Here is a 47,173-nt window from a genome sequence, read left to right on the forward strand (position 1 = left end):
AAACGCCAACGACGAGCGTTTCGCTCTCGCCGCTTAAGCGGTGAGCCGCTGCACTGATCTGTCCTTGGGTCAGGCGGAGGAAGGCAACTTCCTAGGGGGGCAACCCTCGAACCGCAGCAGCGACATTCACAAGGAATCGGTTTGAACTGGGGTCACACGGTTCAAATTTAAATTACGTGAATCGCTCTGGTCCGGCCTGTCGGTTGGCTAAGTCCAGGGTTAAAACCAAATAAATCGACTACGCATGTAGAACTGGTTGCGGAGGGCTTGCGGACGGGGGTTCAATTCCCCCCGGCTCCACCAAATTAGCAAGTCTCGACAGGCAGCAATGCCCATCGACGCAAAAAAGCCGCCTGGCATCACGCCCGGCGGCTTTTTCTTTTGCCCACAGTATCAAACCGCGAGCGACGCGCAATCCATCACGAAGCGGTACTTCACATCGCCCTTTAGCATGCGCTCATAGGCCTCGTTGATCTGGTCGGCGCGGATCATTTCGATGTCCGCGACGATGCCGTGTTCGGCGCAGAAATCCAGCATTTCCTGCGTTTCGGGAATGCCTCCGATCATCGAGCCCGCCAGGCTGCGGCGCTTCATGATCAGGTTGAACACGTCTGGCGGCGCGTGCGGAGTCGCGGGCGCGCCCACCAGCGTCATCGTGCCGTCGCGCTTGAGCAGCGCGAAGAACGGGTTCAGGTCGTGCGGCGCGGCCACGGTGTTCAGGATGAAATCCAGGCTTTGCGCGTGGGCTGCCATCTGGCCCTCATCGCGCGAAACGACGACCTCGTCCGCGCCCAGCGCCCGGGCGGCGTCGCGCTTGGATTCCGACGTAGTGAACGCCACCACATGCGCGCCCATGGCGTGCGCCAGCTTGATGCCCATATGCCCCAGGCCGCCGATGCCGACCACGCCCACCTTGTGGCCGGGCCCGACGTTCCAATGCCTGAGCGGCGAATACGTGGTGATGCCGGCGCACAGCAACGGGGCCGCCGCGGCGAGTTGCGACTCGGGGTGACGGATGCGCAATACATAGCGTTCGTGCACCACGATCTGCTGGGCATACCCGCCCAGCGTATGGCCGGGCGCATCGGCCGTGGGGCCGTTGTACGTGCCGACCATGTGGTCGCAGTAGTTCTCCAGCCCCGCGTCGCAATCGGCGCAATGCTGGCAGCTGTCGACGATGCAGCCCACGCCTACCAGGCCGCCCGCCTGGTAGCGCGATACATGCGCGCCCACCGCCGTGACGCGGCCCACGATCTCGTGGCCCGGCACGCAGGGATAGAGCGTGCCCGCCCACTCCGCGCGCACCTGGTGCAGGTCGGAGTGGCACACGCCACAGTAGGCGATCTCGATCTGCACATCGTGCGCGCCCGGCGCGCGGCGCGTGATGTCCAGCGATTCCAGCGGCTTGTCGGCGGCATGGGCGCCGTAGGCTTTGATGGTCATGAAGATTCTCCGGAAAACAGATAGACGGAACAGGATGGCCGGCCTGGCGACGTCAGGCTTCCCCCGCTTCCGAGCGCGAGGTCAGGAAAACCAGGGCCGCCGCGGCCAGCAGCATCGCCGCGCTGGCCGCGAAAGCGCCCTGGTGGCCGTAGCGGTCGAACAGCAGCCCGCCCGCCGTGGAGCCCAGCGCGATGGACAGCTGGATCATCGCCACCATCAGCCCGCCGCCGGCCTCTGCCTCGTGCGGGAACGTGCGAGGCACCCAGGCCCACCAGCCCACGGGCGCGGCGGTGGAGACCAGCCCCCAGAAGCCCAGCAAGGCGACGACGATGGCCGTGCGCCCGCCAAACGCGATCAAGGCCACGGCGATGGCGGCCATCAGCAAGGGAATCGCGATCAGCGTGGCGTAGAAGCCGCGCTTGAGCACCGCGCCAATCAGCATGGTGCCGGCAAAGCCCGTCACGCCGATCACCAGAAGCACCAGTGTAATGGCCGGGACATCCATCCGCGTCGCCGTTTCGAGAAAGGGCCGCACATAGGTAAACAGCGTGAATTGGCCCATGAAGAAAACGCCTACCCCCAGCAAGCCCAGCGCGACCGCCCTGTTGCGAAACAACCGGAATACGTTGCCCGAGGCGGCGCCGCGCTCCGTGGTGGGCATGGACGGCAGGCTGACCCACTGCCAGACGAAGGCGACGAACGCCACGGGAACCAGGCAGAAGAAGGCGCCGCGCCAGCCGATGACGGAGCCCAGATAGGCGCCCAGCGGGGCCGCAACCACGGTGGCCAGCGCGTTCCCTGCGTTGAAGACGGCCAAGGCGCGCGGCACCTGGGCGGCCGGCACCAGGCGCATGGCCGTTGCGGCCGACATGGACCAGAAGCCTCCCACCACCACGCCGATCAGCGCGCGGCCGAACATATAGGTGAAATAACCGGGCGCCAAGGCGATGGTCGCGCCCGACAGGGCCATCATCGCGGTCAGGCCCAGCAACAGCGTTTTGCGGTTCAAGCGACCCGCCAGCGCCGAGACGAACAAGCTCGTGACCACGGCGAACGCGCCGGAAATGGCGATGCCCCGCCCCGCCATCCCTTCGGTGACGTGCAGCTCCGCCGCCATCGGCGAAAGCAGGCTCACCGGCATGAACTCGGAAGCGATCAGCGCGAAGACGCAAAGCGTCATCGCAAAAACGCCGCTCCAATGCGCGGCTTTCTGTCCGGCAGGCTGCTGGGCGCCGGCGCCGGCATCAATTGCGCTGGTGTTCATGGAATATCACGCCGCCCTTGCCAGGTTCTTCCGGAAGAACGCCGTCAGCCGGTCCCATGGAATCAGGTCCACCCGGTCGTACAGGTCGACGTGGCCCGCGCCGGGAACCCAGACAAGTTCCTTGGGTTGCGCGGCGCGCTGGTATGCGTCCTGGCTGAACTCCCGGGAGTGGGCCTGATCCCCGCTGATGAACAGCAGCGGACGCGGCGATATCGTCTCGATGTCGTTGAAGGGATAGAAGTTCATGAACTTGACGTTGCTCGCCAGCGTCGGATGCGTGGTCGTCCGCGGCGAAGCCCCGGCGGGCGTGAATTCGCCGCGCGGCGTGCGGTAGAACTCGTAGAACTCGCGTTCGATCGGACTGGACCGCGCGGTCAGCTCATGCACCGTGCCGCTGGTGTATGCGAGCGGCCCTCCGGCGAACTCCCGGTCTCGCTGCCGCGCCGCCTCGACGACGATGGCTTTCCGCTGTTCCAGCGTCAGCGACTTATTCAATGCGTCGCGGTTGGCGGCGCCCATGTCATACATGCTGACGGTGGCGACGGCCTTCATTCGCGGATCGATCTTGGCCGCGCTGATGGCGAAGCTGCCGCTGCCGCAGATGCCGATGGCGCCGATGCGCTCCCGGTCCACCGAGGCTTGCGCGCCCAGGAAATCAAGCGCCGCGCTGAACGCTTCGGCATACATATCGGGCGAAACGCGGTTGCGCGGCCCTTCGCTTTCCCCCCAGCATGGCAGGTCGATCGAGAGGGTGACGAAGCCGCGTTCGGCCATCTTGGTCGCATACAGATTCGCGCTCTGCTCTTTGACCGCGCCCATCGGGTGGCCGACGACGAGGGCCGGGCTTCCGGCATTGGCCTCCAGCGCTTTCGGCATATAAAGATTGCCCGCCACTTCCATCTCGTACTGATTCCTGAAACGCACTTTCTGCACGCCGACCCGATCGCTCGTGTAGAAGTTGTCGGCATCGGCGGGCTGGCGCGGCACCGCCTCCCGGGTTTGCTGCGTGGGAGAGGCCAGCGCGGCGCCGGCGGCCGACAGCGCGCCCAGCGCGGCCACGCCGGCGCCGACCGTGCTCAGAAACTCACGCCGCCTGGCGTTTTGCGGGATGGACATGGTTTGGACTCCTTGCGTTCCTGTGCTGCGTTCAGGGCTGGGCGCGTTCGATCCGCAGCCGATACGGGCCGCTTCGCGCCAGGATGGCCAGGCCCTCATCTACCTTGCCCAGCGGCAGCAGGCCTCGCGAATAGGCGCGAGGCTCGATGAAGAGCGCGAGGTTGCCCCAAGGGGCGTAATGGGTCAGCTCGCCGGCCGCGGGCGCCATGCCCTCGGGCGCGCCCTGCGTGGATAATCTGCGGGGCAGCTCGGACACGCGTTCAATCGTGGCGTAGTCGTCCATGGTCAGCGTAAGCGGCAACAGCGCAGCAAAATCGCGCGCCGTGGGGTTGTCGTACAGCGTGGCCGAGGCGACCCCGCCACCGACGATCAGGCGTATCTTCATGGTGGAATCCTCGGCGGATGGACTTGAGGGCTGGGCCACGGCATGGCCCGGCGAACAGGCGGCCAGCCCCAGGGATGAGCAGGCCAACAGCGCCAGCCATCCGTTTCGGCACAGGCTTCCAGGGAGAGCGTTGAAGCTTTTCATGGACGATATTCTTGCGGACGCCGGGGATGCCTGACTAGCTAATAAATACTTAATAGCCTTATAAGCTAGACTAATTAATCGCCACGACACTCCGGAAAAAATGGCCCGCCGCAACCTCAACGACCTTCTCTACTTCGTCACGGTGGCCCGTGAAGGCAGCTTCACGCGCGCGGCATCACTGCTCAACGTGACCCAATCGGCCCTCAGCCAGGCCATCAGCGGCCTGGAAACGCAGCTGCAGATCCGGCTGCTCACTCGGACCACGCGCAGTGTCTCGCCAACGGCGGCGGGAGAAAGGCTGTTGAACGCCATAGGGAATCGCTTCGACGAAATCGAGGCGGAACTGGACGAGCTGACCGAGCTGCGCGACAAGCCCGCGGGCACGGTCCGCATCACCTGCGGCGACTATGTGCTGCACAACATCCTGCTGCCCAAGCTCACGCCCTTGATGCGCGGGTACCCGGACATCAAGCTGGAATTCGACGTGAACTACGGCTTTCGCGACATCGTCGCGGATCGCTACGACGCCGGCGTGCGGATGGGGAAGACGATCGACAAGGACATGATCGCCATCCCCATCGGGCCGCCCCTGCGGCTGGCGGTGGTGGGGTCGCCCGAATACTTCAAGGCCCGTCCTTTTCCCAAGGTGCCGCAGGACCTCGTGGAGCATCCCTGCATCAATCAGCGCATGCAGAGTTCGGGCGGGCTGTACGTCTGGGACTTCGAGCGGCGCGGGCGCCAGGTCAACGTGCGCGTGGACGGCCCGCTGATCTTCAATACCACTCAGCCGCAGATAGACGCAGCCTTGGCGGGCCTGGGCCTGGCGCTGCTGCCCGACGACGAGCTGGCGCCCTACCTCGCGGACGGCCGCCTGCTGCGCGTGCTGGAAGACTGGTGCCCCAGGTTCGAGGGCTACCACCTTTACTATCCCAGCAGGCGGCAGCCCTCGCCCGCGTTCTCGCTCGTCGTCAATGCCTTGCGCCTGCCGGCCCGGGCCGCCCCTGCTCCGTGAGTCAGTACTTGAAACTCAGCCGCGCCCAGAACGTGCGGCCCGGTTCGTTGACGGCCGTATTGGCGGCGTAGCCGAAGCCGGCATTCCCCGCCAGATTCAGGTGCTCGCTGTAGGTCTTGTTGAACAGATTGTCCACGCCCATAGACACCTGCACCTGCCTGTTGACCGCGTAGCCGCCGTTGATGGAGAAGACACCGAAGCCCGCGCTGGGGCCGAAGTCCTTGCCGACGACATTGCCCTCGTTCAACGCATAGCGCTTCTGCGCGGCGACGATGCGCCACAGGGCGCCGGCCGACCAGGTGCCGTCGTCGTAGGCGGCGCTGAGCTTGGCCTCCAGCGGCGGCATCTGCGGCAAGGCCCTGCCGTCGCTGCGGTTCTGCCCCCAGGCGTAGGCCAGCGTGGCCCCCAGCTTCCAGCGGGGCGCGATCTTGTAGGACGCCCCGAACTCGCCGCCCGCGATCCTCGCATTGACGTTGGTCGCCTGGGACGACGCCCCCATCATGCCGCCCGAGGTGTAGTTGAACAGGATGTAGTCGTCGATGTAGCCGGCGTAGCCCGAGAGCCAGGCGTCCAGCGTTTCAGTCTTGTACTGCGCGCCGACATCGAGTTGCGTCGTCTTCTCGGGCTTCACGCCCTTGAAGGCATTGACGGAGCCGGTCGGCCCCCGATCCGGGGAAAATAGCTCCCAGTAATCGGGAAAGCGCTCCACGTGACCGATACCGACGTAGACCGTGGCGGGAACGCTCTCCAGGTCATGCTCGTATCGCAGGAAGCCGCTGGGCAGCGTATCGTTGCGGCGTTCGCCGGCCGTCGGGTTGGGCATGGGCCTCATCATCCCGCCATCGTCCTGGCGGAAGTCCTTCGCGGATGCCCAATCCACGCGCGCGCCGCCGATGACGCGGCTGTCTTGCGCCGCGCGCCAGGTCAGTTCGCCGAACAATCCGGTATTGGAAAAATCCGCGTCCTTCACCCAGGGCTGGCTGCGATAAGAGACCGCGCCCATGCCGCTGCGGGACCGGTGGCGGCTCTGCTGGAAGTCCAGGCCGGCCGCGAGGTCTACGGCCGTCGATAGATTCCAAGTGCTGGCGAAGCGCCCGCCCCAGGTGGCGCGGTCGACATCGGAAGCCATCGCCATGGGCATCGCGCTCATCGGATTCGGCGCGCGCAGGGTGTAGTTATCCATCACGTGGTCGGCGTAGTTGTAGTACAGCTGCGCTTCGACCTTGTTCAAGACGGCGCCGATGTTGCGCTTCTCGAACCGCAGGCCGAAGCTCTCGCGCTTGAACTGCGATCCGTCCATGCCGCGTCCGGCATAGCGCGCCTCGCCGTCGCCGGTGCCCGCCGTCAATTCGTAAACGGTATCGGCATCCGGGGTGAAGCCCAGCGTGACGTCGGCGTTCCACTTATCCCAGCGCGATGGCACCTCGTTGCCGTCGCCGTCCTCGTAGTCTTGCGAATGGGAGTGATTGGCCGTGACGCGCGCGTACACTTTTTCGTTGCCTATGGTGAGGTCCGCGGCCTGGTCGTTGCGGCCGAAGGAGCCGCCGAGCAGGCTGCCGTCGAAGCGGACGCCCCCTTCGGTGAATCTCGGCGTATCGCGATCGAATTTGATCGTGCCGGCCGACGCGCCAGGCCCCCACAACACCGTCTGCGGCCCCTTGATGACCGTGAGCTGGTCGAAGTTCTCGGGGGAAATGTAGGAGCTGGGCGCGTCCATGCGGGCGGGGCACGCCCCCGGCATGGAGGTGCCATTGGTCAGCAGGTTCAGGCGCGAGCCGAACATGCCGCGCAGTACCGGGTCGCCATTGGTTCCGCCGTTGCGGATCGAGGAGAATCCGGGGATGGTCTTGAGGTAGTCGGTGCCGTCGCTGGCCGGCAAGGGCTGGCGCGGAATCTTCGGATCCGTCGTGAAGGTCAGCGGCGCGCTGGGCGCCACGCCCGTGATCACGACCGGATCCATCGTGGCGACGCCGTGGTCGCCGGCCGCCTGCGGCCAGGCGGGAAAGGAAACGGCCAACGCGGCCGCAACGCAGGTCATCCGCAGGAATTCATCTTTCTGGTGCATATCGGGATTCTTTGGAAAGGTCCTAGACGAGCGCCCGCCGCCGACCGAGGCGCCCGCAGGACGCTGGCGCTGTGTGGATGGTCGACGGGGGCCCGGAATCGCGAAATCGGTCTGCGCCGCGCCAGCGGCCCCGTAGCCGCCCCAGGCAAGGACGAAAGCGGGCTACTGGAGCGTGGCGATCCGCGCGCGGCCGCTGGCCGCGCACGCTGCGCACCGATAACGGTTGGAGAAGGTCAGGCCACCAAGGGCGGCGCGCGCGATTGCTGCGGCAGTCGGGCCAGCGCGCTGGAGAATGGGATCTCGATGTTCGGCCGCGGCACGACGGGCGCCGCCGCGGGCAGGAGCCAGGCAAGAATGAAGAGCTCGGGGAGCGTGGCGCCGCCGAGCATCGCGCAGCCCGCGGTGCAACAATGCGGCAAGGCGCCGCTATGCTGCTCCATGTCTTGCGCGGGCCCCTGGATATCGAGGGTAACGACGCGCGGCCCGCTGGCCGTGCAGATGATGGTGGTGGCGCCCGCCTTGCCCGGAGCGAGTCCGGAAGACGCCAACGCGGAGGATGCGATCAAGGCCTGGAAAACGAACAGAAGCGCCGCGGCTAGCGCGACACATCGTCTACTGGCGTTGGCTCCCGTGTACATTTGTATCCTTTGATCGGCGCAGATGGTATCACGCGAAAGCGGGCCAGACTTCCCGCGGGCCGCCGCCGCGGGGACGAATTGGGCGTGGCCATGATCTTCGACAATAGTCGGCCGCGCCAAGACGATAGCCGCAACCCTGCCATAGGCCTATGGCGGTCCTTGTTTTCTGTTTCGGAGGCCATCTTGCTCCGTTCGTTCGAACGTCTTCTCAACCCCTTCCCGCCCGACGAGGCGCCGCCCCCGCCCAAGGGCCTGGCTTCTTTCCTGTGGGCCTGCACGCGCGGGGCGCGCCGCTATATCGCCGCCCTCGCCTTGCTCAGCGCCTGCGTGTCCGTCTACGAAGCCTGGCTGTTCTCCTTTCTTGGGCAGATCGTGGATCTGCTAACCGCCTGGCGCGCCGGCCAGGACGCCGCCGGGCATGAGCGCAGCGTGCTGTGGGGCATCGGCATCGTGCTGATGGCAAGCATCGTCCTGGTTGCGCTGCGCACCATGGTGCAGCACCAGGTGCTGGCCATCAACCTTCCGTTGCGGCTGCGCTGGGATTTCCATCGCCTGATGCTGAAGCAGAGCCTGTCCTTTTTTTCCGATGAATTCGCCGGACGCGTCACCACCAAGGTCATGCAGACGGCGCTCGCCGTGCGCGAAGTCCTGCTCACCTTCGTGGAGATCGTGCTCGGCATCGGCGTGTACTTCGTCACCATCATCGCACTCGCGGGCGGCTTCGATCCGCGGCTGATGCTGCCCTTCATCGCCTGGATCGTGCTGTTCGGGCTCGCCATGCTGTACTTCGTTCCGCGCCTGGGGAAAGTCGGACAGGAACAGGCCCATGCCCGCTCCTCCATGACCGGGCGCGTCACCGATGCCTATACCAACATCACCACGGTCAAGCTGTTCTCGCACACCAAGCGCGAGGCCCACTTCGCCCGCGCGGCGATGGAGGATTTCAAGGAGACGGGGTTTCGCCAGATGCGCCTGGTGAGCCAGTTCGAGATCGTCAACCAGGCGCTGGTGGTCGCGCTCATCCTGGCCGCGGGCGGGTATGCGTTGTGGCTCTGGGAGGCGGGCGAAGTCGGCACCGGCGCCGTGGCCGCGGTCACGGCGATGGCGTTGCGGATCAATGGCATGTCCCACTGGATCATGTGGCAGATGGCCTCGCTGTTCGAGAACATCGGCACGGTGCAGGACGGCATCGCCACCCTGACGCGCGCGGCCAAGGTCCAGGACGCGCCGGGAGCGCCCGCGCTGGAGGTCACCCACGGCAAGGTCGAGTTCAGCAACGTCCATTTCAACTACAACGGCGAACGCCAGGTGCTCGACGGCCTGGACCTCACGGTCCGCCCCGGCGAGAAAATCGGCCTGGTGGGCCGCTCCGGGGCAGGAAAATCCACGCTGATCAATTTGCTGCTGCGCTTCTATGACCTGGACGACGGCCAGATCCGCATCGACGGACAGGACATCGCCCATGTCACGCAGGACAGTCTGCGCGGCGCGATCGGCATGGTCACCCAGGACACCTCCCTGCTCCACCGTTCGATCCGCGACAACATCGCCTACGGCCGCCCCGATGCCACCGACGAGGAGATCCGCAAGGCCGCCACGCACGCCCAGGCGGACGGTTTCATCCGCGAACTGAGCGACCCGCAGGGCCACACCGGCTACGACACCCTGGTGGGCGAGCGCGGCGTCAAGCTGTCGGGCGGGCAACGCCAGCGCATCGCCATCGCGCGCGTCATGCTCAAGAACGCCCCGATCCTGCTGCTGGACGAGGCCACCAGCGCGCTCGACTCGGAAGTGGAGGTGGCCATCCAGGAAAGCCTGGACGAGATGATGGAAGACAAGACCGTGATCGCGATCGCGCATCGCCTCTCGACCATCGCCGCCATGGATCGGCTCATCGTCATGGATCAAGGACGCATCGTGGAACAAGGCACCCATGCCGAACTGCTGGCGAAGAACGGCATCTATGCGCGGCTGTGGCGGCACCAGAGCGGCGGCTTCCTCGGCGAAGAAAAGGACGAGGCGCTCGACGCGCTGCGGTGAGTTGCGCGCCCGGCCGCGCGCGCCAGCGCTCGGCCGCGACGGAGCCTACGTCAGGGCGTGACGATGTTGAACCAGAACTCGAAATTGTCGAGCGCGGCGAACATGTCCGTGATCTGCTGCTGATCCCCCGTCACCTGCACGTCCCCCTTGGCGATGGCGTCCTTGAGCGTCATTTCCTTGAGCATCATGCGGTTGAGGGTATCGCGGCTGAGCGTCATGCTGGCCGTCGGCTCCCTGGACTGCTTGCCTTCCGTGTGGTTGAGCACGCTGTTCACCATCTCCAGCATGTACTTCTGCTTGGTATCGGTGAAGTCCAGATTGAGCACGACGTGCTTGCCCGCCGCCTTTTCGCGGTTCAGGCGCACCGCGAAATAATCGAACAGCATGTCGAGCGTCATCGCGCGCACCGTGTCCGGGCTGGCCGTATCCGGAACGGGCAGCTTCTGCACGCCTTCGCGCAGTTCCTTGGCGCCGGTCAGGTAGAAATTGCGCCACGGCCCGCTTTCAGCCTGGTATCCCATCTGCTCCAGCGCGTCGGCCTGCAGATTCTTGGCCTCCTGGTTGTTGGGATCGGCGAAGACCGCGTAGTTCACGACTTCGGCCACCCAGCGGTAATCGCCCTTCTTGTAGTATTCGCGGGCCTTCTTCAGGATGGCCGGTATGCCGCCCATCATGTCCACGTAGCGTTTGGAAGCCTCCTGGATGGGCAGCGTGTGCAGCGTGGCAGGGTTGCCGTTGAACCAGCCGAGATAGAGCACGTAGGTCGCGCGCACATCATGATTGACCGAGCCGTAGTAGCCCCGGTTGGAGAATTTGGTGGCGATGGCTTCGGGCAGCTTGACCTGTTCGGCGATCTCTTCCTTGTTGTAGCCCATGTTGGCCAGGCGCAAGGTTTCGTCGTTGATGTAGCGGTACATGTCGCGTTGCATGCCCAGTTGCTCCTGGACTTCCTTCTTGCCCCACACGGGCCAATGGTGCATGGCGTACATCACCTCGACGTCGTCGCCCCACAGGGCCAGCGCCTCGTTCAGGTACTTCGACCACGCCAGCGGATCGCGGATCTTGGCGCCGCGCAATGAGTAGGTGTTGTGCAGCGTATGGGTAGAGTCCTCGGCCGTGTTCAGCGCCTTCTTTTCCTTGATGTAGTACAGCATCTCGGCGGGCGCCTCGCTGCCCGGCGCATACAGGAACTCGTACGTGAGCCCGTCGATAGTGCGTTGTTCGCCCGTCTTCTCGATGATGTCGGTGGGCGGTATGAGCGTGACCGTGCCGGCGGAAGTCGTCGTGCCCAGGCCCGCGCCGACTTGTCCCGTGGCGCTAGGCGGCAGCAGGTTGCCGTACATATAGCTGGCGCGGCGGCTCATCGCGGTGCCGGCCATGACGTTCTCGGCCACGGCGTGCTCGAGAAAGCCCAGCGGCGCGTAGATCTTGACCTTGCCTGCCTTGACGTCCGCCTCGTCCACCACGCCGCGCACGCCGCCGTAATGGTCTACGTGGCTGTGCGTATAGATCACCGCCACCACGGGTTTCTTGGGTCGGTGCTGATAGTAGAGGTCCAGGGCGGCCTTGGCCGTTTCCGTGGAAATGAGGGGGTCCATGATCGTCAGGCCTTCCTTGCCCTCGACGATCGTCATGTTGGACAGGTCGTAGTTGCGCACCTGGTAGATGCCGTCGGTGACCTGGAAAAGCCCGGAGATATTCAGCAATTGGGATTGCCGCCACAGGCTGGGATTGACGGTGTCGGGGGCCGGCGCGCCTTCCTTGATGAAATCGTATTTGGCCGGGTCCCACACCAGATTGCCCTGCGCTCCCTTGATCATGCCCGCGGGCAAGGGGGCGATGAAGCCCTTGTGCGCCAGCTCGAAGGAGGTCTTGTCGGAGAACGGCAGCGCCTTCAGCAATGCCGCGTTGGCGTCCTTGGTCGCGGTCTCGGCGGGTTTGGGCTGCTCGGCCGCCCACGCGCCAGCTGCCAGCGATACCGCGAGTGCCGTCAGCGCCGCCCGCGCCAGACGGGGCCTCGACGCCCTGACGCTGCGGAGCCGGCCGGCCTGGAATTCGGGGGGAACGTACGCACTGCGGGGGAGCTTCATCATGACTTGGTCTCCAGACGGTGGGTATGGATGAGCGGCGGCGAAGTGCCGCCCAGTCAGGCAATGAGGTCACGCGAATGCAGAAAGGCTGTGCGCCCGGCCAGGGCGCGAGACGCCCGGCGATGCATAAATCCTACACAAGTTTTCGATGGAATCAATCATGGATGCTACAAATGCAACTGTGCCCAGGCACCGCCCCGGTCCATTGCGCCTGCGTGGAATCCGCGCTGGCGGCCCGGGGCCAAGGCGCCCTCAATCCTTCGATGCAAGTCCAATGCGGGAGCACCGATGACCGGACAGCCAGGCGGGACATCCAGCGGCAGAGGCAAGATTGGCCTGCTTGCCGTGCTGACCGCGCTTGCGGTGCTCAGCGTCTCCGTGGGCTTCGTCAACGCCCTGTACTCCGGCTACCAGGTGCAGAAGGCGCAGGTCATCGCGAACTCGTTGGCGTCCAACCGCGCCTACGCCGAAAAACTCGCCGAGGTCGTGAATGTCTACGTCGGCGCGGTGCATCGGCAACTGCGCGCGGGCGCGCAGCGCCTGGCATCGCAACCGGGCAATGCGCGGGCGCTGCAGGACGAATTGCATCGTCTGGCCAGCCAGGCGGACGCCGTGGACTCCGTCTGGCTCGCCGATGGCGCGGGCGGCATCACCGCAAGCACCGCGGCGGCCGCTACGCCGGACGGCGGCATCCGGCGCCTTGCCGACCTGGGCGTGCGCGAGCTGCGCGCGGGCGAATGGGTGACGCGACGCCCCGGCGATGCGGGCCCCGCCCTCGTGCTGGTCGAGCCGGTGGCGCGCGGGCCCGGCGGCTCCCCGGGCTTTCTGGCCATGCTGGTCGCGCTGGACGACGGCAGCGGCATGGACCGCGTGATCAGCGGCCAGGCGCCCGCCGACGCTGCCTCCGTGTTCCTGGTCAGCAACACCGGCGACGTGCTGTATCGCCGGCACGAAGCGCACACGGCGCTCGTGCTGACCAATCTTGCGCCGATTCGGCACGCAGGCGCGGCGTCCCTGGAGGACGCGGAGGGCAACACCATACTCACCGGCTACGCGCCGCTGGAAAAGGGCAACTGGGCGATCGTCACCCAGCGGACGCTGGACCAGGTGCTCTCACCGGTTCGCGCCCTGCTGGCGGAATCGCTGCGCTTCTCGATACCGGCCTTCGTGTTCACGCTGGCGCTGGTCTGCGCCCTGGCCTACGCGATCGCCCGGCCCCTGTCGCGGCTCACCCGCGCCATGGCGGCCGGCCGGGATGGCGGCCAGGATCTGAACCGGCTCAATGCCTGGTACACGGAGGCCGACACGCTGCGCGAGGCGGTCAGGGCCACATTGGCGCAGCACCGGCGCGAAGTGGGACGCCTGAACCGCCAGACGCTGACGGACCCGATGACCGGATTGATGAACCGCCGGGCCTTGGATGAAGCGCTCGCGGAGTATGCCGACAAGCAGACGCCTTTCGCGGTCATCGCCCTGGACCTGGACCATTTCAAGCGCATCAACGACACCTATGGCCATGGCGTCGGCGACGACGTGCTGATCGCGCTGGCGCATGCGCTGCGGGGCGGGCTGCGCGGGCAGGACCGGCCCTTCCGAGTGGGCGGTGAAGAATTCATCGCCTTGCTGCCTACCGATTCGGCCGAGCTCGCCGCGGAAGTCTCCGAGCGCCTGAGAACGGCCGTCGCCGGGCAGGAAATGCCCGAGGGCGTGGGCCGGGTCACGGTGTCGATCGGCGTGGCCTTGTGGCCCGCGGATGGCGCCACGAGCGCAGCGGTGATCCAGCGCGCCGACGAGGCGCTGTACGCGTCCAAGCAGACCGGACGCGACCGGGTCACCTTGTGGCGCTCGCTTGCGGGCGCGCCGCCCGTTCCTTAAGGCGGGGTCCTATGGCCGTCGCCCTCTGTTGCAAGCGGGCGACAGCGCGTCCGGCGCGACAAAGTAACGACTGGTTGCCTTACCACCGGGCTCCCGGCCACGCTCGGCAGTGACCACATATGTCGGTGCGCACCTTTTTCAAGGAAATAATCCGTCACATATTACGAATGATTTCAATCCATAATCGACGCAAGTAAATGCCACTGGCGTTTGGAGGGCCGCTTCTCGCGATGAAAGTCCTTTCCATATTCGGCACGCGCCCCGAGGCCATCAAAATGGCGCCTCTCGTCTCGGCGCTGCAACGCGACCCCCAGATCCACAGCGTCGTATGCGTAACGGGCCAGCACCGCGAAATGCTGGATCAGGTGCTGGCGCTGTTCGATCTTCGTGCGCAGCACGACCTCGACATCATGGTGCCCAACCAGACGCTCAACGGCCTGTACGCCCGCCTGATCAGCCGTGTGGACGCCGTGCTCGAAACGGAGCGGCCCGACTGCGTGCTCGTCCACGGCGATACCAGCACGGCGTCCGCCTGCGCCCTGGCCTCCTTCCATCGGCGCGCGCGCATCGGCCACGTCGAGGCAGGCTTGCGGACCGGCAACCTGGCGATGCCCTTTCCGGAAGAGATGAACCGCCGCGTGGTGGACGCGGTGGGAGACTGGCTGTTTGCGCCCACCGCGGAATCCCGCGGCAATCTGTTGCGCGAAAACCTGCCGGGGCGCATCACCGTGACCGGCAACACGGTCATCGACGCGCTGGCCGCGACCTGCGCCAAGCTCGCGCCCGACGGGCCGCTCGCGCGCGGGCTGGCGGCGCGTTACGGCTGGCTGGACTCTTCCCGCCGCCTCCTGCTGGTCACCGGCCACCGGCGCGAGAGCTTCGGCGAAGGCTTCAGGAACATCTGCGCGGCGCTGGCGGGGCTGGCGCGGCGCGACGACCTGCAGATCGTCTATCCCGTCCATCTGAATCCGCAAGTGCGCAATGTGGTGATGAAGGCGCTGGCCGGCCTGCCGCACGTGCACCTGATAGATCCCCTGGACTACCTGGATTTCGTGTGGTTCATGCAGCGCGCCTATCTGATCCTGACGGATTCCGGCGGCGTGCAGGAAGAGGCGCCCTACCTCGGCAAGCCGGTGCTGGTGATGCGCGACGTCACCGAGCGCCCGGAGGCCGTGCGCGCAGGCACCGTGGCGTTGGTGGGCACCGACACGCAACGCATCCTCGACGAGGTGAACCGGCTGCTGGACAGCCCGGAGCGCCATTCGGCGTTCTCGCGGCGCATCAATCCCTACGGGGATGGCCGGGCCTGCCAGCGCATCGTCGACGCGCTCTGCGGCCGCGCCGTGGCCGAATTCGATCCCTACGCATCCGCAGTTCCTCACTAGTCCGCCGCCCCCCCCGTGACGTGCCTCAGCCCGGAGCTTCCATGTCCAACTCCTCGCATATCTCCGCCGCCCGTACACTCCGCCGCGCCTTGATGGCCGCCGGGTTGCTGCTCCCGCTGGGGGCCTTGGCCAGCCCCGCGGGCGACGCCTTGCGCCGCCTGCAGGGCGACGACTGGGTCTCGCGGGACGTCAGCCTGGAAGACCTGGGCATCCGGGAGCCCGTGGTGCTTAGCAATAGCGATGCGCGTCAGGAGTTCTACCTGCCGGTGCCGCGCGGCGTGCCGATCTCGGACGCCGCCCTGAATTTCGACGCCCGCTACACCAAGGGCGAGCCGGGACGGACCAGCATGGTGCTGTGGGTGGACGGCGTGCCGCAAGCCGCTCAGCGCATCGCCGACGGCGAAGGCTCGGCCGCCCGCAGCCTGAACGTCGAGCAACGCAGCCGGGAAACCGGTTTCCTGCGCCTGGGCGTGGATTGGCAGTCGGAGATCGCGCTGCGCCGCTGCGAGAGCAACCGCGCCACCGCCAACGCGCTGACGATTTCACCGCGCACGCGCTTGAGCTACCGCTACGACGCCGCGGCGATCGGCAGCCTGGACGACGCCTGGAGCATGCTGCCGGGCAAGCCGGTGCTGATGGTGTCGGGCGACAAACTCGATCAGCAGGCTTTCGACAGCGCCTGGCGCATTGGCGTGGCCATGGAGCGCAGCGGCAAGCACGTAGCGGTCAAGGGATTTCCAGCCGTCGGCGACGAGGTCGACACGCGCGGCCTCCAGGTCCCGAACGGGCTGGCGCAGGTTCCCGCATTTGCCGCGGTGGCCGGCGACGAAAAGCACAAACTCGCCAATCCCGCCGAGATCGGCGCGCTGCTGGTCATGGGCGCCCCCGCCGTCAGCGGCGACGTCGTGATCGCGGACGCCCAGCTCCGCGCGCGCTACAACGAGGCGCTGGACGCCTTGCAGGCGCAGTTGGCGCAGGACGCCGACGCCGCCGAAGCATTCAAGGCGTGGCGCGGCCGGCGCATGCCGCTGGCGGGCCAGGATCTGCAGTCCAGGGAAATCCGCGTGCTGCCGCTGGGCCGCCAGGCGGTGATCGCGGTGGCCGCCGATGCCGGGGCGCAGGGCGCGGGCGCCTTCGACACGGCGTGGCGCCGGATCCTGGTGACCCGTCAGGTGCAGGTCCAGGCCGCGGCGGCGCCTCGGGCTTTCGAGGACGGCGGCCTGCGGCTGACGAGCCTCGGAGGCTCGCCCTCCAGCTTCGACGTGGTGGCCCGCGGCGACTGGAACATCACCTTCCCGCTGGCGGCCGTTTCCGCCGATGGCGGCATGCCCGACGAACTGGTCATGGACCTGGCGGCCGCGCCCGGCGCGTCGGCCACGCGCCCCGTGGCCTCAGTGTTCTGGAATGGCATCCTGCTGGCCGCCAAGCAGCTGGAGGCGACCGGCAGGCCCGAACGCCTGACCGCGCGCGTGCCCGGCTATGCGTTGGGCGTGGCCAACGCCGTGCGGGTCACGTTCCAGCGCCAGCCGGTATCCGTGGACTGCAACGAGATTCCTCAGGGCTACCCGGTGAACGTGCTGCCGACCAGCTACGTGAAGCCCGGCGCCGCGGAACCCGACGGCACTTTCATCGGGCTGCTGCCCCTGCTGGCGGGCAATCCCCAACTGATCGTCCCCGACAGCTACCTGGCCGACGCGCCGGGCAATATCAAACGGGTCATCGGCATCGCCTCGGCCAGCGGCCTGTCGGCCACCCGCGCCCAGCTGTCCCTTGCGCCCGCCGGACAGGCGGCCAAGCCCGGCCGGCCCTTCCTGGCGATGGAGGTTGCGCTGGACGGCGCCAAGCCTCTGGTCAAAGTCACGGACCGCAAGCAGTTGACGGTGAACGGCAAGAACGCGCCCTGGCTGGATATCTCCGGCCTGGACCATCTGAGCACGGCCGAGGTCGTGAGCGCCGGAGGCCAGAGCGGCGTGCTGTGGCATGCGCTGGGCCAGCAGCCCGGCGCGCTGGACGCCCCCTTCGTGCTGAATCGCGGCAATGTCGCGATCATCGGCGCCGCCGGGCCACTGGCCTGGATCGACAGCGCCGATCCGGGCGCCAGCCATCCGCCAGGCGCGGGCGAAAGCGCCTTCTTCGAATGGCGCCGCTACCTTTCGTGGAGCGTGCCCGCGATCAGCATCGGGCTGCTGGTGCTGCTCCTGATCCTGATCCTGGCCCTGCGGGTGAACCGCAAGAACAGCAAGGAAAACAAGTAATCCGGAGGCGCCGGCGCCATGTCCTCGCTCTACTGGCCCTACCTCATCGCCGACTACTACCGCGGCCTGGAGATCGTGACCGCGGTGGTCGGCGTGATCATCCTGCTGTCGAGCCTGGACGACCTGTTCATCGACGGCTGGTACTGGTTCCGCCAGCTGCGCCGGTCGCTGACGGTCAAGCGCCGTTACGCCCCGCTGACCGCCGAGCAGCTGCGCGCCAAACCGGAACAGCCCCTGGCGATCATGGTGCCGGCGTGGCTGGAGTACGACGTGATCGCGTCGATGCTCGAAACCATGGTGTCCACGCTGGAATACAAGAACTACATGATCTTCGCGGGCACCTACCAGAACGACGAGCGCACGATCAGGGAGGTGGAGCGCATGCGGCGCCGCTACCGCCAGCTGATACGCGTGGAAGTCCCGCACGACGGCCCGACCTGCAAGGCGGATTGCCTGAACTGGATCGTGCAGGCAATCTTCGCGCAGGACACCCGGCAGCCCGTGCCCTTCGCGGGGGTGATTCTGCACGACAGCGAAGACGTGCTGCACCCGCTGGAGCTGAAGTACTACAACTACCTGCTGCCGCGCATCGACTTCATCCAGTTGCCCGTGACGTCGCTGGAGCGGCACTGGTATGAACTGGTGGCCGGCACCTACATGGACGAATTCGCGGAATGGCACACCAAGGACCTGGTGGTGCGCGAAAGCCTGTCCAGGATGGTGCCTTCCGCCGGCGTGGGCACCTGCTTCTCGCGCCGCGCCCTGACCGAGCTGGCGGCGGAGACCGACAACCAGCCCTTTAATACCGACACCCTGACGGAAGACTACGACATCGGCGCCCGCCTGGCCCAGCGCGGCATGCGCCAGATTTTCGGCAAGTTCCAGGTCGAATACGTCACGCGACGCCGCTCGTGGTTCGGCGCCGGGCCCGAGAAGGTCTCGACGGTCGCGATGCCGCTGGGCGTGCGCGAGTACTTTCCCAATACATTCCGCACCGCCTACCGGCAAAAGGCGCGCTGGACCCTGGGCATCGGCCTGCAGGGCTGGCAGCAGGTGGGATGGACGGGATCGCTGGCCACCAAATACCTGCTGTTCCGCGACCGCAAGGGGCTGGTCACCTCGTTCATCGCGATCCTGGCCTACCTGCTGCTGGCCAACTTCTTCATCTTCTATCTGGCGGACCTCTTCGGCTGGTGGACGGTCTATTACCCGTCGTACTTCCGGCCGGGGGGCTGGCTGGTGACGCTGATGTGGATCAATGCCATAGCGCTGCTGCTGCGCGTGGCGCAACGCGCCTATTTCGTCCACCGCATGTACGGCTGGGAGCATGCGCTGCTGTCCATGCCGCGGATGATCGTGGGCAACTTCATCAACGCCATGGCGGCGGCGCGGGCCTGGCGGCTGTTCATCGGCCATCTGATCACGGGCAAGCGCCTGGCCTGGGACAAGACCATGCACGACTTCCCCTCCACGGACCAGTTGACGCAGCAGCGCCAGCGCCTGGGCGACCTGCTGCTGTCCTGGCAGGCGATCGACCACGCCATGCTGGAGCGGGCGCTGGAGATGCAGGCCCGCGAGAAGCGGCCGCTGGGCGAGATTCTCATGGAGCAAGGCTGGCTCGATGAAAGCACGCTGCGCGAGGCGCTGTCGTTCCAGCAAGGCGCGCCGGCGCAGGACGCGCCCCCCACGGATCCGCTATCGCACAGGCCATCCCCTCCATGACCCCTCTCTCCCGCTCGCTGGCATTCGCCGCCCTGCTGACGTGCGCGGCAGCGGCGCCCGAGGCGGCCGCGCAAGCCGAGGCGGCCGCCGAGCGGCCGCTGGAAGGCGACGCCTACCAGCTCGCCGACCAGGCCTACAAGCAATACGACGCCGGACACTACGAAACGGCGGAGATCATGGCCGAGAACGCCATCCGGCTGCGGCCCGACGTGGCGCGGCTGCGGCTGCTGCTGGTATACGCCCTGGAAAAGCAGGGCAAGCGCCAGGAAGCGGCGCGCGCGGCCGACGCGGCGATCGCCGACGGGCTGGGCACGGCCGAACTGCGCCGGGCCCTGGCCAATCTGCGCCGCCCGCCGGCCACGGCCAGCGCCCCTCCGCCTCCGGCCGCGCAGCCCTCCCCGCCCGCGCCGCAAGCGGCGCCGACGCCGGCCCCGAAGAGCGCCTATCAGCGGGCCTATCCCGTGGCTGCGCGGGCCTATGCGGACTACGCCCGCCATGATTACGCGGCGGCGGCGGCCGGCGCCGAACGGGCCTTCCGCGCCGCGCCGGCGCAAGGCGAATGGGCGCTGCTATGGGTCGAATCCCTGGGCGCCCAGCACCAGTACGAGGCTGCCCGCCGCGCGGTCGATAGCGCCCTGGCGCTAGGAGCCCCCAACAAGGCCGCCCTGCTCTCCCGGCAGCAGGCCTTCCAGCGGCAGACCGCGGCGGCCCGGGCGGCGGCCGCGCCCGCCGCCGGCGGCGAAGCCGCCGCCAGCGCCTATGCCGCCTATGACAAGGGCGAATTCCAGGAGGCGATCGCGCAGGCTCGCCTGGCCGTGGCGCAGGCGCCGGACAACGAAAGCTATGCCCAGTTGCTGACGACCACGCTGGCCGCGGGCAATCCGGCCCAGGCCGCCGAGGCCGAAGCGCGGCTCGACGACGAGATCGCCCGCCAGCCCGGGTCCGCGCAACGGCTGGCGCAACGCGGCTACGTGCGCCAGCGCCTGGGCCGGCCCGATGAGGCGGCTGCCGACTTCGCCGCCGCGCGGGCAACGGGTCAGGCGCCGCCGCGCCTTATCCTGGACCAGGCCTATGCGCAATCGGCGATGGGAGACAATCGGGCCGCCACGGCGTCGCTCAAGCAGGCGATCGACCAGGACGATGCCGGCCAATTGGGCCTGAGCCCGCTGGAACGCTACAACACGCGCAGCGCCATCGCGAATCTGTCGCGCGAATGGGGAGCCTCGTTTTCGGCGTCGTACCGCGGCGCGCGCCCTGCCAGTTCCAGCCTGGGTGGCGCCGCCATCAATACGCCCGGGGACGTGGTGTTCAGTACCGCCGAGATCTTCTGGCGCCCGCCGCAGCTGAATAACCGCTGGGGCATGCTCGAAGCCTATGCGCGCAGTTCCAACACCCTGCACGACAGCGGCAGCACGTACGAATCGCGCAAGAACGTGGACCCCTGCACGGGGCTGAGCACGCCCGACGAGCGCGACGATGAGGAGCGCTTCCGCAACAATCGCAGCGCCTCGGGCATCCCGAGCACGATCGGCGCGCTGGGCCTGCGCTACCTGCTGGCCGATACCGGAGTGACCTTCGGCATCGAGCGCCGTTTCTACCTAGGGTCCGGCACCCGCCAAGGCTATGCCTACCCCGAATCCAGCGCGGTCCAGTGCAACGCGCAGCGGGCCTTCCACGAGGCCTATCCGAACCTGCAGGATCAGAGCGCCGTGGCGCGCTACAAGCTCAATGGCAATGCAGGCGGGTGGATGACCTACATCACCTATGGTTACTACCAGGGCCGCGAACTGCGCGTGGACGTGCCCAGCTGGCTCACCATCGAGGGCTATGCGCAGGCCGGCTATGCCTGGGACGACAATAGCGCCCGCTACACCGCCTATTCCGTGGACGCCAAGGGCGATCGCCAACAGGAGCTGGGCAGCGCCTCGGGCCGTCTCAAGCGCGATCAGGCCTTCCTGTCCGGCGAGTTGCGCGTGGGCCGCAGTTTCCGCGCCACCGGCATCAGCGACAAGCTGGTCCTGTTTCCCTATGCGGTCGTCGGCGCCGACTGGCTGTGGCAGAAAAACGTGGCCAAGCTCAACGACCTGCCCGTCTACGGCAACCAGTCGGTCGTCCTTTCCAGCCACGATAGTTCCTGGTCGCTGGGCGTGGGTCCGGGCTTCAACGTGCGCTACTGGTTCCGCGAAGACCACTACAACGCGCCGCGCTCGTACCTGGACCTGGGGGTGCAGTACCGCACCAGCATCGGCGGCGGCGCGACCGACCGCGCCAAGGGCTGGTTCATGAACATGACGCTGTCGTACTGAGCCGCAGATACACATCATTACATGGCTTCATAAGCCTATAACAATGAATCGGGCATAGTGCTTCGCGCCACGCAGGCAGCGCGATCGCCGGGCGTGCAACCCGATCCCCTTACCGCGTTGGAGATTGAATTGCCGATTCTCAGACAAGCTCGTATCGCCCTGCCCGCCGCCGCCCTGGCCGTGTGCGGCGCCGCCGCCCTCGCCCAGCAGGCCATGCCCGGCCAGATGCCCGACCTGGCCGCGCTGAGCGGCCAGATGCATGCCGCCGCCGAGTACTGCAACGCCTACACGGCGGCGCAGCTCGAGCAGATGAAGCAACAGCAGAAGACCGCGACCGGCGCCCAGGGCATGTCCGCCGCGGACTTCGACGCCTCCTTCTCGAAGTCATACGGCGCGACGAAGGCGCAACTGGGCGCGCTGAGCGCGGCGGACAAGGAAAAAACCTGCGCGCAGCTCAAAGCCGTGGCGGCCGCGCAACCGCGTTAGTCCGGGGCTGCTCGGCGGCCGCCTATGGCGGCCATTCCCGCCGCAGCCGCTCGGCCTCGGGCGTAGGCCCGATCAGCCAGGGGTCCGCAGCAAACGCGATCACGCGTTGCGCGCGGTAGCGCCGCGCGATGCGCAGCTGTCGGCGCACGCGAGCGGCGTCGGCCGAGCGCGCATTGAAGGTGGTGCCGTCTTTGCGTTCGGACGGCAGCTCCTCGAACAGCTCGACGATCAGGTCGAACGGTGCGCGACGCGCCAGCAGCATGCGATGCAGGGGCGCCAGCGCCTCATATGCCGCCATGCCGGACACGCCCACCCCGTCCTGCAGCATGGGCCTCACGCTGGCGGCGTCCAGCAGGCCGCTCCACAGGTCGGCCAGGCTTAGCGGTCCGGGCAATTTGCTGTGGAACGTGGAAATGCCGGACGCGCGCCCCGCCTGTTGCGCAAGCGGATCGGACAGGGCGCGCAGCCATCGCGCAAGGCGCGGCTGCCGGCCGGGGGCGGCCCAGCTGTGCTGCTCGATCTCGTAGGGAATGTACCAGCCGCGGAAGGCGGCGCGCCCGGTTACGCTCGCGGCCCGGGCGTAGGCCAGCGCCTGCGCCTGCGCAGCCTGCAGGAAGGCCGCCAGCGCGGCGTCATCCGGATCGCCCAATTGCCGCCACCAGCGCTCGTCGTAGGGCAGGCCCAGCTGCAGCCCCACGCCCAGGCGCTCCGCTTCGTCGAAAATCAGCGCCAGCGTGGACGCGGACAACTGCCACGGCTCGGGGCCGCCGCTCGTCCCCGTCCATTGGATGATGATTTCGCGGAACCCCAGGCCGTGCATGGCGGCGATGCGTTCGCGCCATGCTTGCGGCGAGAGCGAGAGGTGGCTGGGCCACAATTGCCAGAACGTGCTCTGCACCGACCAGGGCGGCGCGCACGCGGACAGGCCGGCGGCGACCGCCGCCATGCCCAGGCCGCGCAACAGGCGCCGCCGGCCGGGGGAAGCAGGCGCGGACGCCTGCAAGAGCCGCCGGGCGATGGGTACTACCCTGCGCGGTTGCCGAACAGGCCCGACAACGAGGCCAGCAGATCGGCCGGGTTGAACTGGGGATTCGACGGCACGGTGCCGTCCGGCGTGGCCTGGTCAACCAGCTGCGGCAGCAGCGAGGACAGCGAACCCAGCAGCGAATCCGAATCCTGGCCGGTCTTGGCGGCCAGTTCGTTCACGACGCCGGGATCCAGCACGGAACCCAGCTGGTCGGCGCTGACGGGCAGGTTCTGGCCCGTGCCCACCCACGAGGCCACGATCTCGCTCAAGCCGCCCTTCTGGAAGCTTTCGATCAGGCCGGAGAGGCCGCCCGGGTATTTGCTCAATTGCTCGATCAGCGCGGGCAACAGCGACGCCGAGCCCCCTTGCTGACCGCCGCCGGCCATCGAGGCCAAGGAATCCAATAGGCTCATCATCGTGCTCCTGAAAAGTCGGAGAATCAGTATAGGCCGGCGCCCGCCGCCGTGGGCGTCATCCGGCGGGTCCGGCGGCGGATCTTTGCAAAGCTTGTCGTTGCGCGCCGGCTCAATCCGCCGCCTTGCCCGCCTGCAGCGCCCGCAGCGCCTTCAGCCCGGCTCGGCCGTCCGGGCGCTGGCCCAGTTCGCGCTGCGCCGCCTGCAACGCGGTCCGGGTACGGGCGCCGATCATGCCGTCGGGTTCGCCCACATCATAGCCGCGGGCGATCAGCAGGCGCTGCAGTTCGCGCCGCTGCGCCCGCGACAGGCCCGGATCGTCCGTGGGCCAGGCCTGGACCAGCGGCCCGGCGCCCCGCAGCCGGTCCGACAGGTGGGCGATGGCGAGCGCGTAGCTTTCCGCCGCGTTATAGGAATACAGGGCGTCGAAATTGCGGGTGACAAGGAACGCGGGGCCAGCCTTGCCCGCCGGCAGCAGCAGGCCGGCCGGGACATCGCCCGCGGGCAATGGCCGGCCATCGGCGCGCGCCACGCCCTGCTTCACCCAATAGGACATCGGGCGCTTGTTCCTGCGGCCGGCTCCCGCCGTGTCAAGCCCCGCCGGCAGGCGGACTTCATACCCCCAGTCCAGCGCGCTGTTCCATCCCGCGCGCTTGAGGAAGTTGGCCGTGGACGCCAGCGCGTCGGGCACGCTGTCGACCAGGTCGCGGCGGCCGTCCCCGTCGAAATCCACCGCCAGCCGCAGATAGGTCGACGGCATGAACTGGGTCTGGCCGAACGCGCCGGCCCATGACCCCAACAGACGGTCTGACGCCAGATGTTCGTCCTGGATGATTCTCAGGGTCGCGTAGAACTCGCCCCGGAAATAGGCCTGGCGGCGGCCGAAGCAGGACAGGGTCGACAGCGAAGTCAGTAGCGGCCTGCCGCCCAGCGTGCGCCCGTAATTGCTTTCCACGCCCCAGACGGCCGCGACCGTGGCCGGGTCCACGCCATAGCGGGACGCCGCCCGGTCCAGCTCGGCCTGCCAGCGCGCCATGCCGGCACGGCCGTCCGCCACGCGTTCGTCGTCGACCAGGCCGGCCATGTAGTCCCAGATGGGCGTCTTGAACTCCGGCTGCGCGTCCAGCAGGCCGATCACCGCCATGTCCGGCGCCAGGCCCGCGGTATGGGCATCGAACGTCGCGCCCGACACCCCGGCCTTCAGCGCCGGCCCGCGCAACTGCGCCAGGCACGCGGCTAACGGTTCGGCGGCATGGGAGGCCGGTGCCAGCAGCGCAAGCGCGACGCTGGCCAGCAAGGCGCCGGTGCGGCGGGGAATATGGATAGTCATGGTCTCAATCCGCCTGCAACGCGGCGAGCTCGGCGTCGTCGAATCCGGCGGCGCGGCGCGCCTCCAGGTTGAAGGGGCCGCGCAGCCGGGGCGCGCCATAGCGCTGCGCCAGTTCGGCATAGCAGGCGACGGGGTCCTTCCCCATCTGCGCGCATAGGTGCTTGTACCAGCGGTTGCCGATGGCCACGTGGCCGATTTCATCGGCCAGGATGATGTCGACGATGGCCGCGCTGTCCGTGTCCCCTGCCCCAGCCAGCTTGGCGCGGATCGCGGGAGACGCATCCAGGCCGCGCGCCTCCAGCGTGCGCGGCACCAGCGCCAGGCGGGCCAGCAGGTCTTCGCTCGTGCGTTGCGCCATGTCCCACAGACTGTTGTGGGCGGGGAAGTCACCGTAGGCGTGGCCCATCCCGGCCAGACGCTGCCTGAGCAGATCGAAGTGATAGGCCTCTTCGCGCGCCACGCGCAGCCAATCGCGGTAAAAGGCCTCCGGCATGCCGGCGAAGCGCCACATGATGTCCAGCGCCAGGTTGATGGCATTGAATTCGATGTGCGCCAGCGCGTGCAGCAGCGCCGCGCGCCCTTCCTCGGTGGCCATGGAACGCTGCCGGACCTGGGAAGGCGCAACCAGCTCGGGCAGCGGCGGACGGCCCGGCAGGACGGCGGACGGCGCAAAGGTCTTGCCGCAATCCAGCACGGCGGCATCGGAGATGGCCCGCACGCCGGCCAGCTTGTCCTGCCATGCCGTGGCGGCCAGCGCGGCCAACGCAAGGCCGCGCAGGCAATCCTGCTCCTCGCCGCCCGAAGGCGAGACCGTGTTCATATCCATGCTTGATTCCCAGCCGGAGGCGGCTCCCCGATAAATACCGCAACGGCGTCGACGCCGCGCAACCACGGAGACTTTATCATTCGCACATGGATTCCCTGCGCCTGACCATAGAAACCGACCTGTCCCGCATCGACGCCCGGCAATGGGATGCGCTGGCGGGCGACCAGCCCTTCCTGCGCCACGCCTTCCTGCGCGCGCTCCATGAAACCGGCTGCGCGGCCCCGGAAACGGGATGGGCGCCCCACTACCTGGCGCTCTGGCGCGACGACGCGCTGGCCGCGGCGGCGCCGCTCTACCTGAAATCCCACTCGCGCGGCGAATATGTGTTCGACTACGCCTGGGCCGATGCCTTCCAGCGCCACGGGCTGCGCTACTACCCCAAGCTGCTGTCGGCCATCCCCTACACCCCCGTGACGGGGCCGCGGCTGCTGGCGCGCAACGACGAAGACCGCGACACCCTGGTGCGCGGGCTGGTCGCGTTCGCGGAACAGATCAACGTCTCGTCGCTGCATCTGCTGTTTCCGGCGGAGGCCGATATGCGGACGCTGCGCGAGGCCGGCTTCATGGTGCGCGAAAGCGTGCAGTTCCACTGGACCAACCCGGGCTATGCGGACTTCGACGCCTTTCTTGCGGCCATGAGCCACGACAAGCGCAAGAAGATCCGCCAGGACCGCAAGAAGGTCGCGGCCGCCGGGCTGGCGTACCGCTGGCTCCGCGGCGCGCAGATCGGGGCCGAGGAACTCGGCTTCTTCTATGAGTGCTATTGCCGCACCTATTTCAGCCATGGCAATCCGCCCTACCTGAGCCGTGAATTCTTCGAGCGCGCGCATCGCGAACAGCCCGAGGCATTCGTGCTGATCCTGGCGCAGCGGGGCGCTCAGCCTGTGGCCGCCGCGCTGAACCTGGCGGGAGGCGATGCCCTCTACGGCCGCTACTGGGGCGCGACGGAATATGTGCCGGGCCTGCATTTCGAGACCTGCTACATGCAGGCCATCGCCTATTGCATCGCGCATGGCTTCGCCCGCTTCGAGGGCGGCGCGCAGGGCGAGCACAAAATGGCGCGCGGCCTGCTGCCCACGCCCACGTGGTCGGCGCACTGGGTCGCGCACCCGGGGTTCGCCGATGCGATCCGGACGTTCCTGGACGAAGAAACGGAGGCCGTGGCGGACTATCTGGGAGAGCTGGAAACGCACACGCCGTTCAAGCGGCCCGCCGGGGATTGAGCGGGCCCGCCGCGGCCTACAGGAAACGGTCGAGCAGCTTGCGGCTGTGCTTGTCCAGCGACTGGATGTCGCGCACCAGATAGAAAATGCCGTGGCTGTCGGCGATCAGCAGCGTCTGAGGGCTCAGGCGGCGGATGTCTTCTTCGCCTCGCAGCGTGAACGAGGTGGGGCCCCGGTCGGTGTCGACCTTCCAGGTGCTGGGCGTGGCGAAGGTGGACACGCTGGCCAGCTTGCGGATCTCGGGCATGAACTCCCGGCTCTCCAGTTCTTCCTCGATCAGCGCGCGCTGGGGCGCGGGCACGTCGGACAGGTGTTCGATCCAGACGAGTTCGCGCCCGTCGCCGGTCACGAGGGACAGGCCGCGGCCCGCCTCGCTGATCGGGAACGCGCGCACCGGGATGACCCCTTCGTGGATGTCGCCGTCGGCGGCCTGGAATTCCAGGCGTCCGAAGGCATTGCGGCGCAGCTGAAAGGACGGCAAGGTCATGACGATAATCCTGGTTCCGCGTCAGGCCACGGCGGCCATGTCTTCGCTGCCCGACGCCTGCGCGTCGGCCTCGGCCTGGCGCGCCTGTGCCTGGTAGAGCCGATAGTAGGCGCCTTCTCGGGCCATCAATTCTTCGTGCGGCCCTTGCTCGACGATCTGGCCGCGGTCCAGCACCACCAGGCGGTCCGCCTTGCGCAGCGTGCTCAGGCGGTGGGCGATGGCGATCGTGGTGCGTCCGCGCACCAGGTTGTCCAGCGCCTTCTGGATTTCCTTTTCGGTCGTGGTGTCGACCGACGAGGTGGCCTCGTCCAGGATCAGGATGCGCGGGTCGATCAGCAAGGCGCGCGCGATGGAGATGCGTTGGCGTTCGCCGCCCGACAGCGCCTGGCCGCGCTCGCCGACCAGGGAGTCGTAGCCATGCGGCAGCCGCAGGATGAATTCATGCGCGTGCGCGGCGCGCGCCGCGGCCACGATCTCGTCGCGCGTGGCGTCGGGCTTGCCGTAGGCGATGTTCTCGGCGATGGTGCCGAAGAACAGGAACGGCTCTTGCAGCACCAGCCCGATGTTGCGCCGGTAGTCGGCCACGCGCACCGAACGGATGTCGGCGCCGTCCACCAGCACCGCGCCTTCCGACACGTCGTAGAAGCGGCAGATCAGGTTGATCAGGGTGCTCTTGCCCGACCCGCTGTGGCCCACCAGGCCGATCATTTCGCCGGGCGCGATGTTCAGGTTCAGGCCTCGGATGACCTGGCGGTTGCCGTAGCGGAACCCCACGTCGCGCAGCTCGATGCGGCCATTGATGTGCGGCAGCCTGGCCGGATTCTGCGGCTCCGGCACGCTGGAAACGTGATCGAGGATATCGAAGATGCGCTTGGCGCCTGCGGCCGCCTTCTGCGTGACCGACACGATGCGGCTCATCGAATCCAGCCGCATGTAGAAGCGCCCGATATAGGCCAGGAACGCGGCCAGCACGCCAACGGTGATCTGCTTTTGCGATACCTGCCAGATGCCGAAGATCCATACGACCAGCAGCCCCACTTCGGTGAGCAGCGTGACCGTGGGCGAGAACAGCGACCACGTGGTGTTGACGCGGTCGTTGACTTCGAGGTTGCGGTTGTTGGCCTCGCGAAAACGCGCGACCTCGCGCTTTTCCTGCGCGAACGCCTTGACCACCCGGATGCCGGGGATCGTGTCGGCCAGCACGTTGGTGATTTCGGACCAGATGCGGTCGACCTTCTCGAAGCCGTGGCGCAGGCGGTCGCGCACGGCGTGGATCATCCAGATGATGAAGGGCAGCGGCACGAGCGTGACCAGCGCCAGCCAGGGATTGATGGACACCAGGATGACCGCCGTCATGGTGATCATCAGGATGTCGGTGGCGAAATCCAGCAGGTGCAGCGACAGGAACACACAGATGCGGTCGGTTTCGCTGCCGATGCGGGAGATCAGGTCGCCGGTGCGCTTGCCGCCGAAATACTCCAGCGACAGCTGCTGCAGGTGTTCGTAGGTCGTGGTGCGCAGGTCCGCGCCGATGCGCTCGCTGACCCACGCCAGGATGTAGGTCCGGGCCCAGCCCAGGCCCCACGCCAGGAAGGCCGACGCCAGCAGGCCGCCCAGATAGAGGCGGACCTTGTCGTAGTCGATGGGCGCGCCGTTCTGGAACGGAATCAGCACGTCGTCCATCAGCGGCATGGTCAGGTAGGGCGGCACAAGCGTGGCCGCCGTGCCCATCAGGGTCAGCAGGAAACCTGCCAGCAGCGGACCGCGGTAAGGCCGCGCGAAACGCCACAGGCGCAGCAGCGCCCAGGTCGACGACGGCGCAGCCTGTTCCTGGTTGCAGGCCGGGCATTCTTCCACGCCCGCGGGAATGGCGTTATTGCAGATAGTGCAGTGGCGCGGCTCCGGCTCCTCCGCCTGGCGGCCGGACAGGCGGATGGCCTGCTGGGCCTCGAACTGCGCCAGCAGGCGCAGCGCGGCCGGGTTCCGGGCAAGGGTGAAGCGCCACACGCCCAGGCGGGCGGAATCGTCGTGCAACTCCAGTTGCGCGGCCCCCGCGTGGTCGGTCAGGCTGAGCCTTAATTGGGGGCCATATGGCCAGGATTCCCAGCCGGCGCCGTCGGGCCGGCGGGCCAGCAGGCGGCGGTCGGTGGCGGCGACCAGGCCCGGCTGGAACTTCAGGCGCTGATCCAGGTCTGTTTCAACCGAGGCCAGCAGTGTTTCGCCATCCGCCAGTTCGGCACGGATTTCATCCCGCCAGCGGGCAGGAAAGGCTTCGGCAAGGCCGGAAAGCAGGTGTGGTTTTTTCATTGGAACGCATACCGGGCCAGGACTCTGCCCTACGAGGCAACCGGTTCGCCACCGGGAGGGGCGGGAAACGTGTCCCTTCCTTACAACACAACGAGTTCACGCCCTGAAGGCGTCGTATAGTATCAGCCGATTTTTCTAATTAGGAATATCTGGGATCCCCCAACTCGTTGGCATTATTCTAAAGTCGCAACCCCAATAAATTCGCGGTATTGCATAGGGGCGTCCGCGCGTGCCAACCTGCTTCTTCAGCAAATTAAAACATGAAAAAGAAAGACATTGAATTTCTCGATGTCGTGGCTTTGCGCGGCCCGAACATTTGGACGTATCGCCCGGTCCTGGAAGCATGGGTGGATATCGGCGAGCTGGAGGATTACCCCTCCAATACCATTCCCGGCTTCTACGAACGCCTGACCGAATGGCTGCCGACGCTGATCGAGCATCGCTGCAGTCCGGGGGTCCGGGGCGGGTTCCTGTCCCGCGTCAAGGAAGGCACTTGGCCCGGCCACATCCTCGAACATGTCACGCTGGAACTGCAGAACCTCGCGGGGCTGCGCGGCGGGTTCGGCAAGGCCCGGGAAACCTCCGTCCGGGGAGTCTACAAGGTGGTCGTGCGCGCCTGGCAGGAGCAGGTCACCCGCGCCGCCTTGAACGAAGCGCGCGATCTGGTCATGGCCGCCATCGAAGACCGCCCGTTCGACGTGCCCGCCGCCGTCGCGAAACTGCGCGGGCTGATCGACAAGCATTGCCTGGGCCCCAGCACCGCCTGCATCGTGGATGCGGCGGACGACCGCGACATTCCCTATATCCGCCTGTTCGAAGGCAACCTGGTGCAGTTCGGCTATGGATCGGCGCAACGCCGCATCTGGACCGCGGAGACCGACCGCACCAGCGCCATCGCCGAAGGCATCTCGCGCGACAAGGACCTGACCAAGGAACTGCTGTCGACCTGCGGCGTGCCCGTGCCGGAAGGCCGCCTCGTCGACAACGAGGAAGACGCCTGGGAAGCCGCCGAAGACATCGGCCTGCCCGTGGTCGTGAAACCGTATGACGGCAATCACGGCCGCGGCGTGTTCACCAACCTGACGACCCGAGACGAAGTCGTGTCGGCCTACCGCGTGGCGGTCGACGAAGGCAGCGGCGTGATCGTCGAGCGCTTCGTGCTGGGCAACGAGCACCGCCTGCTGGTGGTCGGCAACCGCATGGTGGCCGCCGCGGCGGGCGAGCCGGCCTGGGTGACGGGCGACGGCAAGTCCACCATCAGCGAACTGATCGACAGCCAGATCAATACCGATCCGCGCCGCGGCCGCACCGAGAACCACCCGCTGAACCCGGTGCGCCTGGATTCCGCCGCCCGGCTGGAAATCGCCCGCCAGGGCCTGACCGAGGACGGCGTTCCGGCCGAAGGCCAGCGCGTGCTGGTGCAGCGCAGCGGCAACGTCGCCTTCGATGTGACCGACCGCGTGCATCCCAGCGTCGCCGCCACGGTGACCCTGGCCGCGCGCATCGTGGGCCTGGACATCGCCGGCGTGGATCTGGTGGCCGAGGACATCACCCGTCCGCTGGACGAGCAGCGCGGCGCCATCGTCGAAGTCAATGCCGGCCCCGGCCTGCTGATGCACCTGAAGCCGGCCGACGGCACGCCCCGCCCCGTGGGCCGCGCCATCGTCGACCATCTGTTCCCCGACGGCGACACCGGCCGCATCCCCATCGTGGGCGTGACCGGCACCAACGGCAAGACGGTCGTGGCGCGCCTGGTGGCCCGCCTGCTGCACCTGTCGGGCAAGCGCACCGGCCTGGCCTGCAGCGAAGGCCTCTACCTGGACCGGCGCCTGGTGCAAAAGGGCGACCGCGCCGATTTCGACTCGGGCACCCGCCTGCTGATGAACCGCAACCTGGACGCCGCCGTCATCGAAAACGATAGCGGCGTGATCCTCGGCCAGGGCCTGGCCTACGACCGCTGCCAGGTAGGCGTGGTTACCAATATCGACGACGCCGATCATCTGGGCGACTTCGACATCAATGAAACGGAGCGCATGTTCAACGTGTTCCGCACGCAGGTGGACGTGGTGCTCCCGACCGGCGCCGCCGTGCTGAATGCGCGCGATCCGCGCGTCGTGGAAATGGCCGAGCTGTGCGACGGCGCCGTGATCTTCTTCGGCATCGATCCCACCCTGCCCGCCATCGCCGCGCACCTGCGGCAGGACCGCCGCGCCGTGTACGTGCGCGACGGCAGCATCGTCCTGGCGCAGGGATCCCGCGAGGAAAAGCTGGCCGCCGTGGCCGCCATTCCGCTGACCCACGGCGGGCGCGTGGCCTTCCAGGTCGAGAACGTGCTGGCCGCGGTCGGCGCGGCCTGGGCGCTGGACATTCCGGTCGAACTGATCCGCGCCGGCATCGAAACCTTCGACATCGACCAGGCGGATGCGCCCTGGCAATTCACGCTGTTCGAACGCAACGGCAGCACCGTGGTGGTGGACGACGTGCACAACGCCTCGGCGCTGCGTCCGCTGATCGCCGCCATCGACCAGTTCCCGTCCACCCTGCGCGCCGCCGTCTATTCCGCCGGCGCCGACCGTCGCGACGAAGACCTGATCGAGCAGGGCCGGCTGCTGGGCGACGCGTTCGACCGGGTCGTGCTCTACGACGACCTTACCGTGCGCAGCAAGCGCCCTGCCGGCCAGGCGCGCGCGCTGCTGCGCCAGGGCCTGGCGCAAGGCGCCCGCGTGAAGGACATCCAGGAGGAGCCCGATCACGGCAAGGCCATCGAAAGCCAGCTCGGCGGCATCGCCGCGGGCGACTTCGTGCTGCTGCAATCGGACGAAGCGTTCTCCGGCCCCACCATCGATCTGGTCCGCCGCTGGATTCAGCAGCACTGACAATATCCAATATCCGCGCGCGCCCCGCACAAGCGCGGGCGCGCGTGAGCTAGACAGGAATACCTGCCATGGAAGTTTCCCGTATCCGAGCATTGCGCGGCCCCAACCTGTGGAGCAAGAACACCGCGATCGAGGCCATCGTCTCTTGCGCCGACGCCGAATGCTCCATCGACAATCTGCCCGAATTCGAAGCGCGCCTGCGCGCGCGCATGCCACAGATCGGACTGCTGCGCCCCGAAGGCCACCAGGGCGCGGTCTCCATCGCCCACGTGCTGCAGATCGTCGCGCTGACCTTGCAGGCTTACGCGGGCTGCCCCGTCACGTTCGGCCGCACCGCGTCCACCATCGAACCCGGCGTGTTCCAGGTGGTGGTCGAGTACAGCGAAGAGGAAGTCGGCAGGCTGGCGATGGAGCTGGCGCAAGTGCTGGTGCGCGCCGCGCTGGACGACGCGCCGTTCGATCTGGCCGACGCCCTGAAGCGCCTGCGCGAACTAGACGAGGACGTGCGCCTGGGCCCCAGCACGGGCTCTATCGTGAATGCCGCCGTCGCGCGCAACATTCCCTACCGCCGCCTGACGCAAGGCAGCATGGTGCAGTTCGGCTGGGGCAGCAAGCAGCGCCGCATCCAGGCCGCCGAAACGGACCAGACCAGCGCCATCTCCGAATCCATCGCGCAGGACAAGGACCTGACGAAAATGCTGCTGGACGCCGCCGGCGTCCCGGTGCCGATGGGGCGCTCGGTGACCACGGCCGAGGAAGCCTGGGCGGCGGCCCAGGAGCTGGGCGGCCCCGTCGTGGTCAAGCCGCGCGATGGCAGCCAGGGACGCGGCGTCGCGGTCAACATCGAAACGCGCGAACGGGTGATCCAGGCGTTCGAGGCCGCCGAGGAGATCAGTTCCGAGGTCATCGTGGAACGCTACATTCCCGGCCACGACTTCCGGCTGCTGGTGGTGGGCGGCGCCCTGGTGGCGGCATCGCGCCGCGATCCCCCGCAGGTCACGGGCGACGGGCAGCAGACCATCCGCCAACTGGTGGATCAGGTCAATGCCGACCCCCTGCGCGGCGACGGCCACGCCACCTCGCTGACCAAGATCCGCTTCGACGACATCGCGCTGGCCACGCTCAAGAAACAAGGCTTCGACGCCGACTCCGTACCGCCCGCCGGCACGCTGATCTTCCTGCGCAACAACGCCAACCTGAGCACCGGCGGATCCGCCACCGACGTGACCGACGAGGTGCACCCCGAAATGGCCGCGCGCGCGGTATCCGCGGCCCGCATGATCGGGCTGGACATCTGCGGCGTGGACGTGGTGGCCGAAAGCGTGCTGTATCCGCTGGAAGACCAGCATGGCGGCGTAGTGGAGGTGAATGCCGCGCCCGGCCTGCGCATGCATTTGAACCCCTCTTTCGGCAAGGGCCGCGCGGTGGGCGAAGCCATTGTTTCCGCCATGTACGCGGATGGCGACGATGGCCGCATTCCCGTGGTGGCGGTGGCCGGCACCAACGGCAAGACGACCACCGTGCGCTTGACGGCCCATATCCTGGGCGCGGCGGGCAACCGCGTCGGCATGACGAACTCCGATGGCGTATACGTGGACAATCTGCGCATCGACACCGGCGATTGCAGCGGCCCGCGCAGCGCCCGCAGCGTGCTGATGCATCCGGACGTGGACGCGGCCGTGTTCGAAACCGCCCGTGGCGGCATCCTGCGCGAAGGCCTGGCCTTCGACCGCTGCAACGTGGCCATCGTCACCAACATAGGCATGGGCGACCACCTGGGCCTGGGCTACATCAGCACGGTGGAAGACCTGGCCGTGGTCAAGCGGGTGATCGTGCAGCACGTGCACCCGGGCGGAACCGCCGTCCTGAACGCGGCAGATCCCATCGTGGCCGAGATGGCCGCCAGCTGCCCCGGCTCGATCACCTATTTCGCCGAGGACCGGAACCATCCCGTGATGGCCACGCACCGCGCGCAGGGCCTGCGCGCCGTGTATCGCGATGGCGACGCGATCGTGGCCGCGCAGGGCGCCGACGAAATCCGCTATCCGCTTTCCGCCATTCCGCTCACGCGCAACGGCACGATCACCTTCCAGGTCGAGAACGCCATGGCGTCGATCGCCGCGGCCTGGGCCCTGGGGCTGAACGAGGACGTCATCCGCCGCGGCCTGGCCTCCTTCGTCAACGACGCGCAGACCGCGCCCGGACGCTTCAACGTCTTCGACTACCGGGGCGCCACGGTGATCGCGGACTACGGCCACAACCCCGACGCCATCCTCGCGCTGGTGCGCGCGGTGGACGCCATGCCCGCCAAGCGGCGCTCAGTCGTGATCAGCGGCGCGGGCGACCGGCGCGACGAAGACATCCGCATGCAGACCGAAATCCTGGGCGAGGCATTCGACGAAGTGGTGCTCTACCAGGACCAGTGCCAGCGCGGCCGCGCCGACGGCGAGGTGCTGGCACTGCTGCAACAGGGCCTGGCCAACGCCACCCGCAGCAAGCACATCGAAGAGATCCATGGCGAGTTCCTGGCGATCGACACCGCCCTGGCCCGGCTCGCGCCCGGCGACCTGTGCCTGATCCTGGTGGACCAGGTGGAAGAGGCGCTGGCCCACATCGCGAGCCGAATCTCGCAGGCCTGAACCGCGCTCGCGGCGCAACGGAAACGGGGCGCCCTGGCGCCCCGTTTCACGTCTCCCCGCAGCGCCTTGCGGCTCAGCTGCTGGCCGACACCGCCGGGACGGCCGCCTGGTACCTGTCCGTCACGTGCGTGCATCCCGCTGCCGCCATGGCGGCCAGCGTCAATAAGATCGCGCTGCAAAGTCGTTGCGTCATGCGTGCCCCTCTCCTCTTCGTCGTGGTCGAACCGCGCGGGTTCCTCACGGCGACTATACCTTTGCGCTTCGCCCCGGGCCAGCGGCCATGGACATACTTCCGCCCGGCGCCCGCCCGCAGATCCCGTTACCAGCCCTCCGCAAAAGCGGACAAGACATTGCTGGAATGTAACTTCCAACGCGAGGGCGCCTGCAACTCCTGCCGCCGTAAATCGGGCCGTCCCGCCCCGCCGGCGTCGTTACATTTACCCACAGCCGGGTTTGACAGGCCTTGCCGGCGACTCGTACGTTGAAGACATGGCCTGCACGACGGCATCCGCCACCCAGGCAGGCCTGGCTGATCGATGTCCCATCCCACCGCGGGGCCAGGTTTGCAAGCCACAAACCCGCCTCGCACGCAAACGGAGAGATCACCATGAACAACGACGTTATCGCGGGCAAGTGGAAGCAACTGGCAGGCAAGGCCAAGGCGGCCTGGGGCGAGCTCACCGACGACGAGCTGACCCGCACGGAAGGCAACGCCGAGCGCCTGGCTGGCCTGATCCAGGAGCGCTATGGCAAGACCCGGGAGCAAGCGGAAAAGGAAGTCCGCGACTTCTTCGACCGCAATCCCTGATCCGAGCAACCACCAGGAGAAGCTGACATGCTGCACTACGCCGTAGTTTTCTTCGTCATTGCCATCATCGCGGCGGTCCTGGGTTTCGGCGGCATCGCCGCCGGCGCCGCGGGCATCGCCAAGATCCTGTTCTTCGTCTTCCTGGTACTGGCGCTGCTGTCCATATTGGGCGGCGCATTCCGCAAGAAATAGGACCCGTGCCGAGGACTTTCCGAAATCCGTTGCGTCTCGAACGCGCCGAACCACACCAACAAGGAGCATGACTATGGAATTTCGCAAGCTGATCGCCGCCGCTGCGCTGGGCACTGGCGCTGTCTTCACTTCCATTGCCTTTGCCGCCGACGACGGCAAGCCGAAACAGTCCGTGGGTGAATACGCGTCCGACGCCACCGTAACCACCAAGGTCAAGGCCGCCTTCGTGGCCGACAAGCAGTTGAGCGCGCTGGACATCGCCGTGGAAACCAATGCCGGCGTCACGACGCTGACCGGCACCGTGGGGACCGCCGCCGAGGCCGATCATGCGGCCACCGTGACGCGCGGCGTCGAAGGCGTGAAGCAGGTCATGAACAACATCAAGGTCGATCCCGCCAAGAACAAGCGGTGATCCCATGCCGCTTCGGGCCGGCCCCGAGGCAAGACGGCGCCTGCATACGCGGGCGCCGTTTTTTTATGGGAACCGCGGCGGAGAACCCTTGCCGTTCAGACGTTCACCACGCCGCGGCCGATCTCGAGCGCGCGTCCGCCCACCTGGATCCGTCCATCGGGCAGCACGTCCAGCAACAGCCGGCACGGCCTGCCCATCTGGTCGCCCTGCTCCACCAGGATGCTGGCGGGCAATCCCTGGCCGCGATGCCGCAGCCATCCGCCCAAGTTCGCGCAGGCCGAGCCCGTGCCGGCGTCCTCGTGCACCCCACCGCCGGCCTTGGCATAGAAGTACCGCGCCACCACCACCTGCCGGCCGTCGCGCGCCGCGTTTTCCTCGAAGGCGAATACATACATCACCTTGCGGCCCAGGCTGTTGGCCTGCCAGCGGTCCAGCCGGGAGGCGTCGGGCGCGGCGCGGCGCACCGCGTCCACGCTGGCGAGCGGAAGCAGCAACTGGTCCGCGCCGGTGTCCACCCAGACCGGGTCCGCCAGCAGGTCTCCGGCCTCCAGGCCCGCCAGGCCGGCGATCTCCGCCCGGTCCAAGGCAGGCGGCGCGGTGCGCACGCCGTCCGGACAAGGCGCGGTGAAGGTCCAGGCGTCGCCGCGCGCCGTCACCGGCACGATGCCGGCGATGAACTCCAGTTTCAGTTCGTCGCCGGTATTGAACCGATCGCGCACCACCTGCGAGGTGCCGATGGTGGGATGGCCGGCGAACTTCATCTCGTAGCCCGGCGTGAAGATGCGCACCCGCGCGTCCGCCCGCTCCGAAGGCAGGATGAAGGTGGTTTCGGACAGATTGAATTGCGCCGCCAGGTTCAACATGGTGGCGTCGTCCATGCCCCGGGCGTCCTCGAAGACGCAGAGCTGGTTTCCGCTGAAGGTGGAGGAAGCGAAGACGTTGAGCAAGCGGAATGCGTAGGCAGCCATGGCGGGAAGCGTAGTCGTAGGGACGGGCCGGCGGCAAGCCGGCGCGGCCCCACACTTTATCGCAGCGCCCCCTCGCGGGCTACCAGATGGCGAAGAACAGCACCCAGGCCAGGCAGAACGGCGCCAGCCCCGCCACCAGCACCAGCCACGCCAGGCCTTTGCGCAGCGCGCCGGCCTGGCGCGGCTTCAGCAGGCGCGCATACAGGCGCAGCGTCCACAGCACCGCCAGGCTGAGCAGGGTGAAGCGCACGGGAGCTGCCCACGCGGCCTGCACGCCTTCGTGCTTGAGCAGGTTGACCGTGGTGGCCGACAGGCCCAGGAACACGCCGATGCCCGCCGACGGGATCAGGGCCTGGGCCAGCTTGTGCAGCCCCGGCCGGCCCCAGCGCCCGGCGTAATCGCCCGCCGCGGGCGCGGCGGGCGCCAGGCGGTCGGCGATCCACAGAGAGAGGTAGGTCGCGCCCCCCACGCATACCGTGGCGCCGACGACGAACATCAGGATGCCCGCGCCGTCCAGCCAGGAAAAGCTGTCGTTCACTTCCGGATAGTGCGTAAGGATGAACCAGGGCGCGTTGTCCAGTAACGGCCACATGATGTCGTGCTCGACCAGCCAGGTCGCGGCCCATTGCTTGGCGGTCACGTACCAGGGGCTGGCGCTCCAGAGGAAGGCGCCGATCGCGATGCCCATCAGGCCGAAGCACAGCAGCGCGGTCTGCCAGGGATCGCCATGCGCGACGCGGACGATTTCTTCTTCGGGCGAACGCGGCGTCAGCGCGATCGCGCCGCGGTAGCCGCTGCAGCGCCCGCATACGTGGCAATCGCCCGCGCCCTTCATGTGGCGCAGCGGCACCAGCGGCGCACAGTTGATGGGCTCGATCCGGATGACGGGATGGCGCCACTTTTCCTCGTCGACCTTGAAGTGCCACGGCGCCAGCTTGGCGAGCAGGTTGAACACGCCATTGACCGGGCACATGTACTTGCACCACACCCGCTTGCTGCGGCCATAGCGCCAACCGACGATCATGGCGGCCACCGTGGACCCGCCCAGCACGGCCAGCACGGCCAGCGGATACTGGTAGACGCTGACGAGTTGCCCATAGATGGTCGTCAGCGCGAACGCCACGAACGGCCAGCCGCCCCAGCGCAGCCATTTCGGAATGGCAAGCCCCTTGCCGCGTTCGCTGGCCCACTCGGTCAGCATGCCCTCAGGGCATAGCCAGCCGCACCAGGCCCGCCCCAGGATCGGCATGGAGATGAGCACGAACGGCCACCATACGCCCCAGAACGCGAACTGCGCGACGATCGTCAGATTGTTGAAGACCGACGATGCGTTGTCCGGCAGCGGCAGGATCGCAGGCACGATCAGAAGGAACGCGTATATCGCGACAATGCCCCACTGCAGCTTGCGCAACAGCGGGGCATGGTCGCGGAGGAAGTCGGCGATACGGGAGGTCGCCCTCCCGAGTGCAGCTGCCATGGTCAAACCTTCGAATATTCGGTCGAGTGAAAGTCCCGGTCAGGAAACGCTGCGGGCCGCGGTCGCCGCCGGGGCGGACTTGGCGCCCACCCAGCGCAGCAGCGCCCAGACGATCACCCAATAAGCCACCCACAGCAGCACCGAGATCAGGGCGGGCAAGGCGCGGTAGCCGGCGAAGTCGGCCAGCACCTTGCCAAAGCCGGTGCTGTCGCTCAACAGCCACGAGCTGTCCCAGACCGGGTCGATGATGGTGGGCAGGACGTCCAGCGAAATCAGGTGGTCCAGGCCGCCCACCAGCAGCGAGCCGGCGAGCAGCAGGAGCAGGATTTCGGTCACGCGGAAAAAGCGGCGCCAGGTGATCAGCTTGCCGCCCAGCTGGAGCAGCCAGAAGGTCAGCAGCGCCACGGCGAAGCCCGCGACCCCGGCCAACGCCAGCATCAGCATGCCGCCGCCGTCGGCGCCCGCGGACACGGTGCCGTACAGGAACACCACGGTTTCGCTGCCTTCGCGGGCCACGGCGATGGCCACGAGCACGAACAGGCCCCACCAGTTGTCATTGGCGACCGACGTGCGCGCGCCGCTTTCGAGCTCGCCCTTCAGCGTGCGGCCATGCTTCTTCATCCACACGACCATCTGCACGACGAGCGCGCATGCCGCCAGCGACATGACGGCCTGGAACCACTCCTGGCCTTCGTCGCTGAGCCAGGACGATACGCCCAGCAGCACCAGCGCCAGCGCCACCGCCAGCGCCAGGCCCGCGGCGACGCCGCCCCACAGGTAGTTCAGCCCGCGCTTGCCCTCGGGCGTGGAGCGCAGCCAGGTATACAGGATGCCCACCACCAACATGGCTTCGACGCTTTCACGCCAGACTATGAAAAGGACCTGTTCCATGTATCGGTACCGCGTTATTCCTTGGGCTTGACGACCAAGGTGCCTTTCACGCTCTGGTGAAAGTCGTCAAAGAAGGGATATTCGCCCGGTCGGGAAATGGTGATCACGACGAAGGACTTCACCCCCGGTCCCAGGACTTTTTCCTTGCGCAGCGGAATGCTCTCGAATTCCACCGGCTCGTTGCTCTCGTTGATGAGCTCGATCTTGAAACGGCCCGCCGGCACTTCCAGCGTGGCGGGCTCGAACGTGCCGTCGGGCTTGAATTTCAGGGTAAAGGTGGGCAGCTCGGCCGCCTGCGCGGGCGCCGTGCCGGCCAGGCCGGCCAGGCCGATCAGCAATGCGGCGGCAAGGCGAAGCAGGCGGCGGCTCACGATCAGTAACCGCCCTTCTTGCCGGTGCCGGCAAAGACGAATTCATATTCCAGGTCGAACGGCTCGAACCACGGGCCCACCCCGGTTTCCTTGTCGACGTGACGGCCGAAATGGCTCATCTTGTCGGCGGTCGGCGGCAGGATCGAGTACTTCAGTTTGTACTTGCCCGGACCTTCCAGCTTGACGTTCTCGCCGTAGTGCGGGCCGTCATTGGCGACCATGGGCATGAAGGTGCCCTTTTGCACGTTCTGGCTGCCGACCTTCTGGATTTCGTACTTGACGACCAGGTAGGGCACCCATTCGCCTTCGGGGAAGCCCGTCTTGTTGCCGGCCGTCGCGTGGATGTCGGCCTCCAGGTGCACATCCGAATCCTTGGCGGGACGCATCATCCCGGGCGGGTCCATCTCGATCGGCTGCAGGTACACCGCGCCGATTTCCATGCCGCCCTTTTCCACCGGCTTGCCGATGGGGTATTCGGCCGCGTGGGCAGCGGAAACGCTCAGAGCGACAATGGCCAGGGCCAAGGCTTTCTTGATCATGTGCATAATCCTTGAGACACGAATGGAACGACGGCTCTTAAAATACAAACAAGAACCGTTTTCATTAATGTAACCAAAACAACTGACAGATCCCTGAACCTGGAGCCCCGAAATCTCTCGGATCATTGCGTTTGGTCAAGCGGCGAAAAGCCCTCCGGGCGCCGGTCCGGGCCCAGGTCTAGCTAGAGCAGCCTGCCGCTCTCGGGGCTGAAGTCCACGGCCTTCAGGTCCACCCAGAACGTGTTGGACGTAAGGGCCGACTCGAGGCAATACAGCCCGCGCGAGTGATCGACGACGGTGCCAGCGGGTGGAGGAAAAGTTCGGCTGCCCCGGCGTGCCGATGCCACCGGGCACCGAAACGTTGCGGGTCACGCTGAAGACGCTGGCCAGCGCCTTGTCGGGATCCGGGTCCTTGGACATGCAGCGTGGTCGGCCGGTCTCGCCCCGCACGTGGTCGCCGACGATGCGGTAGGGCTCCTTCTCCAAGGCGGCCACGGCCTCCTCGGTCGTTCTTCCCGTCCATCGGCCGCGCCGTCACCACCTGACTGTTGGCGCCGGGAAATACCGCGCGCGTGCGGGCCAAAAGAGGGAAAGACCCGTCCCGTTTCACGCCACGCGCCTGGAATGATGAAAAACACCCCAAAAACCGGACCGCCGCCCGGCTTTTGGGGTGCTGTTCGGAATCGGGGCCGCGCCTGGCACGGCCCCGGCAACGCGCTTACTTGCGCCCGGAGCCCGGCGTGCCGCCGGGCGTGAACGGGAAGGTGGAGAACATCGCGCGAGTCTGGTCTTGCATCTGGTCCTGCATCTGCACGAACAGGTTCTTGCTCTGGTCGATGTAGTTGTTCATCATGTTCTGCAGCATAGGCGTCTGCACGTTCATGAACTGCGCCCAGGCCTCGGGGCCGAACTGGCTTCCGTACAGGCCCTTGGACTGCTCGGCCATGCGCTGCTGGATTTCCATGAAGGCCTGGATGTTCTTTTCCAGGTACGAGCCCATGATGCCCTGCATGGCATGGCCGTAGAAACGGATGATCTGCGACAGCATGTTCGAGGAGAACATGGGCATGCCGCCGCTTTCCTCTTCCAGAATGATCTGCAGCAGGATGCTGCGGGTCAGGTCCTCGCCGCTCTTGGCGTCGACGACCTGGAATTCCTCGTTCGCCAGGACCAGTTGCTTGACATCTGCGAGAGTGATGTAGGTGCTGGTCCGGGTGTCGTACAGGCGACGGTTGGGGTACTTTTTAATCAGGCGCAGGCTGGCGCCGGTTTGTGCTTGCGTCATGGTTGTCCCCGGATCGGGCGATCTCTAAGGCTTCGGATAGGGTTAGTGTAATCCGGAGGGCCCTCTCCCCGAGGCCCTCCGGCGCCAATGGGCCGCCCACGGGGCGGCCCGCGATGCGTCAGCCCATGTGCAGGCCGCCGTTGAGCGAGAAGTCCGCGCCCGTAGAAAAGCCAGACTCATCCGAGGCCAGCCACGACGTGATGGACGCAATTTCCTCCGGCGTGCCAAGGCGGCGCACCGGAATGGTGGCGACGATCTTTTCCAGCACGTCGGGGCGGATGGCCCGGACCATGTCCGTGCCGATGTAGCCGGGCGACACCGTGTTGACGGTAACGCCCTTGCTCGCCACTTCCTGCGCCAGCGCCATCGTGAAGCCATGGATGCCGGCCTTCGCCGTGGAATAGTTCGTCTGGCCGAACTGCCCCTTCTGCCCGTTCACCGAGCTGATATTGACGATGCGGCCCCACTGCCGCTCGACCATGTCGTCGATCACCTGCTTGGTCACGTTGAAGAGGCTGTTCAGATTGGTGTCGATGACCGCCCGCCAATCGTCGGCGCTCATTTTTCGGAACAGGCCGTCGCGGGTGATGCCCGCGTTGTTGACCAGCACGTCGACCGGGCCCAGGTCTCTCTTGACCCGCTCGAATGCCTCTACCGTGGAGTCCCAATCGGACACGTTGCCCACGGACGCGTAGAACGTATAGCCCTGCGCTGCCTGTTCATCCAGCCATTGCTGGTAATTGCGGCTGGGGCCGCAGCCTGCCACCACGCGAAAGCCATCTTTGGCCAGGCGCTGGCAAATTGAGGTGCCGATACCGCCCATCCCGCCTGTAACGTAAGCCAGTTTTCCGCTCATTGGATTTCCTCCTGTGTGCGACGGACGCCTCTTTGGTTAACTTACTGTCCTGGGCCACCGCAACCGCGGTTTCAGGCCGCCCGGACTTTCACATATCTGCCAGGCGCCGGCTCTATCGGCCTGTGTCTGGCATTGCCCAACTTCGTACGCGCCTTGACCTGCTTGCCGGAATGGCCGGCCAGCCAGGCGGCCCAGTCCGGCCACCAGCTGCCGGGTTTCTCGGCCGCCTGGGCGAACCAGGCGTTCGGATCGCCGGGCAGATGATGGCCCGACTGCTCCAGTTCGTCCGCCACCCAATAGCTGCGGCGCTTCTTCGCCGGGGGATTCACCACGCCCGCGATATGCCCCGACGCCCCGAGCACGAAGCGCTGCGGACCGCGCAGCACCTGCGTGGAAGCATAGGCCGACACCCAGGGCACGATGTGATCCTCGCGCGAGCCGAAGAGGTAGGCCGGCATCTCCAGGCGCGTCAGGTCCAGCGGCATGCCCGCGGCTTGCGCCCGGCCGGGAACTTTCAGATTGTTTTCCAGATAGGTATTGCGGAAGTACCAGGAAAAGAAAGGACCGGGCAGATTGGTGCTGTCGCCGTTCCAGAACAGCAGGTCGAATGCGGGCGGCTTCTGGCCCTTGAGGTAATTGCCGACAACGTAGTTCCAGACCAGCTCGTTGGGCCGCAGGAACGAGAACGTGGTGGCAAGCTCGCGGCCCGGCATCAGCCCGCCCTTGCCCAGCTGGTGGTCGCGCAGCAGCGCATGCGCCTCGTCCACGAAGACGTTCAGCACGCCGGTGTCGTGGAAATCCAGCAGCGAAGTCAGCAGGGTCAGCGAGGCCACGGGACGTTCGCCCCGCGCCTCGGCCAGCGCCAGCGCGGACGCCAGCATCGTGCCGCCCACGCAGAATCCCAGCGCGTTGACCTGCGGCTGCCGGGTGATGTCGCTGGCCACACGCAAGGCCTGCAACACCGCGTTGTCGAGATAATCGGACCAGGTGGCGCGGTCCACGCCATCGGTATCGCCGGCGACGGGGTTGCGCCACGAGATCAGGAACACCGTGAAACCCTGCTCCACCGCATGCCGCACGAACGAGTTCTCGGGCTGCAGGTCCAGGATGTAGAACTTGTTGATGTTCGGCGGCACGATGACGATGGGACGCTCGTGCACGGTCGCGGTGGACGGCGCGTACTGGATCAGCTGGAACAGCGCGTTCTCGTACACGACTTCGCCGGGCGTGATCGCCACGTTGCGGCCGATCTCGAACTGGGTTTCGTCCGTTTGCGTGATGCGCCCTTTCTTGACATCGCCAAGCAGGTTCGCAAGGCCCTCGTTCAGCGCGCGGCCCGCGCTTTCCACGATGGACTGCTGGGCATCCGGATTCAGCGCGAGGAAATTGGACGGAGACAGCGCGTCGACCCATTGCATGATCGAAAAGCGCAGGCGGTCGCGCATCGGTTCGCTGACTTGCGCGGCGTCCACCATGCGCGACATCGCGCGGGCGGACAGCAGATAGGCATGCGCCAGCAGCAGGTGCGAATGATTGGCGGCCCAGGCTGCGCCGGCAAAACGGCGGTCCGGCGGCGGCACGAGCGCGCCGCGGCGGGCGTCATCGCAAAGGCGTTGCCATTCGCGAGAGAACTCGGCCTGTATGTCGGCCAGGACTTCCGGTGCCACGCTCACCGGAATGGGCCCTGCGGAGAGATTGGCATTCACTTCGACACCTTGTTATCGAAACTACGCGATTGATGTTGCATTCCGTGTCCAGGCCTGTCAATGCGGGTATTCAAGGAGACCTGCCCGGGCCAGCCGCGCGCGCAAACACCGCGCTTGCGCTGGATCAAACAGTCCCGAGCCAGGCAAGCAAGGCCATGCGTCCGGTTTCTCCGTCGCGCCGGTACGAAAAGAACCGGTCCGCCTCCGTCACGGTGCACATCCTGCTCAAGGACACCTCTTGTACACCGGCTCGGCGCAGACGGAAATCGGCCAATCCGGCGAGATCGGCCAGCCATTTCCCCGGTTTCCCGGGCCGTTCCACGAAATACCGGCGGGCGGCGGCGTCGTGCGCTTCGAAGGCGTCCAGCACGTCCTGCCCCACCTCGAACGCCTCGGGCCCGATGCCCGGCCCCACCCACGCGCGCCAGCCCGCGGCCTGCGGGGCCTTGGCCCGCATGGCCGCCAGCGTATGCTCGAGCACGCCGCCGGACAGGCCGCGCCAGCCGGCATGCGCCGCGCCCAGCACCGTGCCCGCAGCGTCGGCAATCACCACCGGCAGGCAGTCGGCCACCATGACGGCCAGGACGCGGCCGGGATGCGAGGTGACGCTGGCGTCGGCCGCCGGCTCGTCCGGCAGGCCGGCTTGATCGGCGTCCACGACCTCGCTGCCATGCACCTGGCGCAGCCACAAGGGCTCGGCGGGCACGGCGGCGCGCACGCGGCGCCGGTTTTCGGCGACGGTGTCCGGATCGTCCCCCGCGCGGCGGCCCAGGTTCAGGGTGTCGTGCGGCGCGATGCCCACGCCGCCCGCGCGGGTCGTGCAGAAGTAATTCACGCCGGTCCATTGCGGGCCGGTCACCACCGGCAGGCCTGCCGCTACGCGTTCCATGCGATGCTTTCCTGTACCTGGGTCATGTCGGCGGGCGGGGCCGCGGTGAATTCGACCTCGCCTCGGCCGCCCGGATCGTCGAAATGCAGGGCCCGCGCATGCAGCATCTGCCGCCGCGCGCCCGCGATGTTCTTGCCGCCGTAAAGCGTGTCGGCCAGCAGCGGATGCCCCAGGCTGGCCAGGTGCACGCGGATCTGGTGGGTACGGCCCGTTTCCAGGCGGCACACCACTTCCGTGACGCGGCCTCCCGGTTCCACCTGCCCGCGGCGGGCGGGCGCATAATGGGTGACGGCGGGCTTGGGCGCCACCGGGCGCTCCACGCTCATGCGCACCGGCACGCGGGAATCTCGGCCGATCGGGCGGTCGACCCTGCCGGCCGCCGCCAGCCAGCCATGCGCCAGCGCCACGTATTCGCGGCCCATGCTGCGCGCCTGCAATTGCCGCACCAGATGGGTCTGGGCGGTCTCGTTGCGCGCCACGACCATCAGGCCGGACGTGTCCTTGTCCAGCCGGTGCACGATGCCGGCGCGCGCCACCTGGGCCAATTCGGGATAGCGGTGCAGCAGGCCGTTGAGTAACGTGCCGCTCCAGTTGCCCGCTCCGGGATGCGTGACCAGCCCCGCCGGTTTGTTCACCACGATCCAGTCGGGGCTTTCGTCCACCACCCCGAACGCTACGGGTTCGGGCGCGAACGCCAGTGTTTCGGGCGCGGGCTGCGGCCAGACGGCGATTTCATCGCCCGGGCCGACGGTCTGGCGGACCTTGCCGGGCGCGCCGTTCACATGGACATTGCCGGCCTCGATCCAGCCTTGCAGCCGGCTGCGGGAATGGTCGGGCAGCAACCCCGCCAGCACCTTGTCCAGCCGGTCGGCACGCGTGCTGTCAGGCACGGTTACAAGTTGCGGCTCCCCTCTGGGATTTTCATCGGGAAGACCCAGGAATTCATCGTCGGAAACGAGATCTGCGCCGGCGGCTGTATCAGACATGGAGACAAATCATATAATCAGCCTGCCATGCTAACACCAAGGATACGATTCTCGTGATTCACCACCCCGCAGCTCCCTCGAACCCCGCCTCCCGCAGCGGGCCGATCTTGCGCGTGGTCATCGCGCTGGTTGCCGTCGTCGCGATCGCCGGTTGCGGCTCGTCCAACACCAAGTACGACAAGACCACGAACTGGAGCGCCGAACAGCTCTACGCCGATGCCAAGGCGGAAATGTCCTCGGGCGGCTGGAAAGAAGCGCGCGAACGCCTGACGGCGATCGAAAGCCGCTATCCTTTCGGCGTGTATGCGCAGCAGGCCCTGCTCGAATTGGCCTATGTCAACTGGAAGGACGGCGAAAACGAACAGGCCCTGGCCGCCATCGACCGCTTCCAGCAGCTCTACCCCAACCATCCCGGCACCGACTACGCGCTGTACCTGAA

Annotated in this window: 38 protein-coding genes, 1 other RNA gene and 1 pseudogene; 16 read left to right on the forward strand and 24 right to left on the reverse strand. The window is 67.1% G+C overall.

Annotated features, from left to right (window positions below; genetic code table 11):
- Positions 1-303: a transfer-messenger RNA gene (gene ssrA / locus ACN6PJ_RS26235) on the forward strand; the annotation flags it as partial.
- A 90-nt stretch (positions 304-393) separates the two neighbouring features.
- On the opposite strand, the gene ACN6PJ_RS26240 is transcribed toward ssrA, so the two are convergent.
- From ACN6PJ_RS26240 to ACN6PJ_RS26255, 4 genes are read right to left on the reverse strand one after another with little or no spacing between them, the layout of a single operon-like run.
- Positions 394-1,443, reverse strand: coding sequence for an NAD(P)-dependent alcohol dehydrogenase (locus ACN6PJ_RS26240; RefSeq protein WP_427998715.1), 1,050 nt, complete (start codon positions 1,441-1,443; stop codon positions 394-396).
- A gap of 52 nt (positions 1,444-1,495) precedes the next feature.
- Entirely contained in the window at positions 1,496-2,707 is a 1,212-nt protein-coding gene (locus ACN6PJ_RS26245) for an MFS transporter (protein ID WP_427998716.1), read from the reverse strand.
- Between the two features lie 6 nt (positions 2,708-2,713).
- Positions 2,714-3,823: an alpha/beta hydrolase gene (locus ACN6PJ_RS26250; RefSeq protein WP_427998717.1), complete on the reverse strand. Its 1,110-nt coding sequence runs from the start codon at positions 3,821-3,823 to the stop codon at positions 2,714-2,716.
- Positions 3,824-3,854: 31 nt separating this feature from the next.
- Entirely contained in the window at positions 3,855-4,352 is a 498-nt protein-coding gene (locus ACN6PJ_RS26255; protein WP_427998718.1) for a cyclophilin-like fold protein, read from the reverse strand.
- A gap of 100 nt (positions 4,353-4,452) precedes the next feature.
- On the opposite strand from ACN6PJ_RS26255, the gene ACN6PJ_RS26260 reads away from it, so the two are divergent.
- On the forward strand, positions 4,453-5,364 hold the full coding sequence (locus ACN6PJ_RS26260; protein ID WP_427998719.1) for a LysR family transcriptional regulator: 912 nt from the start codon (positions 4,453-4,455) through the stop codon (positions 5,362-5,364).
- Position 5,365: 1 nt separating this feature from the next.
- Here ACN6PJ_RS26260 and ACN6PJ_RS26265 read toward each other — a convergent pair whose 3' ends face one another.
- Both ACN6PJ_RS26265 and ACN6PJ_RS26270 read right to left on the reverse strand, forming a co-directional pair.
- Positions 5,366-7,429: a TonB-dependent copper receptor gene (locus ACN6PJ_RS26265; RefSeq protein WP_427998720.1), complete on the reverse strand. Its 2,064-nt coding sequence runs from the start codon at positions 7,427-7,429 to the stop codon at positions 5,366-5,368.
- 233 nt (positions 7,430-7,662) lie between these two features.
- On the reverse strand, positions 7,663-8,067 hold the full coding sequence (locus ACN6PJ_RS26270) for a DUF2946 family protein (protein WP_427998721.1): 405 nt from the start codon (positions 8,065-8,067) through the stop codon (positions 7,663-7,665).
- A gap of 183 nt (positions 8,068-8,250) precedes the next feature.
- On the opposite strand from ACN6PJ_RS26270, the gene ACN6PJ_RS26275 reads away from it, so the two are divergent.
- Entirely contained in the window at positions 8,251-10,107 is a 1,857-nt protein-coding gene (locus ACN6PJ_RS26275; RefSeq protein WP_427998722.1) for an ABC transporter ATP-binding protein, read from the forward strand.
- Positions 10,108-10,157: 50 nt separating this feature from the next.
- Here ACN6PJ_RS26275 and ACN6PJ_RS26280 read toward each other — a convergent pair whose 3' ends face one another.
- On the reverse strand, positions 10,158-12,197 hold the full coding sequence (locus tag ACN6PJ_RS26280) for an alkyl/aryl-sulfatase (RefSeq protein WP_427998746.1): 2,040 nt from the start codon (positions 12,195-12,197) through the stop codon (positions 10,158-10,160).
- 288 nt (positions 12,198-12,485) lie between these two features.
- On the opposite strand from ACN6PJ_RS26280, the gene ACN6PJ_RS26285 reads away from it, so the two are divergent.
- The 6 genes from ACN6PJ_RS26285 (at position 12,486) to ACN6PJ_RS26310 (ending at position 22,226) form a co-directional block, all read left to right on the forward strand.
- Positions 12,486-14,072, forward strand: coding sequence for a diguanylate cyclase (locus ACN6PJ_RS26285; RefSeq protein ID WP_427998723.1), 1,587 nt, complete (start codon positions 12,486-12,488; stop codon positions 14,070-14,072).
- A gap of 230 nt (positions 14,073-14,302) precedes the next feature.
- On the forward strand, positions 14,303-15,457 hold the full coding sequence (wecB, locus tag ACN6PJ_RS26290) for a non-hydrolyzing UDP-N-acetylglucosamine 2-epimerase (RefSeq protein ID WP_427998724.1): 1,155 nt from the start codon (positions 14,303-14,305) through the stop codon (positions 15,455-15,457).
- A gap of 41 nt (positions 15,458-15,498) precedes the next feature.
- The gene (locus ACN6PJ_RS26295; protein ID WP_427998725.1) at positions 15,499-17,712 is read left to right on the forward strand and encodes a cellulose biosynthesis cyclic di-GMP-binding regulatory protein BcsB; all 2,214 of its coding nucleotides are present in this window, start codon (positions 15,499-15,501) and stop codon (positions 17,710-17,712) included.
- Between the two features lie 18 nt (positions 17,713-17,730).
- The gene (locus ACN6PJ_RS26300) at positions 17,731-19,434 is read left to right on the forward strand and encodes a glycosyl transferase family protein (protein ID WP_427998726.1); all 1,704 of its coding nucleotides are present in this window, start codon (positions 17,731-17,733) and stop codon (positions 19,432-19,434) included.
- Entirely contained in the window at positions 19,431-21,740 is a 2,310-nt protein-coding gene (locus tag ACN6PJ_RS26305) for an NfrA family protein (RefSeq protein ID WP_427998727.1), read from the forward strand. The genes ACN6PJ_RS26300 and ACN6PJ_RS26305 overlap by 4 nt, the downstream gene beginning before the upstream one ends.
- A gap of 129 nt (positions 21,741-21,869) precedes the next feature.
- The gene (locus ACN6PJ_RS26310) at positions 21,870-22,226 is read left to right on the forward strand and encodes a hypothetical protein (protein WP_427998728.1); all 357 of its coding nucleotides are present in this window, start codon (positions 21,870-21,872) and stop codon (positions 22,224-22,226) included.
- 22 nt (positions 22,227-22,248) lie between these two features.
- Here ACN6PJ_RS26310 and ACN6PJ_RS26315 read toward each other — a convergent pair whose 3' ends face one another.
- The 4 genes from ACN6PJ_RS26315 to ACN6PJ_RS26330 form a co-directional block, all read right to left on the reverse strand.
- Positions 22,249-23,172, reverse strand: coding sequence for a DUF4434 domain-containing protein (locus ACN6PJ_RS26315; RefSeq protein ID WP_427998729.1), 924 nt, complete (start codon positions 23,170-23,172; stop codon positions 22,249-22,251).
- Between the two features lie 77 nt (positions 23,173-23,249).
- The gene (locus ACN6PJ_RS26320; protein ID WP_427998730.1) at positions 23,250-23,666 is read right to left on the reverse strand and encodes a YidB family protein; all 417 of its coding nucleotides are present in this window, start codon (positions 23,664-23,666) and stop codon (positions 23,250-23,252) included.
- Positions 23,667-23,778: 112 nt separating this feature from the next.
- Positions 23,779-24,996, reverse strand: coding sequence for a lytic murein transglycosylase (locus ACN6PJ_RS26325; RefSeq protein ID WP_427998731.1), 1,218 nt, complete (start codon positions 24,994-24,996; stop codon positions 23,779-23,781).
- A 4-nt stretch (positions 24,997-25,000) separates the two neighbouring features.
- The gene (locus ACN6PJ_RS26330) at positions 25,001-25,822 is read right to left on the reverse strand and encodes a ferritin-like domain-containing protein (protein WP_427998732.1); all 822 of its coding nucleotides are present in this window, start codon (positions 25,820-25,822) and stop codon (positions 25,001-25,003) included.
- 86 nt (positions 25,823-25,908) lie between these two features.
- On the opposite strand from ACN6PJ_RS26330, the gene ACN6PJ_RS26335 reads away from it, so the two are divergent.
- A complete protein-coding gene (locus tag ACN6PJ_RS26335) occupies positions 25,909-27,045 on the forward strand; it encodes a GNAT family N-acetyltransferase (RefSeq protein WP_427998733.1) in 1,137 nt (378 codons plus the stop codon).
- Between the two features lie 16 nt (positions 27,046-27,061).
- Here ACN6PJ_RS26335 and ACN6PJ_RS26340 read toward each other — a convergent pair whose 3' ends face one another.
- Both ACN6PJ_RS26340 and ACN6PJ_RS26345 read right to left on the reverse strand, forming a co-directional pair.
- Positions 27,062-27,532: a DUF1854 domain-containing protein gene (locus tag ACN6PJ_RS26340; protein ID WP_427998734.1), complete on the reverse strand. Its 471-nt coding sequence runs from the start codon at positions 27,530-27,532 to the stop codon at positions 27,062-27,064.
- 21 nt (positions 27,533-27,553) lie between these two features.
- The gene (locus ACN6PJ_RS26345; RefSeq protein WP_427998735.1) at positions 27,554-29,839 is read right to left on the reverse strand and encodes an ABC transporter ATP-binding protein; all 2,286 of its coding nucleotides are present in this window, start codon (positions 29,837-29,839) and stop codon (positions 27,554-27,556) included.
- 260 nt (positions 29,840-30,099) lie between these two features.
- Between ACN6PJ_RS26345 and cphA (ACN6PJ_RS26350) the strand changes: the two genes are divergently transcribed.
- The 5 genes from cphA (ACN6PJ_RS26350) (at position 30,100) to ACN6PJ_RS26370 (ending at position 36,766) form a co-directional block, all read left to right on the forward strand.
- Positions 30,100-32,715, forward strand: a complete 2,616-nt coding sequence (gene cphA, locus ACN6PJ_RS26350) for a cyanophycin synthetase (protein ID WP_427998736.1) — start codon at positions 30,100-30,102, stop codon at positions 32,713-32,715.
- A 68-nt stretch (positions 32,716-32,783) separates the two neighbouring features.
- Positions 32,784-35,354, forward strand: coding sequence for a cyanophycin synthetase (cphA, locus tag ACN6PJ_RS26355; protein WP_427998737.1), 2,571 nt, complete (start codon positions 32,784-32,786; stop codon positions 35,352-35,354).
- Positions 35,355-35,961: 607 nt separating this feature from the next.
- A complete protein-coding gene (locus ACN6PJ_RS26360; protein WP_043542954.1) occupies positions 35,962-36,162 on the forward strand; it encodes a CsbD family protein in 201 nt (66 codons plus the stop codon).
- A 27-nt stretch (positions 36,163-36,189) separates the two neighbouring features.
- Positions 36,190-36,354, forward strand: coding sequence for a DUF1328 domain-containing protein (locus ACN6PJ_RS26365; protein WP_006389411.1), 165 nt, complete (start codon positions 36,190-36,192; stop codon positions 36,352-36,354).
- 73 nt (positions 36,355-36,427) lie between these two features.
- On the forward strand, positions 36,428-36,766 hold the full coding sequence (locus ACN6PJ_RS26370) for a BON domain-containing protein (protein ID WP_427998738.1): 339 nt from the start codon (positions 36,428-36,430) through the stop codon (positions 36,764-36,766).
- A gap of 95 nt (positions 36,767-36,861) precedes the next feature.
- On the opposite strand, the gene ACN6PJ_RS26375 is transcribed toward ACN6PJ_RS26370, so the two are convergent.
- From ACN6PJ_RS26375 to ACN6PJ_RS26425, 11 genes and pseudogenes are all read right to left on the reverse strand, one after another.
- On the reverse strand, positions 36,862-37,734 hold the full coding sequence (locus ACN6PJ_RS26375; protein WP_427998739.1) for a PhzF family phenazine biosynthesis protein: 873 nt from the start codon (positions 37,732-37,734) through the stop codon (positions 36,862-36,864).
- Positions 37,735-37,813: 79 nt separating this feature from the next.
- Entirely contained in the window at positions 37,814-39,211 is a 1,398-nt protein-coding gene (locus ACN6PJ_RS26380; RefSeq protein ID WP_427998740.1) for a 4Fe-4S binding protein, read from the reverse strand.
- 39 nt (positions 39,212-39,250) lie between these two features.
- Positions 39,251-40,102, reverse strand: coding sequence for an FTR1 family iron permease (locus ACN6PJ_RS26385; protein WP_427998741.1), 852 nt, complete (start codon positions 40,100-40,102; stop codon positions 39,251-39,253).
- A 14-nt stretch (positions 40,103-40,116) separates the two neighbouring features.
- Positions 40,117-40,476, reverse strand: a complete 360-nt coding sequence (locus ACN6PJ_RS26390) for a cupredoxin domain-containing protein (protein WP_427998747.1) — start codon at positions 40,474-40,476, stop codon at positions 40,117-40,119.
- Entirely contained in the window at positions 40,476-41,012 is a 537-nt protein-coding gene (locus ACN6PJ_RS26395) for an iron transporter (protein ID WP_427998742.1), read from the reverse strand. Before ACN6PJ_RS26395 ends, ACN6PJ_RS26390 begins: the two co-directional genes overlap by 1 nt.
- 185 nt (positions 41,013-41,197) lie before the next feature.
- A pseudogene (locus tag ACN6PJ_RS26400) lies at positions 41,198-41,426 on the reverse strand (linear amide C-N hydrolase); the annotation flags it as partial.
- Positions 41,427-41,730: 304 nt separating this feature from the next.
- Entirely contained in the window at positions 41,731-42,297 is a 567-nt protein-coding gene (gene phaR / locus ACN6PJ_RS26405) for a polyhydroxyalkanoate synthesis repressor PhaR (protein ID WP_043542940.1), read from the reverse strand.
- A gap of 118 nt (positions 42,298-42,415) precedes the next feature.
- Positions 42,416-43,153, reverse strand: coding sequence for an acetoacetyl-CoA reductase (phbB, locus tag ACN6PJ_RS26410; protein WP_102774514.1), 738 nt, complete (start codon positions 43,151-43,153; stop codon positions 42,416-42,418).
- 71 nt (positions 43,154-43,224) lie between these two features.
- Positions 43,225-44,859 (reverse strand): PHA/PHB synthase family protein, encoded by a 1,635-nt coding sequence (locus tag ACN6PJ_RS26415; RefSeq protein WP_427998743.1) that lies wholly within the window; start codon positions 44,857-44,859, stop codon positions 43,225-43,227.
- A gap of 124 nt (positions 44,860-44,983) precedes the next feature.
- Positions 44,984-45,748: a peptidoglycan editing factor PgeF gene (pgeF, locus tag ACN6PJ_RS26420; protein ID WP_427998744.1), complete on the reverse strand. Its 765-nt coding sequence runs from the start codon at positions 45,746-45,748 to the stop codon at positions 44,984-44,986.
- Positions 45,736-46,734 carry an RluA family pseudouridine synthase gene (locus ACN6PJ_RS26425; protein ID WP_427998745.1) on the reverse strand — a complete coding sequence of 333 codons (999 nt, stop codon included), beginning with the start codon at positions 46,732-46,734 and terminating at the stop codon, positions 45,736-45,738. Before ACN6PJ_RS26425 ends, pgeF begins: the two co-directional genes overlap by 13 nt.
- Before the next feature lie 107 nt (positions 46,735-46,841).
- Here ACN6PJ_RS26425 and bamD point away from each other — a divergent pair.
- A partial coding sequence (gene bamD, locus ACN6PJ_RS26430; protein ID WP_427998748.1) for an outer membrane protein assembly factor BamD occupies positions 46,842-47,173 on the forward strand: 332 nt, incomplete at its 3' end.

It is taken from the genome of Achromobacter sp., from assembly GCF_050285585.1.
Classification (GTDB): domain Bacteria; phylum Pseudomonadota; class Gammaproteobacteria; order Burkholderiales; family Burkholderiaceae_B; genus Achromobacter.

Coding starts and splice junctions, on each gene's coding strand:
- ACN6PJ_RS26240 (WP_427998715.1), bottom strand. CDS start 1,443: ATGACCATCAAAGCCTACGGCGCCCATGCCGCCGACAAGCCGCTGGAA.
- ACN6PJ_RS26245 (WP_427998716.1), bottom strand. CDS start 2,707: ATGAACACCAGCGCAATTGATGCCGGCGCCGGCGCCCAGCAGCCTGCC.
- ACN6PJ_RS26250 (WP_427998717.1), bottom strand. CDS start 3,823: ATGTCCATCCCGCAAAACGCCAGGCGGCGTGAGTTTCTGAGCACGGTC.
- ACN6PJ_RS26255 (WP_427998718.1), bottom strand. CDS start 4,352: ATGAAAAGCTTCAACGCTCTCCCTGGAAGCCTGTGCCGAAACGGATGG.
- ACN6PJ_RS26260 (WP_427998719.1), top strand. CDS start 4,453: ATGGCCCGCCGCAACCTCAACGACCTTCTCTACTTCGTCACGGTGGCC.
- ACN6PJ_RS26265 (WP_427998720.1), bottom strand. CDS start 7,429: ATGCACCAGAAAGATGAATTCCTGCGGATGACCTGCGTTGCGGCCGCG.
- ACN6PJ_RS26270 (WP_427998721.1), bottom strand. CDS start 8,067: ATGTACACGGGAGCCAACGCCAGTAGACGATGTGTCGCGCTAGCCGCG.
- ACN6PJ_RS26280 (WP_427998746.1), bottom strand. CDS start 12,197: ATGAAGCTCCCCCGCAGTGCGTACGTTCCCCCCGAATTCCAGGCCGGC.
- ACN6PJ_RS26285 (WP_427998723.1), top strand. CDS start 12,486: ATGACCGGACAGCCAGGCGGGACATCCAGCGGCAGAGGCAAGATTGGC.
- wecB (WP_427998724.1), top strand. CDS start 14,303: ATGAAAGTCCTTTCCATATTCGGCACGCGCCCCGAGGCCATCAAAATG.
- ACN6PJ_RS26295 (WP_427998725.1), top strand. CDS start 15,499: ATGTCCAACTCCTCGCATATCTCCGCCGCCCGTACACTCCGCCGCGCC.
- ACN6PJ_RS26300 (WP_427998726.1), top strand. CDS start 17,731: ATGTCCTCGCTCTACTGGCCCTACCTCATCGCCGACTACTACCGCGGC.
- ACN6PJ_RS26305 (WP_427998727.1), top strand. CDS start 19,431: ATGACCCCTCTCTCCCGCTCGCTGGCATTCGCCGCCCTGCTGACGTGC.
- ACN6PJ_RS26315 (WP_427998729.1), bottom strand. CDS start 23,172: ATGGCGGCGGTCGCCGCCGGCCTGTCCGCGTGCGCGCCGCCCTGGTCG.
- ACN6PJ_RS26320 (WP_427998730.1), bottom strand. CDS start 23,666: ATGAGCCTATTGGATTCCTTGGCCTCGATGGCCGGCGGCGGTCAGCAA.
- ACN6PJ_RS26325 (WP_427998731.1), bottom strand. CDS start 24,996: ATGACTATCCATATTCCCCGCCGCACCGGCGCCTTGCTGGCCAGCGTC.
- ACN6PJ_RS26330 (WP_427998732.1), bottom strand. CDS start 25,822: ATGGATATGAACACGGTCTCGCCTTCGGGCGGCGAGGAGCAGGATTGC.
- ACN6PJ_RS26335 (WP_427998733.1), top strand. CDS start 25,909: ATGGATTCCCTGCGCCTGACCATAGAAACCGACCTGTCCCGCATCGAC.
- ACN6PJ_RS26340 (WP_427998734.1), bottom strand. CDS start 27,532: ATGACCTTGCCGTCCTTTCAGCTGCGCCGCAATGCCTTCGGACGCCTG.
- ACN6PJ_RS26345 (WP_427998735.1), bottom strand. CDS start 29,839: ATGAAAAAACCACACCTGCTTTCCGGCCTTGCCGAAGCCTTTCCTGCC.
- cphA (WP_427998736.1), top strand. CDS start 30,100: ATGAAAAAGAAAGACATTGAATTTCTCGATGTCGTGGCTTTGCGCGGC.
- cphA (WP_427998737.1), top strand. CDS start 32,784: ATGGAAGTTTCCCGTATCCGAGCATTGCGCGGCCCCAACCTGTGGAGC.
- ACN6PJ_RS26360 (WP_043542954.1), top strand. CDS start 35,962: ATGAACAACGACGTTATCGCGGGCAAGTGGAAGCAACTGGCAGGCAAG.
- ACN6PJ_RS26365 (WP_006389411.1), top strand. CDS start 36,190: ATGCTGCACTACGCCGTAGTTTTCTTCGTCATTGCCATCATCGCGGCG.
- ACN6PJ_RS26370 (WP_427998738.1), top strand. CDS start 36,428: ATGGAATTTCGCAAGCTGATCGCCGCCGCTGCGCTGGGCACTGGCGCT.
- ACN6PJ_RS26375 (WP_427998739.1), bottom strand. CDS start 37,734: ATGGCTGCCTACGCATTCCGCTTGCTCAACGTCTTCGCTTCCTCCACC.
- ACN6PJ_RS26380 (WP_427998740.1), bottom strand. CDS start 39,211: ATGGCAGCTGCACTCGGGAGGGCGACCTCCCGTATCGCCGACTTCCTC.
- ACN6PJ_RS26385 (WP_427998741.1), bottom strand. CDS start 40,102: ATGGAACAGGTCCTTTTCATAGTCTGGCGTGAAAGCGTCGAAGCCATG.
- ACN6PJ_RS26395 (WP_427998742.1), bottom strand. CDS start 41,012: ATGATCAAGAAAGCCTTGGCCCTGGCCATTGTCGCTCTGAGCGTTTCC.
- phaR (WP_043542940.1), bottom strand. CDS start 42,297: ATGACGCAAGCACAAACCGGCGCCAGCCTGCGCCTGATTAAAAAGTAC.
- phbB (WP_102774514.1), bottom strand. CDS start 43,153: ATGAGCGGAAAACTGGCTTACGTTACAGGCGGGATGGGCGGTATCGGC.
- pgeF (WP_427998744.1), bottom strand. CDS start 45,748: ATGGAACGCGTAGCGGCAGGCCTGCCGGTGGTGACCGGCCCGCAATGG.
- ACN6PJ_RS26425 (WP_427998745.1), bottom strand. CDS start 46,734: ATGTCTGATACAGCCGCCGGCGCAGATCTCGTTTCCGACGATGAATTC.